Annotated in this window: 52 protein-coding genes (2 of these 52 cut by a window edge); 27 read left to right on the top strand and 25 right to left on the bottom strand. The window is 61.0% G+C overall.

The features are described 5' to 3' along the window. Window positions 1–774, bottom strand: partial view of a fumarylacetoacetase gene (gene fahA, locus RT21_RS17300; protein WP_046163699.1) — the 5' portion only. Its footprint begins 528 nt before the window's first position; only the first 774 of its 1,302 coding nucleotides appear in the window; the start codon lies at window positions 772–774; the stop codon falls past the left edge of the window. 1 nt (window position 775) lies between these two features. Further along, window positions 776–2,062, bottom strand: coding sequence for a homogentisate 1,2-dioxygenase (hmgA, locus tag RT21_RS17295; RefSeq protein WP_177327103.1), 1,287 nt, complete (start codon window positions 2,060–2,062; stop codon window positions 776–778). A 134-nt stretch (window positions 2,063–2,196) separates the two neighbouring features. On the opposite strand from hmgA, the gene RT21_RS17290 reads away from it, so the two are divergent. Together RT21_RS17290 and RT21_RS17285 are read left to right on the top strand one after the other, a co-directional pair. Next, window positions 2,197–2,970, top strand: a complete 774-nt coding sequence (locus RT21_RS17290; RefSeq protein WP_046163697.1) for an IclR family transcriptional regulator — start codon at window positions 2,197–2,199, stop codon at window positions 2,968–2,970. Window positions 2,971–3,081: 111 nt separating this feature from the next. Further along, entirely contained in the window at window positions 3,082–3,276 is a 195-nt protein-coding gene (locus tag RT21_RS17285) for a hypothetical protein (protein ID WP_045426770.1), read from the top strand. A 75-nt stretch (window positions 3,277–3,351) separates the two neighbouring features. Here the strand turns inward: RT21_RS17285 and RT21_RS17280 are convergent, their stop codons facing one another. From RT21_RS17280 to RT21_RS23645, 4 genes are all read right to left on the bottom strand, one after another. After that, window positions 3,352–3,783 (bottom strand): TonB-dependent receptor, encoded by a 432-nt coding sequence (locus RT21_RS17280; RefSeq protein WP_046163696.1) that lies wholly within the window; start codon window positions 3,781–3,783, stop codon window positions 3,352–3,354. Continuing rightward, on the bottom strand, window positions 3,762–5,252 hold the full coding sequence (locus RT21_RS17275) for a sensor domain-containing diguanylate cyclase (protein WP_336511864.1): 1,491 nt from the start codon (window positions 5,250–5,252) through the stop codon (window positions 3,762–3,764). Before RT21_RS17275 ends, RT21_RS17280 begins: the two co-directional genes overlap by 22 nt. A gap of 326 nt (window positions 5,253–5,578) precedes the next feature. Continuing rightward, window positions 5,579–6,781, bottom strand: a complete 1,203-nt coding sequence (locus RT21_RS17270) for an HDOD domain-containing protein (protein WP_046163695.1) — start codon at window positions 6,779–6,781, stop codon at window positions 5,579–5,581. A 450-nt stretch (window positions 6,782–7,231) separates the two neighbouring features. Continuing rightward, window positions 7,232–7,447, bottom strand: coding sequence for a hypothetical protein (locus tag RT21_RS23645; RefSeq protein ID WP_127839447.1), 216 nt, complete (start codon window positions 7,445–7,447; stop codon window positions 7,232–7,234). A 191-nt stretch (window positions 7,448–7,638) separates the two neighbouring features. Here RT21_RS23645 and RT21_RS17265 point away from each other — a divergent pair, with 191 nt between their 5' ends. Then, a complete protein-coding gene (locus RT21_RS17265; protein ID WP_046163694.1) occupies window positions 7,639–9,273 on the top strand; it encodes an acyl-CoA synthetase in 1,635 nt (544 codons plus the stop codon). A 203-nt stretch (window positions 9,274–9,476) separates the two neighbouring features. Beyond that, a complete protein-coding gene (locus RT21_RS17260) occupies window positions 9,477–10,301 on the top strand; it encodes an alpha/beta fold hydrolase (protein WP_046163693.1) in 825 nt (274 codons plus the stop codon). Here the strand turns inward: RT21_RS17260 and RT21_RS17255 are convergent. Together RT21_RS17255 and RT21_RS23640 are read right to left on the bottom strand one after the other, a co-directional pair. Then, a complete protein-coding gene (locus tag RT21_RS17255) occupies window positions 10,287–11,165 on the bottom strand; it encodes a DMT family transporter (RefSeq protein ID WP_101153207.1) in 879 nt (292 codons plus the stop codon). The two genes, RT21_RS17260 and RT21_RS17255, sit on opposite strands and share 15 nt — an antisense overlap. Before the next feature lie 108 nt (window positions 11,166–11,273). Then, entirely contained in the window at window positions 11,274–11,414 is a 141-nt protein-coding gene (locus RT21_RS23640) for a hypothetical protein (RefSeq protein WP_156155728.1), read from the bottom strand. Window positions 11,415–11,475: 61 nt separating this feature from the next. Between RT21_RS23640 and RT21_RS17250 the strand changes: the two genes are divergently transcribed. Further along, on the top strand, window positions 11,476–11,880 hold the full coding sequence (locus RT21_RS17250) for a GFA family protein (protein ID WP_046163691.1): 405 nt from the start codon (window positions 11,476–11,478) through the stop codon (window positions 11,878–11,880). A gap of 104 nt (window positions 11,881–11,984) precedes the next feature. On the opposite strand, the gene RT21_RS17245 is transcribed toward RT21_RS17250, so the two are convergent. The 6 genes from RT21_RS17245 to hppD all read right to left on the bottom strand — a co-directional run bounded on the left by RT21_RS17245 (window position 11,985) and on the right by hppD (window position 19,991). Continuing rightward, window positions 11,985–12,341 (bottom strand): copper-binding protein, encoded by a 357-nt coding sequence (locus RT21_RS17245; protein ID WP_046163690.1) that lies wholly within the window; start codon window positions 12,339–12,341, stop codon window positions 11,985–11,987. Next, the gene (locus RT21_RS17240) at window positions 12,338–15,502 is read right to left on the bottom strand and encodes an efflux RND transporter permease subunit (RefSeq protein ID WP_046163689.1); all 3,165 of its coding nucleotides are present in this window, start codon (window positions 15,500–15,502) and stop codon (window positions 12,338–12,340) included. Before RT21_RS17240 ends, RT21_RS17245 begins: the two co-directional genes overlap by 4 nt. Further along, on the bottom strand, window positions 15,499–16,944 hold the full coding sequence (locus RT21_RS17235) for an efflux RND transporter periplasmic adaptor subunit (protein ID WP_046163688.1): 1,446 nt from the start codon (window positions 16,942–16,944) through the stop codon (window positions 15,499–15,501). The genes RT21_RS17240 and RT21_RS17235 overlap by 4 nt, the downstream gene beginning before the upstream one ends. Continuing rightward, the gene (locus tag RT21_RS17230) at window positions 16,941–18,194 is read right to left on the bottom strand and encodes a TolC family protein (protein ID WP_046163687.1); all 1,254 of its coding nucleotides are present in this window, start codon (window positions 18,192–18,194) and stop codon (window positions 16,941–16,943) included. Before RT21_RS17230 ends, RT21_RS17235 begins: the two co-directional genes overlap by 4 nt. A gap of 93 nt (window positions 18,195–18,287) precedes the next feature. Further along, window positions 18,288–18,635, bottom strand: coding sequence for a hypothetical protein (locus tag RT21_RS17225; RefSeq protein ID WP_046163686.1), 348 nt, complete (start codon window positions 18,633–18,635; stop codon window positions 18,288–18,290). 276 nt (window positions 18,636–18,911) lie between these two features. Further along, window positions 18,912–19,991 carry a 4-hydroxyphenylpyruvate dioxygenase gene (hppD, locus tag RT21_RS17220; protein ID WP_046163685.1) on the bottom strand — a complete coding sequence of 360 codons (1,080 nt, stop codon included), beginning with the start codon at window positions 19,989–19,991 and terminating at the stop codon, window positions 18,912–18,914. A gap of 637 nt (window positions 19,992–20,628) precedes the next feature. Between hppD and RT21_RS17215 the strand changes: the two genes are divergently transcribed. Both RT21_RS17215 and RT21_RS17210 read left to right on the top strand, forming a co-directional pair. Next, on the top strand, window positions 20,629–20,994 hold the full coding sequence (locus RT21_RS17215) for a YgaP-like transmembrane domain (RefSeq protein ID WP_046163684.1): 366 nt from the start codon (window positions 20,629–20,631) through the stop codon (window positions 20,992–20,994). A gap of 213 nt (window positions 20,995–21,207) precedes the next feature. Next, a complete protein-coding gene (locus RT21_RS17210) occupies window positions 21,208–21,423 on the top strand; it encodes a hypothetical protein (RefSeq protein WP_128120836.1) in 216 nt (71 codons plus the stop codon). A 208-nt stretch (window positions 21,424–21,631) separates the two neighbouring features. Here RT21_RS17210 and RT21_RS17200 read toward each other — a convergent pair whose 3' ends face one another. Both RT21_RS17200 and rfbD read right to left on the bottom strand, forming a co-directional pair. Then, window positions 21,632–22,795, bottom strand: a complete 1,164-nt coding sequence (locus RT21_RS17200) for an NAD(P)-dependent oxidoreductase (RefSeq protein WP_046163683.1) — start codon at window positions 22,793–22,795, stop codon at window positions 21,632–21,634. Between the two features lie 119 nt (window positions 22,796–22,914). Next, entirely contained in the window at window positions 22,915–24,978 is a 2,064-nt protein-coding gene (gene rfbD / locus RT21_RS23055; protein ID WP_052649182.1) for a dTDP-4-dehydrorhamnose reductase, read from the bottom strand. A gap of 391 nt (window positions 24,979–25,369) precedes the next feature. On the opposite strand from rfbD, the gene RT21_RS17185 reads away from it, so the two are divergent. From RT21_RS17185 to RT21_RS17165, 5 genes are all read left to right on the top strand, one after another. Continuing rightward, a complete protein-coding gene (locus RT21_RS17185) occupies window positions 25,370–25,723 on the top strand; it encodes a hypothetical protein (RefSeq protein WP_045426724.1) in 354 nt (117 codons plus the stop codon). 79 nt (window positions 25,724–25,802) lie between these two features. Continuing rightward, window positions 25,803–26,123, top strand: coding sequence for a hypothetical protein (locus RT21_RS23845; protein ID WP_177327102.1), 321 nt, complete (start codon window positions 25,803–25,805; stop codon window positions 26,121–26,123). Between the two features lie 211 nt (window positions 26,124–26,334). Further along, entirely contained in the window at window positions 26,335–27,519 is a 1,185-nt protein-coding gene (locus tag RT21_RS17175; protein WP_046163682.1) for a hypothetical protein, read from the top strand. A gap of 132 nt (window positions 27,520–27,651) precedes the next feature. Continuing rightward, the gene (locus RT21_RS17170; protein ID WP_046163681.1) at window positions 27,652–27,984 is read left to right on the top strand and encodes a penta-EF hand family protein; all 333 of its coding nucleotides are present in this window, start codon (window positions 27,652–27,654) and stop codon (window positions 27,982–27,984) included. 175 nt (window positions 27,985–28,159) lie between these two features. Then, window positions 28,160–29,194 (top strand): NADP-dependent oxidoreductase, encoded by a 1,035-nt coding sequence (locus RT21_RS17165; RefSeq protein ID WP_046163680.1) that lies wholly within the window; start codon window positions 28,160–28,162, stop codon window positions 29,192–29,194. A gap of 246 nt (window positions 29,195–29,440) precedes the next feature. Here the strand turns inward: RT21_RS17165 and RT21_RS17160 are convergent, their stop codons facing one another. Both RT21_RS17160 and RT21_RS17155 read right to left on the bottom strand, forming a co-directional pair. Further along, entirely contained in the window at window positions 29,441–30,787 is a 1,347-nt protein-coding gene (locus tag RT21_RS17160) for an esterase-like activity of phytase family protein (RefSeq protein ID WP_046163679.1), read from the bottom strand. Between the two features lie 172 nt (window positions 30,788–30,959). Beyond that, window positions 30,960–31,784, bottom strand: a complete 825-nt coding sequence (locus tag RT21_RS17155) for an aldo/keto reductase (protein WP_046163729.1) — start codon at window positions 31,782–31,784, stop codon at window positions 30,960–30,962. Between the two features lie 557 nt (window positions 31,785–32,341). On the opposite strand from RT21_RS17155, the gene nirB reads away from it, so the two are divergent. The 4 genes from nirB (at window position 32,342) to RT21_RS17135 (ending at window position 37,935) form a co-directional block, all read left to right on the top strand. Continuing rightward, window positions 32,342–34,900 (top strand): nitrite reductase large subunit NirB, encoded by a 2,559-nt coding sequence (nirB, locus tag RT21_RS17150; protein ID WP_046163678.1) that lies wholly within the window; start codon window positions 32,342–32,344, stop codon window positions 34,898–34,900. Next, on the top strand, window positions 34,900–35,277 hold the full coding sequence (gene nirD / locus RT21_RS17145) for a nitrite reductase small subunit NirD (protein ID WP_046163677.1): 378 nt from the start codon (window positions 34,900–34,902) through the stop codon (window positions 35,275–35,277). Before nirB ends, nirD begins: the two co-directional genes overlap by 1 nt. 80 nt (window positions 35,278–35,357) lie before the next feature. Next, on the top strand, window positions 35,358–36,173 hold the full coding sequence (locus RT21_RS17140; protein WP_045426707.1) for a formate/nitrite transporter family protein: 816 nt from the start codon (window positions 35,358–35,360) through the stop codon (window positions 36,171–36,173). A 40-nt stretch (window positions 36,174–36,213) separates the two neighbouring features. Next, complete coding sequence (locus RT21_RS17135) at window positions 36,214–37,935, top strand: bifunctional protein-serine/threonine kinase/phosphatase (RefSeq protein ID WP_046163676.1); 1,722 nt, start codon at window positions 36,214–36,216, stop codon at window positions 37,933–37,935. Window positions 37,936–37,944: 9 nt separating this feature from the next. Here the strand turns inward: RT21_RS17135 and RT21_RS17130 are convergent, their stop codons facing one another. Beyond that, window positions 37,945–38,271: a hypothetical protein gene (locus RT21_RS17130; RefSeq protein ID WP_046163675.1), complete on the bottom strand. Its 327-nt coding sequence runs from the start codon at window positions 38,269–38,271 to the stop codon at window positions 37,945–37,947. A gap of 243 nt (window positions 38,272–38,514) precedes the next feature. Here RT21_RS17130 and RT21_RS17125 point away from each other — a divergent pair, with 243 nt between their 5' ends. Continuing rightward, the gene (locus RT21_RS17125; RefSeq protein WP_052724761.1) at window positions 38,515–39,957 is read left to right on the top strand and encodes a hydroxysqualene dehydroxylase; all 1,443 of its coding nucleotides are present in this window, start codon (window positions 38,515–38,517) and stop codon (window positions 39,955–39,957) included. On the opposite strand, the gene RT21_RS17120 is transcribed toward RT21_RS17125, so the two are convergent. Next, on the bottom strand, window positions 39,954–40,595 hold the full coding sequence (locus tag RT21_RS17120; RefSeq protein WP_046163727.1) for an acetoacetate decarboxylase family protein: 642 nt from the start codon (window positions 40,593–40,595) through the stop codon (window positions 39,954–39,956). The genes RT21_RS17125 and RT21_RS17120 overlap by 4 nt on opposite strands. A gap of 142 nt (window positions 40,596–40,737) precedes the next feature. Here RT21_RS17120 and RT21_RS17115 point away from each other — a divergent pair, with 142 nt between their 5' ends. Both RT21_RS17115 and RT21_RS17110 read left to right on the top strand, forming a co-directional pair. Beyond that, the gene (locus RT21_RS17115; protein ID WP_046163674.1) at window positions 40,738–41,046 is read left to right on the top strand and encodes a hypothetical protein; all 309 of its coding nucleotides are present in this window, start codon (window positions 40,738–40,740) and stop codon (window positions 41,044–41,046) included. Between the two features lie 353 nt (window positions 41,047–41,399). After that, window positions 41,400–42,077, top strand: coding sequence for a TIGR04211 family SH3 domain-containing protein (locus RT21_RS17110; RefSeq protein ID WP_046163673.1), 678 nt, complete (start codon window positions 41,400–41,402; stop codon window positions 42,075–42,077). 18 nt (window positions 42,078–42,095) lie between these two features. On the opposite strand, the gene RT21_RS17105 is transcribed toward RT21_RS17110, so the two are convergent. Then, window positions 42,096–44,210, bottom strand: coding sequence for a putative bifunctional diguanylate cyclase/phosphodiesterase (locus RT21_RS17105; RefSeq protein WP_046163726.1), 2,115 nt, complete (start codon window positions 44,208–44,210; stop codon window positions 42,096–42,098). A 502-nt stretch (window positions 44,211–44,712) separates the two neighbouring features. On the opposite strand from RT21_RS17105, the gene RT21_RS17100 reads away from it, so the two are divergent. Genes RT21_RS17100 through RT21_RS17075 form a run of 6 tightly spaced genes read left to right on the top strand, consistent with a single transcriptional unit; the run spans window position 44,713 to window position 50,126 of the window. Then, window positions 44,713–45,564 (top strand): STAS domain-containing protein, encoded by an 852-nt coding sequence (locus RT21_RS17100; RefSeq protein WP_046163672.1) that lies wholly within the window; start codon window positions 44,713–44,715, stop codon window positions 45,562–45,564. Beyond that, on the top strand, window positions 45,564–45,926 hold the full coding sequence (locus RT21_RS17095; RefSeq protein ID WP_046163671.1) for an STAS domain-containing protein: 363 nt from the start codon (window positions 45,564–45,566) through the stop codon (window positions 45,924–45,926). Before RT21_RS17100 ends, RT21_RS17095 begins: the two co-directional genes overlap by 1 nt. Then, entirely contained in the window at window positions 45,923–46,327 is a 405-nt protein-coding gene (locus RT21_RS17090; RefSeq protein WP_046163670.1) for an anti-sigma regulatory factor, read from the top strand. Before RT21_RS17095 ends, RT21_RS17090 begins: the two co-directional genes overlap by 4 nt. Next, a complete protein-coding gene (locus RT21_RS17085; RefSeq protein WP_046163725.1) occupies window positions 46,324–47,328 on the top strand; it encodes an ATP-binding protein in 1,005 nt (334 codons plus the stop codon). The genes RT21_RS17090 and RT21_RS17085 overlap by 4 nt, the downstream gene beginning before the upstream one ends. Next, window positions 47,321–48,178, top strand: a complete 858-nt coding sequence (locus RT21_RS17080) for a sensor histidine kinase (protein ID WP_046163669.1) — start codon at window positions 47,321–47,323, stop codon at window positions 48,176–48,178. Before RT21_RS17085 ends, RT21_RS17080 begins: the two co-directional genes overlap by 8 nt. Beyond that, window positions 48,168–50,126, top strand: coding sequence for a response regulator (locus RT21_RS17075; RefSeq protein ID WP_046163668.1), 1,959 nt, complete (start codon window positions 48,168–48,170; stop codon window positions 50,124–50,126). The genes RT21_RS17080 and RT21_RS17075 overlap by 11 nt, the downstream gene beginning before the upstream one ends. Before the next feature lie 22 nt (window positions 50,127–50,148). Here the strand turns inward: RT21_RS17075 and RT21_RS17070 are convergent, their stop codons facing one another. Further along, window positions 50,149–50,355 (bottom strand): DUF3079 domain-containing protein, encoded by a 207-nt coding sequence (locus RT21_RS17070; protein WP_045426672.1) that lies wholly within the window; start codon window positions 50,353–50,355, stop codon window positions 50,149–50,151. A 273-nt stretch (window positions 50,356–50,628) separates the two neighbouring features. Between RT21_RS17070 and RT21_RS17065 the strand changes: the two genes are divergently transcribed. After that, entirely contained in the window at window positions 50,629–51,642 is a 1,014-nt protein-coding gene (locus RT21_RS17065) for a sodium:calcium antiporter (protein ID WP_196766704.1), read from the top strand. Between the two features lie 6 nt (window positions 51,643–51,648). On the opposite strand, the gene RT21_RS17060 is transcribed toward RT21_RS17065, so the two are convergent. After that, window positions 51,649–54,012 carry a DNA polymerase II gene (locus tag RT21_RS17060; RefSeq protein ID WP_046163667.1) on the bottom strand — a complete coding sequence of 788 codons (2,364 nt, stop codon included), beginning with the start codon at window positions 54,010–54,012 and terminating at the stop codon, window positions 51,649–51,651. Window positions 54,013–54,386: 374 nt separating this feature from the next. On the opposite strand from RT21_RS17060, the gene RT21_RS17055 reads away from it, so the two are divergent. Further along, on the top strand, window positions 54,387–55,496 hold the full coding sequence (locus RT21_RS17055) for an SMP-30/gluconolactonase/LRE family protein (RefSeq protein WP_046163666.1): 1,110 nt from the start codon (window positions 54,387–54,389) through the stop codon (window positions 55,494–55,496). A 137-nt stretch (window positions 55,497–55,633) separates the two neighbouring features. On the opposite strand, the gene RT21_RS17050 is transcribed toward RT21_RS17055, so the two are convergent. After that, window positions 55,634–56,542 (bottom strand): chemotaxis protein CheV, encoded by a 909-nt coding sequence (locus RT21_RS17050; protein ID WP_045426663.1) that lies wholly within the window; start codon window positions 56,540–56,542, stop codon window positions 55,634–55,636. A gap of 125 nt (window positions 56,543–56,667) precedes the next feature. Next, window positions 56,668–56,745 carry the 3' portion of an acetyl-CoA C-acyltransferase family protein gene (locus tag RT21_RS17045; RefSeq protein ID WP_046163665.1) on the bottom strand. It continues 1,110 nt past the right edge of the window, so 78 of the gene's 1,188 nt are visible here — the last part of the coding sequence; its start codon lies off the right edge, out of view; the stop codon is at window positions 56,668–56,670.

Below are 56,745 nucleotides of genomic sequence, written 5' to 3'. Positions count from 1 at the left end.
GAGGAACGGGCCAAGCGGCTGATACTCCCAAGCCTGTAGATCGCGCGCCGACCAATCATTGAGCAGGCAGAACCCGGCGACGTGACTGCTGGCTTCACCGATCGGGATCGATTCGCCACGGGCATTGCCTGCACCGATCCAGATGCCCAGTTCAAGCTCATGGTCGAGCCGCTTGCTCGGGCCAAAGCTCGGCTCACTGGCGCCCGGCGGCAGGGTCTGGCCGTTGGGACGCTTGACGGTTACGCCGGACACGTCAACCGTCGAGGCACGCCCGTGATAACCGATGGGCACGTACTTGTAGTTGGGCAGCAAGGGATTGTCCGGCCGGAACAGCTTGCCGACGTTGTTGGCGTGATGGATGCCGACATAGAAGTCGGTGTAGTCGCCCACTTTGGCCGGTAGATGCATCTGGCAGCGGTCCATGGGGTGCAATAACGTCTCGCCCATCCCCTGAAGACTTTCACGCTGCGCGCTACCCTCGCCGAGCAGATCCAGTAGTGCACCTCGCAGCGCCTTGCGTGCAGGCGCTCCGAGCGCAAAGAAGGTGTTGAGGCTGCTGTCGCTGGCCGCTTTCGCCGCTTCTAGCGCCTGCCCGTCGAACAAGCTGGCTTCGCAGGCGGCGCGTAAGTCGAGAATGTAATCACCAATGGCGACGCCACCGCGTGGCTGGTCGCCGTCACGGCTGAATACGCCCAGGGGCAGATTGGCGAGGGGGAAATCCGAATGGCCATTGGCCGACTCGACCCAGCTGCGTTGCTCTTGTTGTGCGGTCATGTCATTTCCCGTTTTTATCGAATGTCTTGGTCAGGCCGGCCCAGCAGCTGTCGTAATCGCTCTGCAGCTGCGGGCTTTCCAACGCCTGACGTGTGGCACGGAGCACCTGGCCGGTCTCGAACATAAAGGCCATGGTGTTCTCGATCTTGTGCGGTTTGAGTTCGGCCTTGATCGCCTGTTCAGTCGACACATGATCCGGGCCGTGGGCACTCATGCAGTTGTGCAGCGAAGCACCGCCCGGAGAGAAGCCATCGGCCTTGGCGTCGTAGGCGCCATCGATCAGTCCCATGAACTCGTTCATCAGGTTGCGGTGGAACCATGGCGGGCGGAAGGTGTTCTCCGCCACCATCCAGCGCGGCGGGAAGATCACGAAGTCGATATTGGCCATGCCATGAATGGCACTGGGTGACGTGAGCACGGTGAAGATCGACGGATCGGGATGATCGAAACTGACGGTGCCGATGGTGTTGAAACGGCGCAGGTCGTATTTGTACGGCACGTTGTTGCCATGCCAGGCGACCACGTCCAGCGGGGAGTGATCCAGTTCGGTTACCCAGAGTTCACCGAGAAACTTCTGCACCAGCTGTACCGGCTCGTCGCGCTCCTCGTAATGCGCAACCGGCGTCAGGAAATCGCGCGGGTTAGCCAGACCATTGCTGCCGATTGGCCCCAGGTCGGGCAGGCGCAGCGCACAGCCATGGTTCTCGCAGACATAGCCGCGCGCCGTCGAATCCAGCAGCTCGACCCTAAACCGCATACCACGCGGAATCACTGCAATCTTCAGCGGCGCGACCTCAAGCACGCCCAACTCCGTGACCAGCTTCAGCACGCCCTGCTGCGGCACGATCAACAGCTCGCCATCGGCATCGAAGAACACCCGCTCCATCGACTGATTCGCCGCGTACCGGTAGATGCTCGCCCCCGCAGGCTGGTTGGGTTCAGCATTGGCCACGACGCACGTCAGGCCGTCGAGGAAATCAGTCGCGGCCTCGGGAAAGGGTTGCGGATTCCAGCGCAGTCGATTGGGCGTGACGGGACCCAGCTCTGCGCTGAGCTGCCGCTCCAAGCGCTGATAAGCGCCGTGGTGGGCCGATGGTCGAATACGGTATAGCCAGGTTCGCCGTGCTTCACTGCGCGCCACCGTAAAAGCGGTGCCGGAGAGCAATTCGGTATACAGGCCGTAGGGCACCTTTTGCGGCGAATTCTGCCCGACCGGCAATGCACCCGGCAGGGCCTCGCTGCTGAACTCGTTGCCGAAGCCGGACAGGTATCGAGAGGTTTCGCCCATTTGTTGTTGTGGTTGCATAGCCATCTCTCATTTCGCGTAATGCGTTTACGCAAAAAGTAATTTGAACTCACCAGGGCGTCAAGTTATAAACAGCGCCTCGATAAGCGAGCCCGCACAAACAGGCATTTGAATTCATGGCAGACAGCAACGCGGACACGGCGCCACGGCGGCAGAAGGTACAGGCCGCAGAGGTAGGTACTGACATTCTCACTGCTCTGGCCGAACTGGCCCCGGCGACCTCTCTATCGCGCCTGGCCGAACATGTCGGAATGCCTGCCAGCAAGGTCCACCGCTACTTGCAGGCCCTGATGGCCAGCGGCTTCGCCGAACAGGATCCGCTGACGAACCATTACGGGCTGGGCCGCGCTGCGCTGTTCGTGGGGCTGGCTGCGTTGGGCCGACTGGACGTGGTCAAACTGGCAACGCCGCATCTGGCGCAGTTGCGTGATGAACTCAACGAAACCTGCTTTCTTGCGGTTTGGGGCAACCGCGGTCCCGCCGTCGTGCACGTGGAGCAAGCCGTGCGCGCCGTGACGCTGGTGACGCAGGTGGGCTCGGTGCTGCCTTTGCTGGGCTCATCGACCGGGCTGGTGTTCAACGCCTTCATGCCCAACGCCGAGACTGCGCAACTGCGCGAAGAGGAACTGAAGCTTCCCTCGGCGCCCACCCCTGCAGCCCTCCTCGCCGCCATGAGCGAACTGCAACGCACCCACATCCAGCCCGTGCACGGCCTGTTGATGGCTGGCGTCAACGCACTCTCCGCGCCGCTGTTCAGTGGCGACCAGCGGTTGGCAGGTGTGATCACCATCGTCGGTGGCGAGCCCGGCTTCATGGCCGAAGCGGATGGCGCGGCGGCGAAGCGACTGCTGGCAGTCGCGCGCAAGATCAGCGCGCGGATGGGTGCCTAATGGCAAACAGAAGGAACGGCAGCAGTGAATGCTCCTGCGTCAATGGCGCAAATTGACCGGTGGCTGGCAAAGGTCTAGCGTTCGTCTGTCTTTTCCAGACCCGGAGGCATCATGGATATTCAAATCCGACCGCTTACCTCATTCGAAGGCAGCAGCTGGGAGGTTCGCTTGGACCGAAACAAGGTCACGTTTCGCAGCGAGTCCGAGGCCCGAGCTTTCGTTCAGCTCCTCGAGTCGCGCCTGTCAGCGCCCCATCAACTACCCGACGTCGCCACCGATCTTCAACTCCACAGCCGAGCTGGCTGATCGCATCAGGCAGGGTTGCATGTAGCAGTGCCAGCACCCCTGCCTTCCCTTGGCTAACGCCCGCCGACACCAACCTCAGATACGCAGCGCGACACCCAGTCGCAATTCGCGGCCAGGCTCGTAACTGCCGCGTATGCCTTCATAGCCGGGAATGTTTTCAAAATCTTCGTTGCTGGCGTGATCCAGGTACTGCTTGTCGAACAGGTTCTGCAGCGTCAGGTTGATTACGAGTCGGTCGTCGCTTAACGCTGACCACTGGGCATAAAGGTCGTGTACGCCGTACCCGGGTTTATCGAGGGTGCTCACACCGGTCCGCAGCGAATCGACAGCCGTGACGACCCGGCCCTGCCAGCCACAGCTCAGCCTGTCAGTCGCACGATATTCGGCAAAACCAATCCAGGTATCGCCCAGGGTCGTGCCCAACCCGTTGTGCTCGTAGACATTGAGCTCCTCACCGTCCAGCTCGACATCGTTGTGGTGGTAGCTCAGCCCGAAGACGCGAAGCAAACTCTGTTTCGACCAGTTTGCTTGGCGGTGTATAGCGCATCGTCAGCCCGGACAATCAAGCGACTGGAGTCATCCACTGCTGGTATGGCGGACGCAACCCCTACGCTTACCGTGATTCGTACCGGGCCGCGGTCAGTAGGAATAACGGCATTCTCAACCGCCACCCGCAGCTTTTCAGCAACGAGCACGGCGCCTTCTGCGTCTGTATGAGGGAGAATCAAGCCAAACTCCTCACCTCCAAGCCTGCCAAATACGTCATGCGTGCGGAGCACGGCGCTGCATAGCGACGACAACTCTTTCAATACGACGTCGCCAATCGGGTGCCCGTACGTATCGTTCACCTGTTTGAAGAAATCGATGTCAAGCATTACCAGACTGAGCGGCGTACCGTGGCGCTGCGCGCGGCCTAGTTCGCTTTCCAACGCCTCAAGAAAATCACGCCGGCTTCGAGCACCTGTCAGAAGATCAATGCTGATGATTTCTCGCAGCGAGTCATGTGCACGCTTTAGCGCCCCCGTGTTTTTTAGATGCCGCTGCGTAGCGAAGTAGAGAAATGAAGCGAAAGCGAGCAGCAAGATCGAGATTGCAGCGGCACAGAAAGTCAGGAATTGACGTCGTTCACGAGACGCTGCCAAGTATTCGGCGGGCGAAAGCTGAACGATGACAACCAGGCCGGCTTCCTTCAGACGCCGATACGCGGTCAGGCGATCAAGCTGATCGATGGCGCTCGGCCCTCGATAGAAGCCTTTATCAGGTTTCGTGCTATCGAAATAGGGACGATCCCCAGGCACCACCATCCCGTCCAGGCGCGCATCAAGATTAATCGAAGATGCCGCCGCGCGTGGCACCCGGTCCAGACCGACCAGAGCGATCAGCCCATGGCTCCCGATGTTGATCTGTTTGTAGAAATCGGTGAAGAACGTAACCGGGATCGAAAGAACGACCACCCCGGAAAATTTTCCGTCCTTAATGACCGGTCTGGTTAATTGTATGGACCAGATTCCCGAGACGCGGCCGAGTATCGGTTTACTCACGAACAGCTGGTCTTGCCCAAGGTTGTCTCGGTGCACGCGAAAATGTTCGCGATCGCTCAGGTCGACTTTTTTGGCCAGCGAGTCCAGAGAAGTGCCAACCAACCATCCCTCTGCATCTATCAGTGCGAGCTGGCCGACCAGAGTCTCGTACCGTGGAAGTTTTGTTTTGGCTATCGCTTGAAACGCGTCAGGGTCGTTTACCAGCTCCTCACGAACGTCCTGTATCAAGGCGTCGGCGTAACGCACGACACTCTGTACATGCTCTTCGAACGCTATCGCCAGATTCATCGCGTCATTGCGCGCGGCTTGTTCTACCAGCTCACTTTCATGTTTTAGCCAAGCGTTAAGGATGGCCCACATAGGAACCAGCGTCGCCAACAGCGCAGCGACAACTACGAGCCCGGCCTGGGCCTCGGTAGAGCGACGTCGGAACAATTTCAATCTCCAGAGCGGCGTCTATACAGTTAGGCAAGTACGCGTCCACCAAGACAGCGAAATACCTGTAGGGCTATCGAATGACAGCGCTATAGAGCCGTAGAGTCAAAATGCTATCACCCTTAATCAAACCGTCAAAAATAATTTCCAAAAAAGTGGTGCCGCATGGCTAGCGGAAGGAGGACAGACGAATTCGTGGGCCTAGGCATCCAGACACGTCGGCCTCACGCTGGCCGGACTGCCGTTGACTTTTCCCAGGCTCATTCACCACGTGTCGAGCTGCACACGCTCTGGACTGGTAGTGGCGATGGATCTGACTATCGCCCTCAAGCTCGTTCGCGCGGCGCTCGCTCAAGAATCGCCTCATCGAGTCGAAGCAGTCGAACTGCGCGGTCTTGGAGCAAATCCTCAATGGGGCTGGAAGGTGGTAAGCGCAGCAATGATCCGGTTACGTTGAGCACCAGCGCTTCACGGGTGAAAACCTCCGCGCCCAGGGAATAGAACGCCGCGATAAGCTGGCGTAACCCCAACGGTAATCTCCATTGCGCTCGAAGGGCTGATCCAAAGCTGGCGGAGCGTTCGCGCAAAGCGCAGTGAATTTCGCCCTCTGTCAGTTCACCACCGCTATCCAGCCACTCCTGCAAGCTTCTAAGCAGAGCAAGCTCGCCGATGTTGTGCAGCAGCCCGGCCGTGTAGGAAAGCTCCGTGTCGAGCTTGAGTCTGCTTGCAAGCCAATGAGCAAGATCGGCGGCGCGCTGGGCATACTCGGCGCTGGACGCTGCCTGATGCTTTAAGCGGGGATCCGACAAGGTGGCATTGTTCTGAACCGCGAGCTGCAAGGTTAGATTCAGTGCTCGCTTCACACCAAGGCGCGGCAAAGCCTGGCCAAGCGTCTTGCACACAGCGCCGTTGTGCTGCCCAGCACTGTTGGCAATGGACACCAGGCGCGCCGTAATCTGAGGATCTGACGATAGCTTCGATTCCAGCATCGCGAGGTCCCAGTCTTCCGTCTGCATGCAGGCCGCGACCGCAACCTGCACCGACTCCAAAACCGGCGCACCCGCGTTGTTGGAGCGCATTCGGTCTAGAAAGCCGCTTAGCGTCCCGGTTGCGCTAGCGGTCTGTGTGCTTACTATGCGGGGACCGGGCAAGAGCGAGTTCAGGCGAACTCGCAAGTCGGCCAGGCTGTAAGGTTTTTTCAAATAGGCCTTCGGTGCCAACGGACGCACGGCACGCACACTGACTCCGTCCACCCGGTCGCTGATGACTATGGCGGGCAACAGCCGCGTCGCTTGGTGATTGCGCAGCTCGTGCAACAGATTCCGAGCATCCAATTGCGCCAACTCACCGTCAGCTATCAAGAAGCTCGGCGGTTGCTTTCGACAGACCCTGAGTGCCGACTGGCCATCATTTACCTGAACAGTCCGGATTCCTGGACGAAGTGCTACGACCAGGCGGGCAAGCTCGTCAGCACGCCAGGGCTCGTTATAGGCAATCAATACATAGGACATGCTCGCTGAGACGCTCACTCTACCGCTCCGTTATCAATGACCCGTTGGCACACAGAAGCGCGAGCCGAGCGGCCGTTGGCGGGCGCAGCTTTGGCAATACTGCTCGAGACATACGCTCAGCGTCGCAACGCCGCCACCTACGAAGCCAGCATAAAGCCATGCATCACAATGTAATTGACGGCGCGCAACACCAATCTAGATAGCCGGCTTTAAGGAGCCGCGGGCGATAGACCAACACTCTTCGCCGAGGGCGCGTAACGAACAGCGCGACACGACCGCAAGGCGCAGCGCCGCAATAACGGAAACGTCTAGGAGCGCCCTAACCGACCAGGACACTCATCCAGCGCCAGGAAGAGCAGCCCGGCCCAGGATAGCGATACGTGCGAGCAAACGGCTCCCAGCCTCGGAACGCGACCTCACGATCACGGCTGCTCTCCCTCGGCCAGGCGCAATGAACCTTTTATAGCGTCAGGGCAACGGGTTACCTAACCCCGGCTCGTTCGGGTCGATATCGGGCGTGCTTTTCGGCGGGTCTGAGGGCTGGGTGCCCTTGTCATGTCCAGAACCGGGTTGGACATCTGGATTATCGGTGATGAAATCAGGCTCAGGAGAATGGCTGGGGTTCTGGTCCTGCCCCGGCACCGGTTGTTGATTGTGGGGTCTGTCAAGCGGATCGATACTCATGGAACACCTCCCGTTAACCATATGTGGTTCCAAGATTCGATGCAGTTGCGGGTGATTGGTGCCAGCCGCAGGTCGTGCCGCAGAGTTTGTCCAAACCGCTCATCCACCTTGGTGGCATTTGCCATTGTTGCGGGCACCACGCAGCGCCAATATCCGGACAACCCAATAACAACAAGATCCAGGAGCCAGCCATGCGCGATCATGCCACTGCGGCCAGCGAATTCGACTTTCAGCAGACGGTCTCGGCCATCCTCAGCGGTGATCTCTCCGCCATGAATGCCTGCGTCGAGTGTTGTGACCGTCACGCCGACTCGGACAAGGTCGCGCTTATCTGGGAAGGCCGCGACGGCCAGCGAGCCACCTGGACCTTCGCACAGCTCAAGGAAGCCGCGGCGCGCTTCGCCAATCTGTTGGACAGTTACGGCATCAAGCCGGGCGATACCGTTGCCGGCCTGTTGCCGCGTACCCCCGAATTGCTGGTCACCATCCTCGGCACTTGGCGCGCTGGCGCTATCTATCAGCCGCTGTTTACCGCCTTCGGCCCAAAAGCGGTTGAGCATCGAGTCAAGGAATCCGGCGCCAAGCTGGTCGTCACCGATGCCGCCAACAGCGAGAAGCTGGACGCCGTTGAAAGCGCCCCGCGCCGCCTGGTCGTAGGCGATGGCGCCGACGACTTCTGGACCCAGGTCAATCGGCAACCGAGCGCATTCGAGCCGGTGCTGCTGGCGGGTGACGCACCCTTTCTCGCCATGTTCACCTCCGGCACCACCGGGCCGGCAAAGCAGCTGCATGTGCCGCTCAAGGCCATCGTCGCGTTCGTCACCTACATGCGCGATGCGGTCGATCTGCGGCCAGAAGACAGTTTCTGGAACATCGCTGATCCGGGCTGGGCGTACGGCCTGTATTACGCCGTCACCGGGCCGCTCGCCATGGGCCATTCCACTTTGTTTTATGAAGGCGGCTTCACCGTCGACAGCACCTGTCGCGTCGTCAATGAATACAAGATCACCAACATGGCAGGCTCACCCACCGCGTTTCGCCTGCTGTTGGCGGCCAAGGACGAGGTCGAGGGCAAGATCAAGGGTCGCCTGCGCGCCGTGAGCAGCGCAGGTGAGCCGCTCACCCCCGAAGTGATCCGCTGGTTCAGCAGCGGCCTTGGCTGCACGATCCACGACCATTACGGACAGACCGAACTCGGCATGGTCCTGTGCAACCACCATGCGCTGAGCCATACCGTGCGCATCGGCACGGCGGGCTACGCGATGCCCGGGCACCGCGTCGTGGTGATCGATGATCAACAACGCGAGCTGGAGCCCGGCAAACCGGGAATGCTCGCGCTGGACCGCAACCAGTCTCCCCTGCTCTGGTTCAACGGTTATGCGGGCACCCGCACCAAAGCCTTCGTTGGGCATTACTACCTGAGCGGTGACACCGTCGAGCTCAATGACGACGGCAGCATCAGCTTCGTTGGCCGCGCCGATGACGTGATCACCACATCCGGCTACCGGGTCGGCCCTTTCGACGTGGAAAGCGCCCTGGTGGAGCACCCGGCCGTGATCGAAGCAGCGGTGATCGGCAAGCCCGATCCGGAGCGCACCGAACTGGTGAAGGCCTTCGTTGTGCTGCATGCGAGCCACAATGCCGACCAAGCATTGGCCGACGAGCTGCAGCAACACGTGCGTCAGCGCCTTTCCGCCCACGCCTACCCGCGCGAAATCGAGTTCGTCAGTGAACTTCCTAAGACCCCGAGCGGAAAAATTCAGCGATTCCTGCTGCGCGACCGGGAAAAGACAGCGCAGCAAACCACAACAGCAGCGGCGAGCTGAACCCAGACGGTCGGCACCTTACAACCTGGCGGCGTCAGGCTGCCGCCAGTCAATGCTATCGGCGTGGCGTAAGCCTTCGGCGGCCCAGGTGGCCGCTTCTTTTTGGCAGCCGGCATGACGGCTGCCAAAACTCGCGCCGATACCGGGCTATACAGCTGTCGCGCCGAAGGACACCAACCTGAGCCGGCGATATTAGGATTCTCATGACCGTTTCGACCGAAGACCGCATTCTGCCCACCGAGCACGGCGACGTATTCACGCGGCGCTGGCGCACCCGTCATTCGCGCAGGCCACCCATCGTCCTGATGCACGATTCCCTCGGCTGCGTCGAGCTGTGGCGCGACTTTCCCGACCGCCTTGCTGTGGCCACCGAGCGCGACGTCATTGCCTACGACCGGCTCGGCTTTGGTCGCTCCGCAGCGCATCCGGGTGGCTGGTCGAACAGCTTCATTCGCGACGAAGCCGAGCGGTACTTTCCGCCGGTGCGGCACGCACTGGATATCGAGCATTTCATCGCGCTCGGCCACAGCGTAGGCGGCATCATGGCCGCCAGCCTCGCTGCCCATTACCCTGACAATTGTCACGCGCTAATCACCATCGCCGCCCTTGCCTTTGTCGAAGATCGAACCTTGCAAGGCATCCGCGCCACCCAAGCGGCATTCGCCGACCCGGGCCAGGTCGACCGCCTGCGCAAATACCACGGCGCAAAGGCCGAGTGGATTCTCTGGGCCTGGATCGACACCTGGCTTTCGGACAGTTATGCCGACTGGACAATCGAAGAAAGCGCCCCGGGCTTCGCCTGCCCATTACTGGCCATTCATGGGCGGGACGACGAATACGGCTCGCTGGATCATCTTCACCGTGTCGCTGCGCTGGGGAGCGGCGGCGTGCAAAAACTTCCGCTCGACGGCTGTCAGCATGTTCCCCATCGTGAGCGGCCAGAGACAGTGCTCGACACGGTTGCCCGCTTTCTCCAAGAGCAAGGGGAAGGACGGGTGCAATCGATCAACCGTTTATCGCGCGCTTGAATAGTAGGCCAGCGCGGTAGCCGTGATCAGGATCAGCGCCATACCCACGATTTGAAGGCCGGCCAGGCTTTCGTTGAGAACTGCGACGCCGAACAGCGTCGCACTCACCGGCTCAACCATTGCCACCACCGAAGCGACAGATGGCGCGGTATGGTGCAGGCCGATGATATACAGCGTGAAGGACAACCCCGCGCCAAGTACGCCCAGTAGCATGAACAGCGGCCAGCTCGGCGAACGGAAAACAGCAATGACCTGGTTGGCCTCGACAAGCCAGATAAATACCGTGACAAGCGCGGCGAAAGCGATGACAAGAATCGCCTGTGGGGTGCCGTGCGGCGCCGCATATTTGAAGCCGAAAATGAATACCGCGTAGGACAGCCCTGCAAGCAGTCCGGCGCCCGCGCCGATCAACGTGACGCCACCCGCGCCATTCTTGTAGACGCCTGTCAGCAGCACGATGCCAAGCATCACCACGCCGATCGCGACCCACTTCAGTGGAGTCGATCGTTCCAGTTTGAGAACGAATGACACCAGGTAAACGAACACTGGCGCGCAGTACATCAGCGTCGCTGCAACGGCTACGCTGCTTTGCCTGATGCTTAGGAAGTAGAAAGCGAAGTTGCCGGCTACACCGAGCCCTGCGATCACCGACCAGAACCAGAGTTTGCGGTTTGCCAGTCCGCTGGCACCTGGTCGCAACGCTAGCCAGATGAGAACAAACAACAAACCGATGGCGCCTCGAAAGAACGAAACGACGAACGCATCCCAGCCATCGCTCAAGAGAATACCGGCGATCCCGCCCGATATTCCCCAGCAAAGCGCCGCCATCGCCACAAGCACCGTGCCCTTACGCGCCATTGCCATAGCCTCGTCCGGAGTGGCGACTGCCCTGTCACTTCGACTAACCCTGTCCTCTGTTCGATACTCGCAAGCCAAGGCGGTTCGTATGCCCAACGCAGCCAGACCGTCCGGTTATGCATCGAGTCGCCTGATCAGTACGGCTTTTGGCCCCAGCAGAAGCAGGTCGTCTGCCTGCGGCAGCCGAAGGAGACCTGCATCCGTACGGGACAACACGGTCGCAGCCAATGAAGCGACCTTTAGTACGTCGGTCATCTGTTTTTCAGCTATGACTGTCGGGACAGGTTCAATCCGACCATTGACCAGAGGAAGCCAGATGGAGCGATTCACCGGTGGTTGCCTGTGCGGCAACCTGCGGTTTGTGGCGACGGGCCGCCCGAAGCGGGTTGGCCTATGCCATTGCCTCGACTGCCGAAAGCATCACGGTGCCCTGTTCTACGCCGCCGCTGTGTTTGCGCAGGATGCCGTGACGATCACCGGCGAAGCGCAGGACTATGCCGGGCGACATTTCTGCCCCCGCTGTGGCTCGTCCGTTTTCGCACGCACAGCAGACGAAATCGAAGTGCATCTGGGTTCCCTCGACGCTCCTGATCAACTGATGCCCAGTTACGAAAGTTGGACGGTTCGTCGCGAGGCCTGGTTGCCGTTGTTTCCGCTCACGCGGCACGAACGGGACCGTGATACCAACGCTGACGACCCGCCCCCCGAGTTGCAGACCTAAAGAGACCCTTCGGCCATCCGGATCGCTCGCCGCAGCACAGCCGATATTCGAAGCCAAGGCACCGCGCGGTGCATCCACGGTGCCGAGGGATGTGACCCAGCCTGTTACTGTTTGTCGATTCGAGTGACGACGGCGTTCATCCCTTTCGAAACAAAGTCGAACTCAACCTGGTCACCCTGCTGCAAGGTCCGGAGTTGATCCGGCGTTGCCTTGAAGCCCATGGTCATGGATGGCCAGCCGAGTGCTTCGACCGGGCCGTGAGCGATGATGACCGAGCCCTTTTCCAGGTTCACCTTCTTGACCGTGCCGGTGGCTGTAGCGGCCTGTCCGGCCGCCTGCTGGTCCGTTTGCATGTTCATGCCTTTGTGATCCATCGGCATGCCGTCCATGGGTTGCTTGTCGGCGGCATAGGCAGCAGGTACCAGGAAGAATGCCGCAAGACAGATGTGCTTGATATTCATGGATGTGCTCCTGCGGAGTTGATGGATTGGTGTGGGATGGCCTGCAATTGTCGGCGGCGCATCAGCAGGTACGCCGCCGGCAGCACGAACAGGGAAAGCAAGGGCGCGGTAATCATCCCGCCGACCATGGGCGCGGCGATGCGGCTCATGATTTCGCTGCCGGTTCCGCCCCCCAAAAGGATGGGCAGCAGACCGGCGATGATGACCGCCACTGTCATGGCCTTGGGGCGCACGCGCTGTACGGCGCCCTCGCGAATCGCGTCGAGCAGGTCGGCTTCATCTCGCGCACCGGCGTTGAGGCGGTCTCGCCAGGCGTTCGTCAGGTACAGCAACATGATGACGCCGAACTCAGCAGAAACCCCGGCGAGCGCGATGAAGCCAATACCGGTCGCGACGGACAGGTTGTAGCCCAGTAGATACAGAAACCAGACACCTCCGGTCAGGGCGAATGGCAGCGTGGCCATGATCAACAGCGCCTCGCCGAAGCGGGAAAACGTGAGGTAGAGCAGAACAAAGATGATCAGCAAGGTGGCCGGCACGACCAGTTTCAACTTGGCGTTGGCGCGCTCCATGAACTCAAATTGACCGGAATAGCTGATGCTCATGCCGGACTCGAGCTGAACACTTTCGCTGACCCTTTGCCTCAGATCGCTCACCACAGCAGCCATGTCACGACCACGAACATCGACGTAGACCCAGCCCGACAGCCTGGCGTTTTCGCTTTTTAGCATCGGTGGGCCGTCGGTCACCTTGACCTCGGCAACCGTGCCCAAAGTGATCTGGCTGCCTTGCGGCGTGTAGATAGGCAGGGCGCGCAGATCTGCCAGCGAGTCGCGCCACTCTCGACCGTAGCGAAGGTTGATCGGATACCGCGCAAGCCCTTCGACAGTCTCACCGACGGTCTGGCCTCCGATGGCACCGGCCACGATCGATTGCACATCCGCTATGTTCAAGCCGTAACGTGCCGCCGCGACGCGATCGATGTCCACATCGATATAGCGCCCGCCGGTCAGTCGCTCGGCCAACGCCGAGCTGACACCGGGCACGGTTTTCGCGATTTTCTCGATGGCCAAAGTGGCGTTGTCGATCTGCGCCAACTCGGTGCCATACACCTTCACCCCGATCGGGCTCTTGATACCGGTCGCCAGCATGTCGATGCGGTTTCGAATGGGCGGGATCCAGAGGTTGGCCAACCCAGGCACTTGCACCGTGCGGTCCAGCTCCTCCACCAGTTTTTCGGACGTCATTCCTTCGCGCCACTGATCCTTCGGCTTGAACTGAATGGTCGTTTCGAACATTTCCAGCGGCGCAGGATCGGTTGCGGTGTCGGCTCGCCCCGCCTTGCCAAACACGCGGGCAACCTCTGGAACCGTTTTGATTAGCCGGTCGGTCTGCTGTAACAGCTCGGATGCCTTCTGCGCCGAGAGGCCCGGAAGTGCAGTGGGCATATAGAGCAGGTCACCTTCGTCCAACGGTGGCAAGAATTCACCACCGAGGCGACTGGCAGGCCACAAGCCCGTCAGAAAGACCAGAGCCGCCACCAGCAACGTTGTCTTGGGCCAACGCAGCACCGCGTCCAAGGCAGGCTTGTAGATCCAGATGAGGCCTCGATTGAGTGGGTTGCGGTGTTCATCCGGGATTTTGCCCCGTATCCAGTACCCCATGAGCACCGGAACCAGCGTGACGGACAACCCGGCAGCGGCCGCCATTGCGTAGGTTTTGGTGAAGGCCAGCGGACCGAACAGCCGACCTTCCTGCGCCTCAAGGGTGAACACTGGAATGAACGACAGGGTGATGATCAGGAGGCTGAAGAACAGGGCCGGTCCGACCTCGACGGCCGCCTCGGTGATCACCTTCCAGTGCTCCTGGCCTTTAAGGGTGGAGTTTGGGTAACGCTTGTGCCACGCCTCGATGTGCTTGTGAGCGTTTTCGATCATGACGATAGCTGCGTCGACCATCGCTCCGATGGCAATGGCGATGCCGCCCAGGGACATGATGTTGGCGTTGATACCCTGCCGCTGCATGATCACGAACGCGATCAGGATGCCGATTGGCAACGAAACGATTGCCACCAAAGACGAGCGCAAATGCCAAAGAAACAGCGCGCAAACCAATGCAACAACGATGAACTCCTCGATGAGCTTGTGGGTGAGGTTTTCAACAGCGCTGTCGATCAATTTGCTGCGGTCGTAGGTCGTGACGATTTCAACACCCGGAGGCAAGCTCGCTTTGAGTTCGTCGAGCTTGGTCTGGACCGCGGCGATGGTTTCCCGCGCGTTTTTGCCGCTGCGCAGAATGACCACTCCACCGACCACTTCCCCCTCGCCATCAAGCTCGGCAATGCCGCGGCGCATCTCTGGGCCGAGCTGAACGTGCGCAACGTCTCCGAGGGTTACCGGCACGCCACCATCGAGACGCAGCGGAATGGCTCGAAAATCGCTCAATGTCTGCAAATAGCCGGTCGCACGAACCATGAACTCGGTTTCTGCCAGTTCCAGAACACTCCCGCCGGTTTCACGGTTCGCCTCGTCGATGGCCGTTGCGATCTGCTGCTGTGTCACGCCCCGGCTGGCCATGCGTACCGGGTCGAGTACCACCTGGTACTGCTTGACCATCCCGCCGATGGGTGCGACTTCCGCCACGTTGGGCAGTGTCTTGAGTTCATAGCGCAGGAACCAGTCCTGCAGAGAGCGCAGCTGCGAGAGGTCATGCCTGCCCGTGCGGTCCACCAGCACATACTGGTAGATCCAGCCGACACCCGTGGCATCTGGGCCTAAGGCGGGCTTGGCCGCGGCGGGCAGCCGGCTTTGTACCTGACTCAGGTATTCCAGTACCCGCGAGCGGGCCCAGTAGAGGTCCGTGCCGTCCTCGAACAGGACGTACACGTAGCTGTCTCCGAAAAACGAGTAGCCGCGCACCGTCTTCGCGCCTGGCACCGACAACATCGTTGTGGTCAGTGGATAGGTGACCTGGTTTTCGACGATCTGAGGCGCCTGGCCCGGGTATGGGGTGCGGATGATGACCTGGACATCGGAAAGGTCAGGCAAGGCATCGACCGCTGTGTTCTTGACCGACCAGACGCCCCAGGCCACCGCGAAAACAGTGGCCAGCAGAACCAGAAATCGGTTGGCGACTGACCAGCGAATCATGGCTGCGATCATGGCTGGCCCCCGAGCTTCACGATGCGCTCGATGATCAGGCCCTCGTCAGTTTCACGCACGCCAACGCGGACACGGTCACCCGACTGCAAGCCTGAGGTAAGCGATGGATCGGCAACCGGAAAGGCCATGGTCATCCCAGGCATGTTCAAGGTCTTGAACGGCCCATGCGACAGGCCAACCATGCCGTCTTCCAGCCCCACAATCGTGCCTTCAGCCTCATGCAAAGCGGATTCGAAGGAGGACTTCGGCTGTTCCAGGCTTTGCGCGGTCAGTCCGCGCAGACTCGCCTCGGAATCAAGCAGGAACTGGCCGGACGCAACGACCTTCTGGCCGGCTTCGAGCCCTTCGAGTATTTCGGTTCTGTCATCGAATTCCCGACCGATACGCACCTCGACGGGACGGTAACGGCCTTCATCCTCCGCCAGCATGACCAATGCCCGGCGACCGGTCCGAATGACTGCCTCGGACGGAATGACCAAAGCCTGCTCGACGTCGCGATTCAAGGTCACCTGCGCCGTCATGCCGGGGCGTAGTCGCTGTTGTGGGTTAGGTAGCTCGACCCGGACACGCACCGTACGGCTATCCAGGCTGGCTTGCGGCAGCACGGCCTGAATCGTCCCTTCCAAGGATTCACCGGCAAAGGCCGGCAAGCGCGCGGTTACTTTTTGCCCTTGTGCCAGATGACCGACCTGGGCCTCAGGCACCGCCACCTCCAACCAAACCTTGCTCAGTCCATTGATGCGTGCAAGTGATGCGCCGGCAGGTACTGTCATGCCCTCGCGAACATCAAGACTGCTCAACACGCCAGCAATCGGGCTGGTTACGGTCCAGACCGCGCGTGTCTTGCCGCTCCGTTGCAGTTGCGCAATAACGTCTGCCGGCATACCGGCGAGGCGTAACCGTTGCCGCGCCGCGGCCAACAGCTGGGGTTCACCAACGTCTCGGAGCGCCAGGTACTCTTCCTGTGCCGCGGCCCATTCCGGTATGAGCAGATCGGCCAGCGGCGCCTCCTTGTCGATCACATCCTCAGGTGCACGATCGTAAACGCGCTCGACGAAGCCTCCAGCGCGCGCCTGCACCACCGCCACGTCGCGCTCGTCAAACAACAATGCTCCGGTGGCTTCAAGCGACTGACTGATCGACTCACGCACAGCCGTCGCCAGACGGATGCCGAGGTTCTGCGTCACGCTCGGGTCGATCTTCATCGATGCCCCGTCGCTGCCTTCATCGGCATAACGCGGGACGAGCTCCATATCCATGAAGGGTGACTTGCCCGGTTTGTCGAATTTCTGCTGCGGGACCATCGGGTCGTACCAATAGAGCACTGCCCTGCCCTCATCATCAGCTGCTTGTGCCAAGGCAGCGGTGGGCATCACGGCTGCTGCGGTCGCACCAATCATCACGCTGAGTACGAGCGCCAGCTGTTGTGTGTGGAAGCTCATGGTTGGGTATCTCCAAAGGCGAAATGCAGGCGGGCGTTGCTCAGCGAAAGGTCACGAGACGTGTCGATGCGACGCAGACGGGTTTCGACGAGCTGGCGGCGCGCATCAATCACAGCGATCAATTCGCCTTTCCCTGCGCGGTAATCGGCCATGGCCAGATCAACCTTCTGTTCTGCGAGCGGCAGCAGGGTTTGTTCGAGGCGCGTCAGTACCCGAGACAAGCGCTGATGCTCAGCCAGGTTGGCGGTCAGCTCCTGGTCATGCATACGTAACGTCACCTGGCGCTGAGCCTCGATCTGCGCGAGCCGTGCCCGCTCGGCAGCGATCTTCGGGTCCTGCCGCGAGCCGGTGAACATCGGCAGGTCGAAGCTGACGCTGAGGTTCACCATGTCGCCGTATTCCCGACCCCGACGCAGGTAGTCGACGCCCCAACTCCAGTCCGGTGTTTTTTCGGCGATGGCCTGGCTGACGTTTGCCTCGGCCTCGCGCGTCATCGGACCGAATGCCAGCAGTGCCGGGTGGCGGTCGAGGTTGTGCTGATAGTGAACAGCGTCGGCGGGCCATTGCGGCCAGACGCCTGTCAGCGGCTGGTTAGCCGGCTCGCCTATCCAGCGGCGTAATTCGGCCCGTGCAACCGCCTGGTTGCGTACCAACTCATCTTCCTGTTCTGCCAGCAAGGCGGCTTCCTGCTTGGGAAGCACGCTGTCGGCAGTCTGGCCGCGCCCGCCAGCAATGCGCGCCTGAACAGCCTGGGAAAAAAGCTTGTTCTCGCCGTAGAACTGTTGGAAAAGACTCAACTTCTGCTCGACCGCGAAGCTAGCGACCCAGGCCTCGGCGGTCGCTTGACGAACACTGAGACGCTCGATGGACTGCTGCACGCCTGCAAGCGCGACACCTGCCTGCGCAGCCTCGATCCGAGCGCGCCGTTTCGCCCGATTCGGTACATCTTGCATGACGCCGACCATTTGCATGGTCATGGCCTCTTCATCGAGCCGCCAGCGTGTGTCGCCTTCGATGGGTACGTTTTGCAGCCCAAGCCTGAGCTTCGGATCGGGGAGCTCGCCTGCCGGAATCGCAGCGCTACGAGCAGCGTGGAGGTTGGCAGTTTGCGCGGCTAACGAAGGTGCCTGCTGCTCGGCCAGGCTCAAGGCCTGTTCCAACGTTAGAGCTGACACGAGCCCGGGAAACGAGAGCGCGCCCATGATCAAGGCGGCCACTTGATGGGGCGCCCAGCGAATAAGGGGTTTCATTAAAGGATTCCTGATCTTCCATGCGGGCCAAAGGGCGCGCGGTAACCGACCCGAATGCTCACATTCGGGCGGGTTTCTAGAATTCGATCGGAATCAGACGCGGGGTGGGTGCCAGACGGCATCCAGAAGACGGGAAGGGATCTGGTCGTTATAGGGTGTAGTCACGGGCTTGGCTGCAGGAATCACGTCCGCCTTGGCCGCCGCAATCTGAACGAGGCTGGAGGTTTTGCATTCTTGCCCGTTCTTGCAGACGGTCGTTGGGCCTTGATCCTTTCCTTCACGACAATCTTGATCAGCGTCGTCCATGCCGTTCATGCCTTCCATATCAGCCATCTGGTGATGCACCGACGATGTTGCCGGCATGAGTAGTTGCGCCATCCCATTGATCGGAAGCGTAAGTACCAGCAGCAGGATAAGGAAGGAACGCATGTTGACGGTCATGGGTTCAGCCTATGCGGCAACGCAGAAGCAATCAATAAGACATTTGGTCGCTCTGCAAGCTGCGTAGTCACTTGCGCCCTGTTCTTGCAAACGCATGCATTGATCGCGGCAGCTATTCATCACAGCCCCGTTCTGCTGGCCTGATCGTTTCGCTAATTAAACACATGGCGAAGCCGCACCGGCAGCGGCCTTGTGCCGCCGCCGGTGCGCTTGAAAGCGCGGTGAGACAACTGGATCGATTGGAGCGGCAACCGGAGTCGGTTGCCGTCTCGGTGGTTACTCAGTGGTGCTGAGCACGCCGCGCTTAATCTGATCACGCTCGATGGATTCGAACAGCGCCTTGAAGTTGCCCTCGCCGAAGCCGCTATCACCTTTGCGCTGAATGAACTCGAAGAACACCGGACCCAGCACGGTGCCGGAGAAGATTTGCAGCAGCAGGCGCTGCTCGCCGTCCTCGACTGCACCGTCCAGCAGAATGCCGCGGGATTTCAGCTCTTCTACCGGCTCGCCGTGGTTGGGCAGCCGCCCCTCGAGCATCTCGTAGTAGGTTTCCGGCGGCGCAGTCATGAAGACCGTGCCGCTGGCCTTCAGCTTGTCCCAGGTCTCGATCAGGTTGTCGGCGAGGAAGGCGACGTGCTGAATACCCTCACCGTTGAACTGCATGAGGAATTCCTCGATCTGCCCAGCGCCCTTCGACGACTCCTCGTTGAGGGGGATGCGGATCATGCCGTCCGGCGCGGTCATGGCCTTGGAGGTCAAGCCGGTGTACTCACCCTTGATGTCGAAGTAACGGATCTCACGGAAATTGAACAGCTTCTCGTAGAAGTCCGCCCAGTAAGCCATGCGGCCGCGGTAAACGTTGTGGGTCAGATGGTCGATGAGCTTCAGGCCAGCGCCGACCGGATGACGCTCGACGCCCTCCAGGAACACGAAATCGATGTCATAAATCGAGCTGCCCTCACCGAAACGGTCGATCAGATACAACGGCGCTCCGCCGATACCCTTGATTGCCGGCAGGCGCAGCTCCATCGGACCGGTGGGCAGCTCGATAGCCTGAGCACCCAGCTCCAGCGCGCGGGTATAGGCCTTCTGCGCATCCTTTACACGGAACGCCATGCCACATACTGAAGGCCCATGCTCTGCCGCGAAATAAGCTGGCAGGCCTTTAGCCTCGCGATTGACGATGGCGTTGATCTCACCCTGGCGGTACAGCGCCACATCTTTGGATCGGTGGTTGGCGACATGAGTAAAGCCCATGCTTTCCAGTACCGGCTCGATGACGTTCGGGGTGGGCGAGGCAAATTCGATGAACTCGAAGCCCATAAGGCCCATGGGATTTTCAAACAGGTCGGCCATGATTGGCTCCTTGGAATAACGGTACGTTAGCGAAATTGACGTTATGCAAAGGTCAACTCGGCGGCGCACAGGAAATCCCACGGACGCTGCGACCCAGATGGTCGCCCAGGGTCAATCGAAAGCCCAAGATCTTCATTTCAGCGGCTCATCCGAACGTCAGGCGCGGCCTTCGACCTGCCTTCCTGGCTGCGCTTTAGCCTGCTGGACAGACTAGCTCCGCCAGCGCGCAACGGCTTCACCGGACCGGCCAAGCTCAACGACCTGGCGGCCACCTGGACGGTCCGAAGTCGAGCGGACGCGGTGAACTGGAAAAAAGCGGATGAATCCATATTCGCTGCCATGGCTGCACTGAAGGCGCGCCGTGTCTACGCGGCGCTCTATTATTCTTTTGCGTAATCGAATTACGTTTAGCGAAATCTGCGGGACGCATGTCCAACTGTCAAGCCCATGTCGCGTGCCGCTTATCTCCCGCCTCGAACGAATACCGCTGCGACGCTGCCGAATCTATGGCTAACGAAACGAGGCAAACAGCATCTGCTGTGGCCAGAACACCGCGTTTATCCGACGAGCATCACCTGTCTCGCCCGCTACACCCTCGAGCGGGCGTCATATTCAACGGCTGAACAAAGGAACGACCATGAATCGACTTTTCGACAAGAGCGCCCCGCAAAACGTGCACGGCTGGGAACGCAGCGCCTCCGTTGCGGGCGGGCTGGTTATGCTGGGCAGAGGGTTGCGTCGCGGCGGACTGAGCGGCCTGTTGCAGCTGGCGATGGGTGGCATGGCTTTAGCGCGCGGCATCAGTGGGCGTTGCGAGGCCAAACGTATCCTGACCGCTACCGAGCCGCAGCCACGCCACGTATCCGCCGACAAACAGCGCTACAGTCACATGCCATTGGACTCTGAAGTACACAGCCCAGACTTCGCCGAGCCGGATGTGAACCTACCTGATGCCACGCCAATGGGGCATGAAACGCATCCGGGGGAGCGCCGTGGCACGTAGTGAAATGCTGCGACGGCCGAACGCCCTCCAATCAACTGCGCTGCTCCAGTGCACCTAGGCGGTGGGGCTGTGCCGGGACAGAAAAAGCGGCACTGATGGCCCTTTAGCCAGGGCTAATTCGAGTCCCGCCGAACGGCAGTTGTCGGCCTTATGACGCCGTGGTATCTATGCGCCGTATTCTTGTCACACCTCGTGACATTTTGGGAGACGGTCGTGGATATCATCAAGGCAGATAGCGGAAACCCTGATCGGTGGGGAGTCGTTTATTCCTACGGTAGCGTGTTAGCGGTTTTTGACAACGAGCTGGATGCTCAAACAGAAGCCAGCGGCTTCGGCGGCGCCGTGGTGCGCCTTGCCTGCAGCCTCTGGAACACTCTTAATATGGCCGCTGAAGGCAGCATGACCGGGGACCAGTCTCAGCTCGCGTGAGCTGGCAAGTCGGTCGATCATGCCAGCAGGGTGAAGGCAGTGCCGTCACCCGCTGAATCTTCTTCAGTCAACTGCATGGGCGCTGCGATTGGCAGCGTCTCTTGCACAGTGCGAGATTCGTGGTGATACGGGACGAGGCCGATCCCGGTCCGCTTAAACTCCACGAAACCGTATCCGTCGGCCCAGACCTCCGCCTCGTCCTGGGCTCTCATTGCAGAGCCTGGCGCAACAGCGTTGGCTGAACGTCTGTTTCGATCCGCTGCAGCACTTTTTGTTGTTGCTGGAAGATGATGTCCAGCACGCGGCTGGGCTGAACTTCGATGTCGTCGAACGTGATCAGCTGCCCCGGCTCGACAGCTCTCTTGAGAACCGTGTTGCGCAGCAGCCCGATCGGTACGTGATCGAGCTCGTCGGCAAGTTTGACCGCTTCGCCGCGAACGTCGAACCCACCTATCCCGCGGCCGATCATCTCTCCAGCCTTCATCTCACGCTTGGCGATTGCTGCGACACCCAAGGTGGGCGAAACAGAATTGTTCAGCAGCACGCCGCCACCGGCAAGCACCCGCCGTACGGTCTTGCCGACTTCGAGCGAGCAGAGGTGAAAGGGTCGTGTCAGCACGTAATACGGCCCAGGCCCGAGCTTGAAGTATTCGATTGCTGGCGCCTGCATTTCATCGTGCCGGCACACTAGAAACACGCCGCCCGCCGAATAGCCATTGGGCAATACGTAGTCGACAATTGGCTGTCCGACGCCGTCTGCGATCAGCCCGAGGACGTTGCCGCTGACGTTGAGATCGGTCGACGCCAGTCCTTCCAGACCGCGTCTGGTGATAGTCGCGCCAAACCCGTTGCCTACCACGACCTGCTCGATCTGCACCTTGGTGCCATCGGTGAAGGATGTGGTCTGTTCAATGCTGATGCCCTGGCGCTTGGACCAGTAAGCCATGTCTTCAAGGCTGGGGTTGTGGTTCAGGTAGCCCTTCATGTTGCCGTAGACCAGCGGCTGAAAGCCCATCTGCAAGGCTTCTTCGCGCAAAGCGGCGAGCGATCCTGGCTGATCCCCTTCGGCTTCGGTCAGGAATCCCTTGCCGGACAGGTAAGACCCGGTCGTGACCTGTAGCTCGGCGTTGATGGTGACCACCGGCACGCCGGCTTCGAAGGCGCGCTCGATCACTTCGGTACCGAAAAAGACGTCACCTGTGCACTCGACAATCACATCCGAGTTGGCAATGAGATCGTCAATGGAGTTGGTCAGCGCGTCGGCCAGCGGAAAGCTACTCAGCGTCGCGACGCTTCTACGGGTCAAGACCCGGCTGATTCTAAGATCCTTGTAGTGCTGCATGATCAGACGAACGAAACAGTGCGAGATCATCCCTGTACCCGAAACACCTACTCTCTTGATCGTTGCATCTGTCATGGTGAAATCCCTTCGGAAAAGTCCTGAGCCTCGGACCGTAATATTTAGAAAAAGTTTTTGATTTGTCCGAGTGTTTATTCGCCTGTAGCGGACCGCCTGGACGCCGACAGCTGCGCGGGCTGCTCTTGGATACAAAACGGATACGCCTTGAACGGAACGCGGCTGGGCGAAGGCCCGAACGGCACGACAGGCATATCGCTGATTCGCCGAATCACATGCCGCAATTCATCTCGCCAGTGCTTGGGCCGGATACCGAATGTCTCCTCGATAAGCGAACAATCGAGCACTGACCAGGCTGGCCGCAACGCAGCTCGAGGCAGGCTCGAGCTAGGCACCGGCAGCACACGGGGGGCTGTATCAATCAACCCCGCCGATTCGGCTTCCTGGAACACCTGGGTGGCAAACTCGGCCCAGCTGCACGGAGACGCGCCGCTGTAGTGATACAGGCCCCACTGCAGATCGCCGTCACGGCAATAGCGCAGGGCCAGTTCGATCAGTACGCGTGCAACACTGCGGGCTCGGGTCGGGCAACCGATCTGATCGCTGACGACGGAGATTTCCTCCGTCTTGTTGCCCAGATTGAGCATCGTTTTGACGAAGTTGTTTCCGCGCTCACCGTAAATCCAGCTGGTCCGCAGAATGAGGTAGCGATCAAGCGTCTGGCTGATGACCTGCTCGCCCGCGAGACGTGTGGAGCCGTACACGCTGTTCGGCATCGCCTGGTCGGTTTCACGGTAGGGCTTGTCAGCGTCACCGGAAAATACGTATTCACTCGACAGATGGAACAAGGGAATACCGAACTGTCGGGCGGCTGCAGCCAGGTTGGCAGCACCGTCGCGGTTGACCGCCTGAGCCTGTGCCACTTCCGCTTCGGCGTGATCCAGGTTGGTGTACGCCGCTGCGTTGATGATAAGGGCAGGCTTATGAAGCTCGATGGCCTCGCGAATGTGCTCCGCGCGGGTAATGTCCAATGCCTGGCGAGACAAGCCGATGGCATCCAACCCGAAGCTGGCAGCCTGATTGGTCAGGCAATAGCCGACCTGCCCTTCCGCGCCACAGACGAGAACCCGCATGTTGGTGTGCCCCGTACGGATAGGCGTATCGGCCAACATATCGGTGCGGGTAACCGTGACTGGAGCGGTAGCTGGCTGCTGTTGGATGGTTTGCTCAGCTGTCTCGCCTGACCGCTTTGGGATTAGCTCACGCACGCTCACACCCAGCGCCTCAACTGGCGCATCGGCGGCCTCCGGAACCGGTGCGAAGCTGAAGCTCTCCATCAGACCGGTAAGGATGATGCGTGCCTTGGCAAACTGACCTCGCACCAACATCGCAGCAACCAGGCCCAACCGTGATGTGAACAGGCCTAACACCCGTCGCTTGCGGAAATACCGGCGCGCCACGAACAGTTCGTTGCGTACCAGGTGCCGATGCAGCGCAATCCGACTGGGGTCTGGCTCGCGCAGAATGTCGATGGCACCGCTGACACGCCGCAGGTGCAGGACCTTGCTAGCAACCACGAGGTAACCCGGCGTGTCCTGGCTGATACGCAACGTGAACTCGGTGTCGTCTCCCCACATGAACATCGGGGCCAACGGCACGCCGTGCCGGGACAATGTTTCTCGCGGTACCAGGATCGATACATAGGTGGCTGGTCGCACCGGCACTACACCGAGGTGCAGCAACGCGGGCCAGTTTTCGTAATCAATGGCGTTGGTACGCTCATCGATTCGCGGCACGTTGGTGAGCAAACCCGCCTCGGTAAACGCCCTCGACAGCAAGAAGGAGCGTGGCTGTTTGTGCTCGGCGAGTCGCTGATCAGCCTCGAGCAGTTTTTCCAAGGCATCCGGTTCAGGGATGACATCGTCATCCATCATCCAGACAAAATCAGCGCCCTGCTGATAGGCCATACGAAACCCGGCACTGAAACCACCCGATGCGCCGGTATTGCGGGACAGCACGTACACCTTGAGATTGGCGACTTCTGAGTCGAGCAAGACCTCTTCGGTCCCATCGTTACTGGCGTTGTCGACCACAATGATGGCGTCACACGGACGGCTCTGGGCACTGATCCCTTCCAGACAACGCTTAAGCAAATCCTTGCGTTTGTACGACAGTACGACAGCGTATATCTGATCCATTAGAGCGCTCGGCATCTGAATAAAGAGATTGGGTCCCAACCCGGCAGTCGACCCGACTGGTTAGCGGTGGTGCGCTGCGGTGCGTGATGGGCTTGAGCCATTACGCTCAGCTCTGACCGAGGAAGATCAACGGGGTTCAGTGAATTGCAACCAAATGTGGCGGACTAGATCGCACCGACGCCGATCCTGGTGAGAAAGCCGAATGGCCGCTGGCGCACCGGTTTCCTATCGCCTGGGGCATCAAGCTGAACCCACGCCCAGGTTATTCGCAGTCCGTGGGTCGCAACCAGCGACGGCCTCCCTCGCCCGTCTGATAGCAGCATCGAGCAATCCTCGAACTCAGCGCGCCTGCCCTGTTCAGATGAATAAGCCACCAAAACGGAGAAGCAGAATGAAGAGACCTTTAATAGCGCTTATTAGCTTGGCGTTCGCTCTGCCTGCCCTTGCTCAGGAGCCTCTGGTCGTCAAACGTTTGAACGGTATGAACCTGGAAGTGGAAGAACTGGGAGTACCGCAAGCGTCCTCGGACAAAGTCGATTTGCGCGGCGTCCCCGCCGTCAAGATTACCAACCACAGCCAGGAAATTGCGTCGTGCCAGTTCCACGCCTTACCCGAGGAAACCGTGATGACCGCTGCGCCCGCAATGTCGATTAGCCCAAACGAGCAAGCCGTGGCCAGGGTGCCCGGCAAGTATTCGAGTGGTGGTCCGATTGCCTTGTTGGTGTGCCAGCCGGAGGGCGTATAGCTTCGGTTGGCAATGATCGGAATCAGGTACGGCAACCCCGACACGCCGCTTGGTCGGCACACTTCATCAGGAGACCGTCATGAACAGATCCTTTTTTACGTCACTGGCAGTGACCACGCTGCTGGCCGCAGCCGCCCAACCGGCATTGGCCCAGTGGCCAGCCGGCACCCCGCGAGAAGATACCGGTTCGCGTCCGAGCCCAATGGGCAATCCAACACCCATGGAAAAGCTTGAAACCCACCGCAATGAGCAAGGTCAGATCGTCACTGAGGACGGCCGTATCGTTAAAGGTCTACCTGAGAACGACAGCGTTCCAAACCGCAACATGCACCGTACTGAGCAGGAAACAGTCACAGAGGACGAATCGCACTACTCCGCCACTCCTGGCGAGCTGGAGTAGCCCAACAGCGAATGGTGGAAAGTGTTTGCTTAGCCAGTGAGCCCCGCGTGTCGACGATACCGAAACGGCGCATGGGGCCTCACACAGCCCACCACTAGAGCCAGACGAAGCCCCAGCACTGCCGGACCTCGTGTCGTTCGGCGATGGCTCGGCCAACTGGCCACTACCGTTCAACAATCTTGGCTCAATGGCCGATTCAGGAAAGCATTCAATGAGCCGCTCGATGCTGGTTGGACGACTGATCACCGCTTTGTCGATCAGCCTTCTCTTGGCTGGCTGCGCCGGGACCGAACGTCTCGACACAGCAATGGCAACGATCAACCGGGACTACAGCCGTCTACAGGACGAAGCCTTGCTGCTCAACATCGTGCGCCGCAGCGTTTCGCTACCCGCCCACTTCACTACCGTGACGACCATCCGTGGCCGCAGCCGCCTTTCGGCTGGCGCCAACCTGACGCTGCCGTTCGGGGGCGACGCGCCATCGGACTTCAGTTTCAACCCCCACATGGCGATCGAACAAGGGCCAGGGTTCGACGTGTCGACCCAGGACAACCAAGAGTTTTACCGCGGCTATGTGGCGCCGATCAGCACCACCTCTCTTGCTTTCATGCTGCGCCAGGACTACGCACCGGAGCTGATTCTGTCCCTGTTCCTTGAAAGCGTGCACTTCCAAGGTCCGAACGGAACGGAGCGCTTCTATAACAATCCGTCGAAAATCGCTGATTTCAAACGATTCCAGCAAATGGTGAGCCGCCTTGTCGACCAAGGCATCACCATGGAGAGCGCCTTTCTCGTCAGCCGCTACGGGCCAGAACTTGAGCTCAAGCAAGCGCCCTCCATCGACCAGTTGATTTCCGCACGTAAGGAGAACCTGGCCGTCAGCACGCGCGGCAACAATCGCTACCAGCTCACCGAATCGGTTGAAAGCGCCCGGTTCTGCTTCGTCCGTCCTCAGGAGAACCTGTTCAAGCTTGCCCGGTGCAAACTGGAAAGCCGAAAGGAGTTCCAGCTGGGCGACCCGGACTTCTTCGGCAGCGTCGGTGGCGGCCGTGTGTATTTCGAAGCCGAGGGCATCGGCAAGGTCGAGTTGCACACCCGCTCACTCGCCGAAGTGTTCGACTATCTGGGCGAGTGCGTGCGGGAGCAGGAAGCCAACGGCACCTTGCTAACCGTCAGAACCCACGCAGGGCAGCAGCCGATCATCCGCGTGGAGCAAGGAATGACAATGAACGCGATGGTCCGCACCGAATTTGCTGGCGACGAATACTGGATCCCCAAGGGGCCAGCCGGCGGACAGTCCGGGGCCGTCCTTTCGATGGTTTCGCAATTGCTGGCACAGGCCCAATCGGTTGAGGACATGCCCATCAACAACACCATCAATCTGATCGGCCAATAGCCGTTGCGGCTGTATGACCCCATGTCGGTAACCGAATGTTTTTTAGAACTCTCAGAGCTGACGGGGTACGAAAACTATGTCAGCGCCATCCTCTGGTGATGACTACCCAGTAATTTGCAGAGGAGAAGCAGCATGAACATGAAATGGCAAAAAGCAGTTGGTGGTATCGCCCTGGCAGCGGCCCTTGCAGGCGGCTCGGCCATGACTTACGCGGCGGATATGGACTACAACACCTGGGATGCCGATAAGTCCGGCTCCGTGGACTACAACGAGTGGGATACCGGGTTCGACAATCAAGGCATGTTTTCCCGTTGGGATGCTGATCGAAACGGCACACTCTCCGATGAGGAATATGGCCAAGGCGTCTACAACAGCTATGACCGCGACAAGAGCGGCGACTGGAACGAGGAAGAGTACAACCGCTTCCGTGATGACGCCGGCGATGAAGGCTGGCTCGACGTCTGACGTTGCCGCGTTAGCTTCAATCGTGATGTAGCAGCCGCCCCCTCATGGGGGCGGTCGTGTTTTCGGGCTTCGACTTTCTCCAGCGCGAAGCCAGTCATCGCGCCAATGGATGGAACGTCCCGCGCAAGACAGGCTCCCATTTTTGGTCTGCTGATCGATCAATGGGAGAACCTCGATGACACAACAATCGCAACACAACCGCAGCATCCACCTCGCCTCGCGCCCGCACGGTGCACCCACCGCCGATAACTTTCGGTTGGAAACCGGTCCGGTGCCGAGCCCCAACGACGGGCAGCTCTTGCTGCGTACCGTTTATCTCTCGCTCGACCCCTATATGCGCGGCCGCATGAGTGCCGGGCCATCCTACGCGCCACCCTTGGAAGTAGGCGATGTGATGGTCGGCGGTACGGTTTGCAGGGTCGTAGAGTCCCGCCATGCCGACTACAAGGAAGGCGACTGGGTGCTCAGTGGCAACGGCTGGCAGGACTATGCTGTTTCCGATGGGGCCGGCCTGCTCAAACTTAGCCAGGACATGCAGCACCCTTCCCATGCCCTGGGTGTGCTGGGCATGCCCGGTTTCACCGCCTACATGGGTTTGCTCGATATCGGCCAGCCCAAGGCCGGCGAAACGCTGGTGGTGGCCGCAGCCACCGGCCCCGTTGGCGCGACTGTCGGGCAGATCGGCAAGCTGAAAGGCTGCCGGGTTGTCGGCATCGCCGGTGGTGCTGACAAATGTCAGCATGCGGTCGAAACGCTTGGCTTTGACGCCTGTATCGATCATCGCGCCGAAGATTTTGCGCAGCAATTGGCGGACAACTGCCCAGACGGGATCGATGTGTATTTCGAGAACGTCGGCGGCAAAGTATTCGATGCCGTGCTGCCACTCCTCAACACCAGCGCACGGGTGCCGGTCTGTGGCGTCGTCGCGCAGTACAACAGCACCGACCTGCCAGACGGCCCGGACCGTTTGCCATTGCTGCTCGATACCATCCTCAAGAAGCGCATGCGCATGCAGGGCTTCATCATCTTCAACGACTACGGGCACCGCTACGACGAATTCGCCCGTGACATGAGCGCCTGGTATGCCGAGGGCAAGATCAAGTATCGCGAGCAGGTCGTTCAGGGACTGGAAAATGCGCCCGAGGCGTTTATCGGCCTGCTCGAAGGTAAGAATTTCGGGAAACTGGTCGTGCAGGTCGGCGAGGCCTAACGTCTTTCGGCACGTGTAATCACGGCTCGTTTGGTGGATAGAAGCGGAACGTCGCCCACCCCACTCAACGGCCGAAGCAGGGGTCGGCGGCGCCCAAATATCCGTGGGCAACCGCCGCCTCATTATTTTCGCGGGCAAGGACTCGGCGTTCCCCTCGCGCCTACAGCTGAACCAGCGAAACCGCATGATTTCGTAGGCCAGCTTGCTCGCGATCCGCACTCAAACATCAAGCGATGTAGGGCAAGCTCAGCCTTGACCCAGCCCAGCCGACAATTCGCAGCGGCGTGCATCCCTGGCCTGTTGCAGATGCGGCGGCCGCACGCCGGGGATCGGCTTGGCCAAGCGAATCTTCAGGAACTCGGTAACGTCCGCATTGAGGCCCCGCCCTCCTCCATAAGGAAAGTTGTTGTCGTTGGTGACCAGCAAGGTGCGCGCATCAAGCGGCAGCACGCTTTCGATGGTCACGTAGGGAAAGGTGACCGACCGCTGGCCGTCGCCGTTCAGGTCGTCGGGGTCGGCCAGCTGCATGAGGTCGACCACTTCGGTTTTATGCACGGCACCACCACTGGCGACACCACGGATGTCGATCAGGTAGATCTTCTTGAACGGGGTGCCGTTGGTAGCGGTAGCGCCATTGCGCTCGATGACCAGAAAGCGCGTCTCGTCGATCGCGGTCATGTCTCCGATGGCGTGCTCCGGCGCCTGCAGGCGATAGAAGAACACCTTGCCGCTATAGCGCTCCTGATCGATGTCGAACTCGTTGATTCGCAGTGTGCCGGCCGGATCGCCGTTGACGGACTTTTCCAACAGCGCGTACAGCCGATCGCCGCGCGGGTTGATCGCCATGCCTTCAAAGCCACCTGAGCCACCCAGATTGGCGGTTGCGCGCCCAGCCACTACGTCCGCGTGCTGCGGCGCGTAAACGCCCGGTAGCGAGATGGCGCTACGGGTAACGGTGCCGGAGGCATCGGTCTTCACCAGGTACGGACCGAACTCATCACCAAACCACATGGCGCAGTTCTTGTCGCGGCGCACCGACTCGACGTCCAGGTCGGCGCCCGTCAGCAGGCGACCGAAATCGATGGCACTGTCTACGCGCGGCTTGGAGCCGTCGTTGTAATAGAAGCGGTAGTCGGCCTGGATCGGCAGTTCCAGCTTTTGATTGATGTCGTTGAGCGTCAGGCGCGACGGATGAGTGAAGCGAGCCAGCGGCGCACCGCTGAGATAGTCGCTGGCGCTGACCTTGCCGCTGCCGCCACTGGCGGTGCGGAAATCCGGCCGCACGCTGTAGAGCCGCAACAGCGCATCGGCAGAGTTCGTTTGCCCACCGAAGCCGTTGTCGGTCATGAATATGAAGCTGTTTTCATCTGCGCCCGGCAGCACGGCGGAAAAGCCCTGTACCGGCTGGCGGTTTTCATAGGGTGGCGCGAAGGTGCCGTAGGGGTTCGCGTTGGCCATCTGACCCGACGTCGGGCCGTCAGAGAACGTATCGGCAGGCATCATCGCCCAACCCACCAGGGTATTGGTGGCAGCCATGGCGGGGGCAGAGATCGCAGCGGCAAGCGCCACGACCAGCGGCTTCGGGATTCGCATGTTGGGTGTCTCCATCCGTTTGGAGCCTGCGCCGTGCGACATGCGCGGCGCTCTGGCACCGGAGAACCACCTTAGAAAGTCACTGTGTCAGGAATATGGCTATAGCTGAATAAGCGTCATTACGCCGGCACCGCTCGGCGAAAAGGACCTTACGACTAGGCCACAAAGCGCGTCAGGCGACCTCATGCCCTCGCGCCGCCTGGGCGAGATAGAACCAGGTCTGAGTATCAAGTTGCAGCTCGGCGCCCAGCAGCGCTTCCTCGATTCGCTCCCAGCGCAGGCTACCGAGGATCGGGACCGGCTTGCCGGGGAGCTTGCGCAGCCAGGCCAGGGCGACCTGATTGGCTGTGGCATTCAACGCCGCGCCAACCTCGTCGAGCGCACGCAGCAATTCAGGACCGAAACGTCCACCGCCCATCGGCGACCACGCCAGCACATGCACTCCTTCGCTCTCCATGGCGTGCAACCGACCATCCCACGCGGCGTCCTGCGCCTGCAGAGAAAGCTCGATCTGGTTGCAACGCAGCGGCAGCTCCCGCGCCAGCGTCTGGCAGTGCAGCAACTCCGCATTGGAGACCCCGAGCCAGCCGATCTTGCCGCTGCCGACCAGATCATCCAGCGCCCGCGCGACTTCATCGACCCGCAGCAAGGGATCGGGGCGGTGCAGCAGAAAGCCATCGAGGCGCTCCACGCCCAGCCGCTTCAACGAGCCCTCCACCGCCTGGGTGAGGTAGTCCGCCCGGGTGTTGTAGTGCTTGACCTGCCAGCGCGAGCTGTCCTGCGCAGCGGGCACGATATCGGCCTTGCCGATCAGCTGGACCTGCTCGCGCAACGCCGGGCGCAGTTGCAATGCCGCGCCAAAATGCGCCTCGCACTCACCAGCACCATAGATATCGGCGTGATCGAAACCGCTCAGGCCGCGCTCCACACAGCGCTCGATGAAGCCCAGCAGCGCCTGCGGCTGCGCCAGTTCGGGGTATTGCATCAGGCGCATCATGCCCAGCAAAAGAGGTTGTTCGACGACCTTGTTCAAGTGATCTCCAGTTTCGTCAGGGGATGAGGCCAGCCGCAAGGATAACGATGCTGCGACCGGAAGGTCGTGTACTGACCGGTCCCAGGACGCAAGGTTCTGCCCCCTGATCGCAACGCTTGGCGAATCGCCCCAAAAAAGGGAGCTTTTCGCGAAGACCGCACCTTTGTGGTTCAGCTTTGACTGTGGGCTGAAGCCCACCCTACAAAAGCCTTGTCCCGTAGGGTGGGCTTCAGCCCACCAACCCCGTGCAGCTCCGCCCTCACGCCCTGCTTTAAGGTCGCTGGCACGCAACCTGCTATGGCCTATGCAAAGCCTGCCGAACGATTCGGCAGCGTCTCCCGCGGTCAACGAAGACCATCAGCCACGAGTGGCACGGGACGGGTGCACCGGGCAACGTCGCTCGCCAGCACCCCACAAATCCTAATACCAGGCAAAGGCGCCTGGAGCTGCACGACAGCTCCAGGCGCCTTTTTTGTTTTTGTACGACGACGCCGCAAACGGCTTCGACGGAGGAACCGGTCATGAACGCAATCGTCACCCCGATCAAGAGCGAAACGCTGATCGTCATTGGCAACGGGATGGTGGGGCATCACTGCGTCGAGCAGCTGATCGAGCGCGGCGCACTGAGCCAGTACCAATTGCATGTATACGGTGAAGAACGTCAGCGCGCCTACGACCGGGTGCACCTGTCCGAATACTTCGGCGGCCGTGATGCCGACTCACTGGCCATGTGCGATGCCGACTATTACGCCGCCCACGGCGTGCATATGCACCTTGGCGTGCAGGTGTTGGAAATCGACCGTGAACGCAAGGAAGTGGTCACCCGCGATGGCCGCCAGCCGTACGACAAGCTGATTCTGGCGACCGGTTCCTACCCGTTCGTGCCGCCGATCCCGGGTGCCGAGGGCAATTCGCGACTGGTCTACCGCACCCTGGATGATCTGGACGCCATCCGCGCCGCCGCCAGCAACGCCAAGCGCGGCGTGGTCGTCGGTGGCGGACTGCTCGGGCTGGAAGCGGCCAACGCGCTCAAATCGCTCGGCCTCGAAGCCCATGTGGTCGAGTTCGCCCCACGCCTGATGCCGGTGCAGCTGGACGAGGAAGGCGGCAAGGCGCTCAAGGCCCGCATCGAAGCGCTGGGCGTCGGCGTGCATCTGTCCCGCGCCACGCAGGAAATCGTCATCGGTGAGGAATACGCCTACCGGATGAACTTCAACGATGGCGACCATCTGGAAACCGATCTGATCGTCTTCTCCGCCGGTATTCGCCCGCAGGATGCGCTGGCCCGCAGCGCCGAGCTTGAAATTGCTCCACGCGGTGGCATCGTGATCGACGCTGACTACCGCACCAACGACCCGTCAATCTTCGCCATCGGCGAGTGCGCCTCCTGGAACGCCATGGTCTATGGGCTGGTCGCGCCGGGGTACACCATGGCGCGCAACCTGGCCGCCCTGCTCTGCGGCGAGCCGCACCAGCCCTTCAGCGGTGCGGACATGTCGACCAAGCTCAAGCTGCTCGGCGTCGACGTCGGCTCCATCGGTGATGCCCACGCCGCCACACCCGGCGCCAAGAGTTATCGCTTCATCGACGAGGCCAACGCCAGCTATCGCCGCCTTGTGCTATCGGAGGACGGCAAGCGCGTGATCGGTGCGGTGCTGATCGGCGATAACAGCTACTACGACACCCTGCTGCAGTACGCGCAGAACGGCATCAAGCTGCCGGCGGATCCGTCCAGCCTGATCCTGCCGCTGTCGGATGGCGCACCGACCCTGGGCGCCGATGCGCTGCCGGACACTGCGACCCTCTGCTCCTGCCACAACGTCACCAAGGGCGCGGTGTGCTGCCAGGTCGATGCCGGCATCACCGATCTCGGCGAGCTGAAAGCCGCAACCAAGGCCGGTACCGGCTGCGGTGGCTGCAGCGCGCTGCTCAAGCAGGTGTTCGAGCACGAGCTGACCGCCCGTGGCGTCGAAGTCGACAAGAGCCTCTGCGAGCACTTCGCGCATACGCGCCAGGAGCTCTACGGCATTGTCCGGGTCGAGGGCATCATCAGTTTCAACGAGCTGCTGGCCAAGCACGGCCGCGGCCACACTGGCTGCGATATCTGCAAGCCGGCGGTGGGCTCGATCCTCGCGTCTTGCTGGAACCAGCCGATCACCGACCCGGGGCTGATCCCGCTGCAGGACACCAACGACACCTTCATGGCGAACATGCAGAAGAACGGCACCTATTCGGTGGTGCCGCGCATTGCCGGCGGCGAAATCACTCCGGACAAGCTGATCGCCCTCGGTGCCGTCGCGAAGAAATATGACCTCTACACCAAGATCACCGGCGGCCAGCGCATCGACCTGTTCGGCGCTCAATTGCATGAATTGCCGGATATCTGGGGCGAGCTGATCGAGGCCGGTTTCGAGACCGGACATGCTTACGGCAAATCCCTGCGCACGGTGAAATCCTGTGTCGGCAGCACCTGGTGCCGCTACGGCGTGCAAGACAGCGTCGGCATGGCGCTGCGCCTGGAGGATCGCTACAAGGGCCTGCGCTCGCCACATAAGATCAAGTTTGGTGTCTCCGGCTGCACCCGCGAATGCGCCGAGGCACAGAGCAAGGACATCGGCGTCATCGCCACCGAGAACGGCTGGAACCTGTACGTCGCAGGCAATGGTGGCATGCGCCCGCGTCACGCCGAGCTGTTCGCCACCGACCTTGATGACGCAACCCTGATTCGCTACATCGACCGCTTCCTGATGTTCTACATCCGCACCGCGGACAAGCTGCAACGCACCTCGGTGTGGCGCGAATCCCTCGAAGGCGGCCTCGACTATCTCAAGGAAGTCGTCATCGACGACAGCCTGAATCTCGCCGCTGAGCTGGAAGCGCAGATGCAGTTGGTGGTCGACCGCTACGAATGCGAGTGGGCCAACGCCATCAAGGATCCTGAGAAGCTCAAGCGCTTCCGCACCTTCGTCAACGACCAGCGCGGCGACCCGGATGTTCACTTCGTCAGGGAGCGCGGCCAGCGCCGTCCAGCACATGCACACGAACTTCACCTGATTCCCGTCACTGAGGAGGTGCTCTGATGAGCCAGCCCAACGCCGTACGCATGCAACCGAGTGAAAACGTCAGCTGGCGGGCGCTCTGCAGCCGTCGCGATCTGGTCGCCAATTCAGGCGTGGTCGCCTGGCTCGATGACGAGCAGGTCGCACTGTTTCACCTGCCCGAAACCGAGACGGGTGAGCAAGTCTTCGCCATCGCCAACAGGGACCCGAAATCGGGCGCCAATGTCATTGGCCGCGGCATTCTGGGGCAGCTCAAGGGCGACCTGGTGATCGCCTCACCGCTGTACAAGCAGCACTTCCGTTTGGCTGACGGCAGCTGTCTGGAATACCCGGAACAGCAATTGCAGGTTTGGCCAGTACGCCTCAATGGCGATGCGGTGGAGATCGCCGCGGCCTGACCGCGGCCCGGCACAACGAGTAGCGATACGCCAACGGCAGGGATGCCCCTGCTTTGCCAACACAACCAGAGAACCGAAAAATGTCCTACATCGTCCCTTCGGAATTCGTCACCAAAATGGTCGACGCCGGTGAATCAAAGGTTTTCATGTCCACGCGGGACACGCTGATCCGTGCCTTCATGGCGGGCGCCATCCTGGCACTGGCTGCGGTGTTCGCCGTGACCATCACCGTGCAGACCGGCTCGCCACTGGTGGGCGCAATGTTGTTCCCGGTCGGTTTCGTCATGCTTTACCTGATGGGGTTCGACCTGCTCACCGGCGTGTTCGTCCTCACGCCGCTGGCCTTGCTGGACAAGCGACCGGGCGTAACCGTCAACGGCGTGCTGCGCAACTGGGGGCTGGTGTTTCTGGGTAACTTCGGCGGAGCGCTCACCGTCGCCTTCATGATGGCCTTCGTCTTCACCATGGGCTTCTCCACCGATCCGGGTCCTGTGGGCGAAAAGATCTCGCACGTCGGCGAAGCGCGGACGCTGGGCTATGCCGAGTTCGGCGCCGCTGGCTGGTTCACCATCTTCCTGCGCGGCATGCTGTGCAACTGGATGGTCTCGATGGGTGTGGTCGGCGCGATGATCTCCACCTCGGTCAGCGGCAAAGTCATCGCCATGTGGATGCCGATCATGCTGTTCTTCTTCATGGGCTTCGAGCATTCGGTGGTGAACATGTTCCTGTTCCCCTCGGCGATGATCATGGGCGGCAACTTCTCGATCATGGATTACATGGTCTGGAACGAAATTCCCACGGCGCTGGGCAACCTGGTCGGCGGCCTGGCCTTCACCGGCCTGACGCTCTACACCACTCACGTACGGACCGCACCGAAGCGCGCGTTGGTACGCTGATTGATTGTGAACCCCGGGCAACCGGGGTTCACTGCATCTAATGAGCAGTCAACTTAAGGTCTCGGTGGGCCAACACACCGACAAGGGCACCAAGGAAACCAACCAGGATTTCCACGGCGTCTACATTCCGAAAGAGCCACAACTGAGCAGCAAGGGCATCGCCATTGCCTTGGCGGATGGCATCAGCAGCAGCGCCGTCAGTCACATTGCCAGCGAATCAGCCGTCAGTGGCTTTTTCGCTGACTACTACTGCACGTTCGACGCCTGGTCAGTGAAAACCTCGGCGCAACGAGTGCTGATGGCAACCAATTCCTGGTTGCACTCACAGGGGCAACAGAGCCCCTATCGCTTCGACCCGGATCGTGGCTACGTTTGCACCTTCAGCGCGATGGTCATCAAATCGACCACGGCGCACCTCTTTCATGCGGGCGACTCGCGTATCTACCGCGTCCAGGGCGCTGCGCTGGAGCAACTGACCAATGACCACCGCATGTGGGTCTCGGAAGACAAGAGTTACCTGAGCCGCGCATTGGGCATCCACCCGCAGCTGGACCTGGATTACCGCGCCGAACCTGTAGAAGTGGGCGACACCTTCATCCTGGCCACCGACGGCGTCTATGAGTACATCAGCGCGTCGTCGATGCTCGGCGCTATCGCCCACAACATGGATGATCTCGATGCAGCCGCTCGGGCGATCGTCGCGCAGGCACTGGAACAGGGCAGCGACGACAACCTCACCGTGCAGATCCTGCGTATCGACACGCTTCCCTTGCAGCAGCCGGACGAGCTGCTGCGACAACTGACCGAACTGCCCTTCCCGCCCATTCTCGAAGCCCGCGCGGCATTCGACGGCTACACCATTGTGCGCGAGGTGCACGCCAGCAGCCGCAGCCATGTGTATCTCGCCACTGATGATGAAACCCAAGCGCCGGTGATCATCAAGACGCCCTCGATGGACCTGCAACGAGACGTGCAGTACCTGGAGCGGTTTCTCATGGAAGACTGGGTGGCGCGACGCATCAACAGCGCGCATGTAGCCAAGCCGTGCTTGCAGACCCGCAAGCGCAACTACCTGTACAGCGTCAGCGAATACATCGAAGGCCAGACGCTGGCGCAATGGATGATCGACCATCCCCGCCCGGATCTGGAAATCGTGCGCGGCATCGTCGAGCAAATCGCCAAGGGCGTTCGCGCCTTCCACCGGCTGGAAATGCTGCATCAGGATCTGCGCCCGGCGAACATCATGATCGACGCCACCGGCACGGTAAAAATCATCGACTTCGGTTCCACTCGCGTTGCCGGCATTATGGAAGTGGCTTCGCCCATCGAGCGCAACGAGCTGTTGGGCACCGCCCAGTACACGGCACCGGAATACTTTTTGGGTGAAGGTGGCAGCACCCGATCCGACCTGTTTTCGCTGGCGGTGATCACTTACCAGATGCTGACCGGTGCCCTGCCCTACGGTACTCAAGTTGCCAGCTGCCGCACCCGTGCGGCGCAGAACAAGCTCAGCTATCAACCAATTCGCGAACGCGATCGCGGCGTGCCGGCGTGGATTGATGACGTACTGCGCAAGGCGCTGCATCCGGACCCTTACAAACGCTATGAGGACCTGTCGGAGTTCGTCTTCGAGCTGCGCCAGCCGAACCAGGCTTTTCTGAACAAAGCGCGCCCGCCACTTCTGGAGCGCAACCCCGTACTGTTCTGGAAAGGCGTGTCTTTGGTGCTGGCAATTACCGTGATCGTGCTGCTGGTTCGTTAAGCAACCGCCTCACTCGGAGCGATGTGGGGCGTACACGTTAAGCGCGGGATCGGTGACGCCGTCCTTCGACGCATCGAGAATCCAGCGCAGCTGCGTCACCAGCTCTTCGCAATTCTCGCCACGCTGTTGCCAATCCTGAAAGGCGATACGCGCCGCCGCCAGCGAGGACTCGGCGACCTGCTCGGCCTCGGTCGTGGCATCAGTGGGCTGCCACTGATCGAAGACCGATTTGAGCGCATGTTGTGCCTCTTCGGCGCCCAGCTCGCCGTCGGCCCAGCGTGACGTGACCTCCTGAGCTTGCTGCAGCGCGGTCACCGAGGGGTTGGACGATTCCATTTTCGGGTTTCCTCTAGCTAATGCTTGTATTACTTGGAGTCCGGCCGCGTTTGCAAATTCGCCCCGCCGATCAGCCGACGCGCGATCACAGCAGGTGCCGCTAACCGAAGAAGACCTAGCGATTGGCCAGGTGCCGTTCGGCCCCTGATCGGAACGTCTGCAGAAGATGAGCTGCCAGATCAGAAACAGCCTTGTTTTGGTTGTTGCTTTGATCTTTCAGCACACCTATGGCGAGGCCTGACCTTGACTCCCACTCCTCCCGGCCAACCGGCCGATGTCGTCATCGTCGGCGCAGGCATCGCCGGTCTCTCCTGTGCAGTACACCTGGCCGATGCTGGCCTGCGCGTCGTCGTGCTGGAAAGCAGTGACGTACCGGGCGGTCGCGCTCGCAGCTGGGCAGACCCCGCCACCGGTTTAGAGGTGGATATCGGCCCTCATGTGCTGCTCAATAAATACGCAAACATGCAGGCATTGCTGGAACGCCTGGGCACGGCTCATCAGATTTGCTGGCAAACGGAAGAATTGCTGACGGTACTCGACCGGGGCAAGCACCTGCGATGCAAGGTCGGCGGTCTGCCCGCACCGCTGCACTATGTGCGCAACCTGCCGCAGGTGCTGCGCAACGTCCCGCTGCGTCACCTGCTGAGCAACATCCGTTTGGGGTGGCGCACCATGCGCAGCTCACCGCGCGAACTGATGGCGCTGGATGACCAAAACGGGCGCGACTACTTGCTGAGTGCCGGCGTCAGCCCCGGCTTTATCGACTGGTTCTGGGCGTCGGCAGCGATGGCAATCCTGAATGTGCCGGTCGAGAAATGCTCGGCCGCCTCACTGATGCGCCTGCTGGCACAGGGCCTGGGGCACAACGACCTGGCCTTCGGCTTTCCAAAGGTCGGGCTCAGCGACCTCTATGCCTGGCCGGCGATTCGAGTGCTACAGCGCAACGGCAGCGAGGCACGCTTCGGCTGCGCTGTAAATGGCCTGGTTCGACACGGCTCGAACGTAACCAGAGTAACGCTTGCCGATGGTTCCAGCGTCGAAGCGTCAGCGGTGGTGCTGGCCGTGCCGCCCACCGCTATCGAATCGGTGCTGCCTCGGCAACACTCGCTAACGAAGACCGCGGCAGGCTTCGAGCCCAGCCCCTACATCAGTTGCTACCTATGGTTCGACCGCATGCTCAGCGACGCTCGCTTCTGGGCGCGCCCCTGGTCGCCGGGTTGCTTCAACACGGACTTCTACGACCTGTCGAACATCCGTGATGGCACCACCGGGCGTGGCTCCATGCTCGCCACCAACATCATCTGGAGCCACCGCGCCGCCGAGCTGTCGGATCGGGAAATCATCGACGCAACGCTCGCGGAAATCGCCGACTTCGCCCCCGCAGCACGACAGGCCAATCTGATAGGCACAGCGGTGCACCACATCCCGATGTCGGTTCCCTGCGCGACCCCCGGAATCGAAACCCGCCGACCGGCAATACATCAGGAAAAAGGCCTGTTCATCGCGGGCGACTGGGTCGACACCGGCCTGCCGTTCTGCATGGAAAGCGCTACCCGTGCGGGAGCGCTCGCGGCAGAACAACTGCTGGCAGAGCGCGGCATCACAGCGAAGCTGGCGTTAGCGACACCGGTGCCTGGAGGCCTTACCAAATGGCTCAGGCGCAGTGACGGCCCCGATGGCTTCTAGACTCCAAACGCAGCATCCATCGCGCTAAGCCCGACGCTGAGCAGTGGCTGACGACCATGGAGAGCGGCCAGCGGACCGGCCGGATCGATTGTCCAGTGTGCCCGCCCCAGCCAAAGCGCGCCCATGACCGTGCACCGGGTGCGCAGCGGCCCGCCGATGCCAGGCTGGATGACGAAACCGCTCATTCGTGGCCTTACTGGCAAGGCAGCACCTGCTTCGAAGCTCAAAGCGGCTACGGATCGATCATCAAGCATCATCGTCCCGGTGAACCCGCGCTCAGAGGCCAGCGTTTCGAAACGCGCCAACACTTTGGGGATATGCCAGAGGCGGCGGCCGCCCTCCGCTGACATAGCGTCGTTTACCCAGATCGCGGTGACCGAGCCTGCCGGCACCAGCAGCCCTTTTCCTCGTACCAATACCGCAACCGCCAACTCGTCGTAGCGCAGCGTGCCGCCGCTGTATTGGGCCCAGATCGTTGCAATAAACGCGTTGCCAGCGATCTTCAGCATAGGCAAACCAGGATCGGGCGCGAGCTGGCCCAGCGCTGTTTCCGGCAGTCTCCACAGAGACAAGCACGCCGCACCTCGAAGCTGCCATGGCGCGCGCGGAAAGGCCGCTTGCTCATGCTCGGAAATCATCTCGTCCACCATTGGCCTCACTCACGGCATGCATTGGTTGGTCCTCAGTCGACAGCGCTGAGATGCCGTCGATCCGAGCCATCGCATCGCGCGCACGCCCAGTGGTCATATCAGAAGGAACACTATTGCTCGGGCCCTAAGCATGTACCTGATCCATCTCTTTTTGCCGCTGTACGACAACGACCAGCAGCCATTACCGAAGTCGCTGTTCTCTGAAGTCCTGGACGGCCTCATCCATAAGTTTGGCGGCCTGACCGCCCACAGCCGCGCCCCTGTCGACGGGCTATGGCAAGAAGACGGCAGCCATGCCGTACGCGACGATCTGGTTATTTATGAGGTGATGACGCCAGAGCTGGACCGTACCTGGTGGACGGGATATCGCGAGTCACTGGAGACCCGCTTTCGTCAGGAACATATCTTGATCCGCGCCCAGCAGGTCGAACTGCTTTAGAGCGGCGCTCCTTTCTTTTCTGATCCGCTCAGTAAGAAGCACGGCGGCCCGTTCGCAGCTACCTTCGCAGCCGGAGATCGGATTCGAGCCTCATTTCACGCCACCCAGGCCCGCACAAAACCATGAAGATTTAATGAACCCTAATGGCTGCGCGCTGTCAGTCCAGTCTGCAGGACTACAGGGTCACTGGCCCAACCCAGGGAGAAAGCATCCTCCCGTTTACGATCGGCACATCCGGCGCCTACTGTTCGACTTGTCGAAACGCGCTGCTGGCGCACCTCGCCAGCCCGGAACTCCGCTTATGTCCGGCCCGTTCATCAGGGCCTCCATTTTTGCCAGCGCGAACACTATTCATGTCCCTATCACGTCATCTCGTTGCACTTTTATCCCGTATTTCCTGGTCCGCTACTCAACGCCGCGCCTTTAGCGCCGGCCTGATGGGTACGCTGCTGGCGGTCATCACGCCAGCCCATGCTCAAGAAGCAGGCAACGACCGCTGGGTCAGCGACACCTTGAGCACCTATGTCCGCAGCGGGCCCACCGACGGCTATCGCATCGTTGGCAGCCTCACCTCCGGTCAGAAGGTCGAGCTGCTGGATACCAGCGGAGACTACAGCCAGGTTCGCGGTGAGAACGGCGACCGTGTCTGGATCCGCAGCAGCGACCTGCAGGAAGTCCCTGGCCAAGCCGAGCGCCTGCCGCAACTTGAGCAACAGGTCGCCGAGCTAAGCGAGGAACTGAAAACCATCGATGACTCCTGGAAGACGCGTGTGCAGGGCATGCAGGAGACCCTGGATTCGCGCAAGACGCTGATCGATGAACTGGAAGCACGCCGCCTGGCCCTGGATGAAGCCCTCACCGCCACCGAATCGGAATTGCGTGACGCCCAGGCGCGGTTAGGCGACGAAAACAATCAGGTGTTGATGCGCTACATGGTCTACGGCGGCAGTATCGCCGGCGCAGGGCTGCTGGTCGGGCTGATCCTTCCAGCCATGACCCGTGGCCGCAAGCGCAACGATCGCTGGTTCTGAGCCTGAGTTCCGGGCAAATCAGGCCGGCTCAGTCAGCAACTGACGCCCCGTGGCGAAGACCGACTCGCCCGGTAGTGCATGCTCGATGCGCGCACAGATTTGGCCCGGCGTCATCGGCCGGTCGAGCAGGAAGCCCTGCAGAGTCTCGCAGCCCAGTCGGGTGAGGAACATCTGCTGCTCGGCGGTCTCCACGCCTTCGGCCACGACTTCAAGCCCCAGCGCCTTGGCCAGCGCGATGATCGCCGAGACGATCACCGAGTCCTCGTTGCCGGCGCTCATTTCGCGGACGAAAGCCCTGTCAATCTTCAGCTCGCTGGCGGGCAGCCGCTTGAGATAAAGCAGGCTCGAATAGCCGGTACCGAAGTCATCGATGGAGGCCTTTACACCCATATCGGTGAGCTTCTGCAGCGTCTCGATGGTGCTTTCCGGGCTGCGCATGGCAACGCTTTCAGTAATTTCGACTGTGAGCATTGCAGGCGGGATGCCGTGACGTCCGATGGCATCGACCACCACCTCAAGCAGATCCGGCTGTTCGAACTGCACGGCTGACAGATTGACCGCGACCGTCCAGTGCGTCAGACCCTGACCGTGCCACTCGCTCAGCTGCCGACAGGCCTCGTTTAGTACCCATTTGCCGATCGGCACGATCAGCCCGGTTTTTTCCGCCAGCGGCAGGAAAACGTCTGGCGAGAGCATGCCACGCTGCGAATGCTGCCAGCGCAGCAGCGCCTCGAAGCCGCGTACCGGACCGGCAGGCGCCTCGAACTTGGGCTGGTAATGCAGCCGTAGCTCACCGCGCGCCTCCGCCAGACGCAGATCATTGAGCAATTGCAGATGCTCCACCGCGTTGGCGTTCATCGATGCTTCAAAAAAGCTGTAGCCGTTCCGCCCTGCACTCTTGGTGTGATACATGGCCGCATCGGCGTGCAGCAGCAGATCCCGTTCGGCCTCTCCGTCGCCCGGAAATACCGCGATACCGACGCTCAGCGATACGCTGAGCTGGTGGCGCGACAGCACGAAGGGCTCGGCAATGCTATGCACCAGCTTGGCGGCGACGGTCGCGGCATCGTCCGGGTTGGAAACACTCGTAAGTAGCACGAATTCGTCCCCACCGAGACGAGCCAGGGTGTCCTGCTCCCTTATGCAGGCGCGCAGACGATCAGTGACACCGACCAGCAGCTGATCGCCGAGGTGGTGCCCGTAGGCATCGTTCACCGCCTTGAAGCCGTCAAGATCCATGAACATCACAGCAAAGCACGTCTGTTCACGCTGCGCCATTTTGAGCGCCTGGCTCAGGCGATCCTCCAACAGAAGACGGTTCGGTAGACGGGTTAGGTTGTCATGCAGCGCCAGCTGCATGAGTTCGCCATTGGCTTTCTCCAGCGAATTGGCCAGTACCGAGGTGCGCGCCTGCAGGCGCGCGTCGAGCACCGAAACGATCAGCGTGATCGCCAGGACAGCGAGCGTCACGACGATGACCAGCAATGCCAGCCAGTTGGTATCCACACCGTTCGCAGCGCCGCAGAAACTGCCCTCCGGAAAGCTTGCCGCCGCCATCCCCGTGTAATGCATGCCCGCGATCGCCAAGCCCATGACCAGCGCCGCGGCGCCGCGCCAGACCCGTACATGCTGCAGGTCGGCGCGTAACCGGAAGGCCAGCCACAGCGCGGCGCCGGAAGCCATCACCGCTATTGCGACCGAAGCGATCAGCCAGCCGGGGTCGTATACGATCCCTGGCTGAATGCGCATGGCCGCCATGCCGCTGTAGTGCATCGCCGCGATGCCGGCACCAATCAACAGCGAGCCATGTACCAGGCGGGTCCAGCGCAACTCATGCTGGCACACCAGCCACAGGGCCAGCGCCGACGCGACGATGGCGAGCACCAGCGAGCCGGCAGTAATCAGCGGGTCGTAGCCCAGAGCAAACGGCAGGCTGAAAGCCAGCATGCCGATGAAATGCATGGACCAGATACCCAGTCCCATGGCAAACGCGCCGCCGATCCACCACAGCTGCGCCGCTCGGCCCGACGAAGTAGCCACCCTGCCGGCCATGTCGAGCGCGGTATAGGAAGCCAGAACCGCCACAACGAACGAGAAGAACACGAGGATATGGTTGTAACTACCGACCAGCATGGGCCTGACCACCTTGAGCGAAGAGCGCAAATCTTGACCGAAAAGCCAATAAAGGCGAAGTGCCATCAGTCCGATCACGCAAGACGACACCGTGTACGCGGTCACATTCAACACTGTTTCGGCTCATCCCCTGTTTCTTTAAGCTGACGCAGATCAATATCTGCCGAGTGGCGTTCTGCTGGCTTTCTGCCCATCATGCGGTGTGAAGCGACCGCCTACGGCTTGACCGGACCGTCAACTTGAGGCGAAATGCAAAACCTTCGTCATACACAGGTCCATGCGCTTCTAGCCTGGCGGACAGCACCCTCCAAACCGAGCGGACAACACTCATAGCCGCGGCCACCAAACAGACCGTGGACATTGCTCCGCTTTTTTCCAAGCCCAATCAACTGCCGCACCGAAGATGTGCAGCGCGCAACAGTAGTTTTTGCGCTACCGGAACACCTGCGGACAATGTGGATCAAACTCGACTACCGCGGCACTCCCATAAGGAAAAGCGCTAATGGCAGCATTACAACAACGCACATTCAACGTAATCGCCAAGAAAGAGCATGAGCTGCTCGACAGCTGGACCCGCGAACTCGAAGCCAGCGGCTTGTACCGCAACGTCAAGATCGAAGAGTTTCGCCAGCAGACTGCCGACTTCCTCCGTTTGCTAATCGAAGGCGCTGGCCAGGCAGAATCCACTGATCTGCGGGCGGGAAACTGGGAAGAGATGCGCCTGTTCCTCGAGCAGCTGTCCCACAGCCGCGTCCTGCTGGGGTTCGATTCGCAGCAAACCGCTGGCTTCATCTTCTCGTTCAAGCGTCCATTGCTGCCGCTGTTGCAGACCGAATACGCCGATGAACCGGGGATGCTGGCCGAGCAACTTTGGGCGCTGTCCGAGCTAATCGACCAACTCGGCTTGCACACGGTGCGCGCCTTCCAGAAATCCCGAGAAGCGGTCATCAAGCGCCAGCAAGAAGAACTGCTCGAGCTGTCCACGCCTGTGGTCAAGCTGTGGGATGGCGTCCTTGCGCTGCCAATGATCGGCACCCTCGACTCGCAACGCACCCAGGTGGTGATGGAGTCGCTGCTGCAGCGCATCGTCGATACCGGTTCGGAAATTGCCATCATCGACATCACCGGCGTGCCAACCGTGGACACACTGGTGGCGCAGCACCTCCTGAAAACCGTCACTGCGATCCGCCTGATGGGCGCTGACTGCATCATCAGCGGAGTACGTCCGCAGATCGCGCAGACTATCGTGCACCTGGGCCTCGACCTTCAGGGCATTGTTACTAAGGCTTCTCTCGCCGACGCGCTGGCGCTTGCGCTGCGTCGCTCCGGGCTGACCGTCACGAAGGCGGTGTAATGGAGCGCATCCCAATACTCCGAATGGGCGAGTTCCTACTCGTCACCATTCAGGTCGACATGCACGATCAACTGGCAATGACGTTGCAGGACGACCTGGCCGAACGCATCAGCGCAACGTCCGCCAAAGCGGTGCTGATCGACATCTCCGCGCTGGACATGGTCGACTCGTTCATTGGCCGCATGATCAGTTCGATCTCCGGCCTGTCGAGCATTATGGACGCGGAGACAGTCGTCGTCGGTATGCAACCGGCCGTTGCGATTACCCTGGTCGAACTAGGCCTGACATTGCAGGGCGTCAGCACGGCGCTCAATGTCGAAAGAGGCATGCAGTTGCTGCATAAGCGGATGGCCGATAAATGACCGTGCGCCGCAGCGGCAGCACTCCAGTACGGATCGAACAGGACGTGGTACTGGCACGGCAGGCGGTCCGCAAGCTGGCTCAGGATTGCGGCATGCGCTTGATCGATCAGACCAAGCTGGTCACCGCAGTCAGCGAGTTGGCCCGTAACACCGTCGTTTACGGCGGCGGCGGCGATATGGACTGGGAGGTCCTGGACGAAGGCACACGAACCGGCATCCGGCTGACCTTTCGTGACGAGGGTCCAGGCATTGCTGACATCAAGCTGGCCTTGACCGATGGCTGGACCTCTGGCGGCGGCCTTGGCCTTGGGCTGACCGGCGCCAAGCGCCTGGTGGACGACTTCGAGCTCGACAGCACGCCCGGCGTCGGCACACGCATCAGCATCACTAAATGGTCATGAACATTAAGGGGTCAATGACCACCGTCCTGCCGATCGAAGACGAAAGCCAGGTCGGCCATGCGCGACGCGTCGCGCAATCGCTGGCCGTTGGGTGTGCATTCGATGAGACCGATGCCGGACGCGTCGCTCTGGTGGCTACGGAGCTGGCAACCAACTTGCTCAAACATGCGCAGCATGGGGCTTTGCACCTGCGCAAAATACCGGCGCAGAGCGGACAGGGCATTGAGCTGATCGCGGTCGACCGTGGTCCTGGCTTCAACCCCAACGAATGCCTAGCCGATGGTTTTTCCACCGGCGGCACTCAGGGGACCGGGCTCGGTGCGTTGATGCGTCAGGCACAGCTGTTCGATATCCATTCCGACAGCAGAGGCTCGGTGGTACTGGCGCAGCTGTACCCTCGCCATGTCTCGGCCCTGCCCCTTCGGTTCGGGGTCAGTCAGCATTCACTGAAGAACGATCCGGCCTGCGGCGACGTCTGGCACCTGGCTGTCGATGGCTCGCGTCTCAGCGCGGTGGTCATCGACGGTATCGGACATGGCGAAGATGCTGAGAAGGCCGGTCTGGCTGGGGCCGCCGCGTTCGCCGAGGACCCGTTTGCCGACCCAACGATCAGCATGCTCGACATGCACCGGGCGATGACCGGCACGCGGGGCGGCGCAGCAGCTATCGCCCTGTATGACGTGGGCAAGGTGCGTTTCGCCGGAATCGGAAACATCGGTGCCTGCCTGCTGACCCCTGAAAAAAGCCGCGGCCTGGCCTCGCACCCCGGTATCGTCGGCTCGCAGTTCCGCAAGGCTGTAGCCTTCGATTATCCGGTCGACGGTCAACAATTATTGATCATGTACAGCGACGGCTTGCAGTCGCGTTGGGACCTGCGCGACTACCCCGGCCTGGTGCACCGTCACCCGGCGATTATTGCAGCGCTGTTGCACCGCGACTTCTGCCGTGGTCGAGATGACGTGACCGTTATGGTGATTGCGCTGGAGGAACTCGGTGACTGACTCGAACACGAACGACCTCATCGAACAGCTGCGCAGCGAGAACGATCTGCTGCGCGCCGAACTCGAGGAAACCAACCAGGGCGTCCTCGCGCTCTATGCCGAACTCGACACCCAGGCCGAGCAGCTCAGACAGGCGTCGGACCTGAAAAGCCGCTTCTTGTCCTACATGAGCCACGAGTTCCGTACGCCCTTGGGTTCCATTCGCAGCATTACCCGTCTGCTCAGCGATGAACTGGACGGCCCGCTCAGCCCGGAACAGCACAGGCAGGTGTCGTTCATCAACGGCGCTGCTGGCGAACTCAGCGACATGGTCGACGACCTGCTCGATCTCGCCAAGATCGAAGCCGGCCGCATCACCATATCGCCCGCCTGGTTCGACATGCTGGATCTGTTCGCCGCCTTGCGCGGAATGTTTCGCCCGATCGTCGATGCGAACGCGGTGGATCTGATTTTCGAGGAGCCGCACGACATGCCGCGGCTGTACACGGACGACAAGAAGCTCGCGCAAATTTTGCGTAACTTCATCTCCAATGCGCTCAAGTTCACCCAGAACGGCGAAGTACGCATTTCCGCCTGTGCCGAGGGTGACGGCGAGGTTCGCTTCGCCGTGACGGACACAGGCATCGGTATTCCGGAAGACTTGCACGGCAACCTGTTCGAAGACTTCGTTCAGATCGATACGCCCTTGCAAAAGCGTCTGCGCGGCACCGGCCTGGGACTGTCGCTGTGCAAGCGCTTCGCCGAACTGCTGGGTGGCCGCGTTGGCGTCGACAGCAAGCCGGGGGTGGGGTCGACGTTCTATGTAGTCATTCCCGTCGCGATCTCCGCGGAGCGCGCTGATGGAGCATAAGAGCCAGCTGCTGGTCGTCGACGACAACGCGGCCACGCGCTACGCGATACGCCGGGTGCTTGAGCGCCACGGTTATGCCGTGCTCGAAGCCGGAACGGGCACCGAAGGACTGGACCTGATTGCCACCGAAGCGATCGACGCGCTGATTCTCGATGTGAATCTGCCGGACATGAGCGGCTTCGACATCGTACGGCAGCTGCGAACCGATGACCGCACGCGGCTGCTGCCGGTCATTCACGTTTCCGCAGCGTCTATTCAGACCGGCGATATCATCACCGGCCTGGATGCGGGGGCCGACGCCTACCTCGTTCACCCTGTCGATCCGGACGTGCTCCTGGCTACGCTGCGCACACTGTTGCGAGTGCGGGACACCGAGCATGCCCTGCGTGAAAGCGAGGCACGCTTTCGTGAAATCTTTTCGCAGGTAGCGGCGCCCATCGCGGTGATCGACCCGCAGCTGCAAATCCACGAAAGCAACCGTGCGCTGTCCCTGCTGTTGGGCAATCAGCCTGAACCCTCTGCGCTTACGGCAAGCCTTGCCGAGGGGCAGGAAGCCAAGCTGCTGTCGCTGCGGGCAAGCCTCGCGAGTGGGGCTCGCTGGCATGACACGTTGTTCATTCAGGTGGCTGGGGAGCGTCGCGAGACCAAGTGGCAGGTTTCGCCATACCGGGCCTCTGAACTAGGGCTGGTCGTTATCGAAGACATTACCGAGCAGCGTCAACGCGAGCGTTCACAACGGCAGCAACTCGACAACGCCACCAACGAGCTGGCCCGAGAAGTTGCCGAGCGCGTCCGGACCGAAGGGCAGCTGATGCAGGCGCAGAAAATGGACGCGCTGGGCAAGCTGACCGGCGGCATCGCACATGATTTCAATAATCTGCTGACCGGGATCATCACCGGCATCGAGCTGCTGAAGAAACGCGTGCACGAAGGCCGCACCGATGCGGTCCTGCGCTTTGCCGACACCGCGCTGAATTCGGCCCGCAGCGCCGCATCGATGACCAATCGTCTGCTGGCCTTTGCCCGCCAGCAACCCTTGGATGCACGGCCAGCGGACCTCAACGACCAGATCCGCTCGCTCGAGGAGCTGTTGCAGCGAACCATTGGCGAGCATATATCGCTGAATCTGGAGCTGTCCGAGCAAGGCGCGGTGGCACAGGTTGACGCCAACCAGCTCGAAAGCGCCATCCTCAATCTGGTTATCAACGCACGCGATGCCCTGCCCCGTGGCGGCAAGATCACCATCCGCACCGCGAGCTTGCGGTCAGAGGGCGATGCGGACCTGGCTGATGGAAACTACGTCGTGCTGACAGTGGAGGACGACGGCACCGGTATCGCACCGGAAGTGCTTGGCAAGGTGTTCGACCCCTTCTTCACCACCAAGCCACTTGGCCAGGGCACAGGCCTGGGATTGTCATCGATCTACGGGTTCGCCCGACAGTCCGGTGGCGAAGCCAGGCTTAGCAGTGTTGTCGGCGAAGGCACGGAAGTCTCGCTGGTGCTGCCCGCCGCCACTGCCACCCAGCCGGCCGCCGCCTCGGTCAGCGACACGCCGCTGGGCAACGGCGAGCACGTACTGATCGTCGAGGACATGCCGGCAATCCGCATGTTGGTAGCCGAGATGCTGAGCGAGGCTGGCTATCGATGCAGCCAAGCCGCCGATGCCGCCACTGCGTTGTCGGTGTTGCAGGACGACACCAGCGTCGATCTGTTTTTGACGGACGTGGGGCTTCCACAGCTTTCCGGGCGGGACCTGGCTGACGCAGCGCGAACTTATCGCCCGGCTCTACCGGTGCTGTTCATGACGGGTTACGCCGAGAACGCGGTGCGCCGAGATCGCTTTCTCGCTGCCGGAATGGACATGGTGGTTAAGCCATTCCAGATCGACGAGTTGCTCGGCAAAGTACGGCAGCTGCTCGATCAGTCAGCAACTCTCGCTGCTGACTGATCGGGCAGAAGCACCAGCGACGCTATTTCTGGTTCTTGCCAGCCTTGTCAGCCGCGATCAGGTCTCCCCAGTCGCCGAACTCGTACCAGTCGTCGCCCATCATTTCAGCCGGATGCTGAGTCCTGCCGGCGCCATTGCCGCAGGCCAGGGAGTCGGCGGGGCAATAGCGATCACAACCCCAGCAGATGCGCTCGGGATGCGGCGGGTTGAGTGGGAATTTCTTGGCCATGCAGGCCTCGGGATTCGCTTGATAGAAGCCCTCAGGCTAAACAGACCTCCGCTGGCTGAACTTGACCAGGCTCAAGATCGGCCATTCCCGACCAGTTCCTAGCGGCTTGGCAGCGCGCCCAAAATCGCATCCCTTGGCGATCCGAGTTGCCCTTCTTCGGACCTCGCGAGCTGAACCCAGGCCAATCGAGCCGCTCTACTTAGTCATTGCCGCAATCAAGCGGCCGGACCAGAGGGCCTGTTTTTGCCACAACTTCAGGCAATGGGATTGTCGATGAGCGTGGGCCTGCTATTGGTCTGCGCAGTCGTGATTGGCATCGTAGGTACCCGTCTGACGCGGGTGGTCGATGAACTCGCCGACCGCACCGGCATGGGCGAAGCGATGGCTGGCGCGATCCTGCTGGGAATGGCGACGTCCCTGTCCGGAATTGTCCTGTCCGTTACAGCTGCCTGGCAGGGGCAGCCAGAATTGGCGATGAGCAACGCGCTGGGTGGCATCGCGGTGCAAACGTTGTTCCTGACGGTGGCCGACCTTGCCTTGCGGCGGGTCAACCTCGAGCACGCAGCTGCTTCCATCGGCAACCTCATGCAGGGCACGCTGGTGTTGTGTCTGCTGTCCCTGATCCTCGTCGGCAGTTTTTCGCCAGACGTCACCGTGTGGGCGATCCACCCGGTTACTCCACTACTGCTGCTCGGCTACCTCTATGGCTTGCGCGTAATAGCAAAGGGCCAAAACGAAGCCATGTGGCTGCCAGCGCGAACTCGCGAGACCCGAGAGGACACCCCCGACGAACAGTCAACGAACCGCTCGCTGACCTCGCTCTGGGTTCGCTTCGTGATCATGGCTGCGATACTCGGTATCAGCGGCTGGCTGCTGGAAGCGTCGGCCAGCGAGATCGCATTGCATACCTGGCTCAGCGAAGCGGCAGTGGGCGTCCTATTGACCGCCGTGGTGACGTCCCTGCCGGAACTGGTCACTTCGGTCGCGGCTGTAAGGCGTGGCGCCCTGACGCTGGCCGTCGGCGGCATCATCGGTGGCAACGCGTTCGACACGCTGTTCGTCGCTGCCTCGGATGTCGCCTATCGCGACGGTTCGATCTACCACCATATTTCCAGCAATGTTCTGCTCTGGGTGGCCCTGTCGATATTGATGACCGGCGTGTTGCTCATGGGCCTGCTGCGCCGAGAGAAGCACGGGCTGGGCAAGATCGGCTTCGAAAGCGTCACCTTGATCGGCTTGTATTTCGCCGGCGTGGCCATGGTGCTCGGCAAAAGCCAGCTCGGCTGAGCGCGGTCAAAACAACCCGAGTTGTTCGTCGATCAACGCGCTGAAGCTGTCATTGACGAACGGCAGGATGGCATCGGCGATGGGTTGCAGCTGGCGGCTGACGTAATGGTCATAGTCGATCGGTGCGCGCCGCACTTCCAGTGGTTCCGGGCCGGCCACGGTGATCAAGTAGCTGATCCAGCCGCCATTCTGGTACTGCCGCTGACGACCATGCTGCAGGTTGTATTCATCGGCGATACGGGCGGCACGCACATGCGGCGGCACGTTGCGCTCGTAGTCATCCAGGCGCCGACGCAGGCGCTTGCGGAAGATCAGCAGCTCGTCCAGCTCGCCGGCCAACGTCCGCTGGACGTAGCTGCGCACGTAGTCTTGGTAAGGCTCGCGATTGAAGATCAGTCGATACAGTTCCTGCTGAAACTGCTGGGCCAATGGCGACCAGTCGGTGCGCACCGTTTCCAGCCCTTTGAAGACCAGGCCATCACTGCCATCGGCGCGGGTGACCAGCCCGGCATAGCGCTTCTTGCTACCCTCCTCCGCGCCGCGAATGGTCGGCATCAGAAAGCGCTTGAAGTGGCTCTCGAACTGCAACTCCAAGGCGCTATGTAGACCGAATTCGCGCTGCAAGTGCTCGCGCCACCACTGGTTGATCTGCTGCACCAACCCCTTGCCGATGCGCGCCGCGTCCTCGTCGCTGTGGGCGCGCTTTAGCCAGACGAAGGTGGAATCGGTGTCGCCGTAGATCACGCTGTAGCCCTCGGCTTCGATCAGCTCGCGGGTGCGCCGCATGATCTCGTGGCCGCGCAGGGTAATCGACGAGGCCAGCCGCGGATCGAAGAACCGGCAGCCGCTGGAACCGAGCACGCCGTAGAACGCGTTCATGATGATTTTCAGCGCCTGGGACAGCGGCTTGTTGCCTTCACGCTTGGCCGACTCGCGGCCTTCCCAGACGCGCTCGACGATGGCCGGCAGGCAATGCTGCGTACGCGAGAAGCGCGCACCACGGAAGCCCGGCACCGAGTCGCTGTCTTCCGGTTGGCGCATGCCTTCGACCAGCCCCACCGGATCGATGAGGAAGGTACGGATGATCGAGGGGTAGAGGCTCTTGTAGTCCAACACCAGCACCGATTCGTACAGGCCCGGCTGAGAATTCATGACGAAGCCGCCAGGGCTGGCCTCGGGCGGCCGCTCGCCGAGATTCGGCGCGACGAAGCCCTGGCGGTGCATTAGCGGGATGTAGAGGTGTTCGAAGGCAGCCACCGACCCGCCGCTACGGTCGGCAGGCAATCCGGTGACGGTGGCCCGTTCGAGCAAAAACGTCAGCAGTTCGGTCTTGGCGAAGATGCGCGTGACCAGTTCGCAGTCCTTGAGGTTGTAGCGCGCCAAGGCCGGCTTGTCCTCGGCGAACATGCGGTTTATTTCGTCCATGCGCTGATACGGCGTGTCGATCGCCTTGCCCTCACCGAGCAAGGTCTGCGCGACATTTTCCAGGCTGAACGAGGGGAAGCTCCAGGTGGCCGAACGCAGGGCCTCGATGCCATCGATGATCAGCCGCCCCGCCGCTGCGGCGAAGAAATGGTTGCCTCGGCTGCCGTGCTCACGCCAGGCCATTTCTTCCCCGCCACGGCCCAGGCGTAGCGGTACCTGGTAGCGCTGAGCCTGATCACGCAGCACCCGCAGATCGAACTGCACCAGGTTCCAGCCGATGATGCCGTCTGGGTCATGCCGTGCCATCCAGCCGTTCAACCGTTCGATCAGCTGTTTGCGGCTGTCGCAATATTCCAGTTCGAAATCCACGCCGGAGCCATCGCCGTTGGCCGGGCCGAGCATGTAGACCTGCCGCTGGCCGCAGCCCTCCAACGCAATCGAATACAGCTCACCGCGCATCGTGGTTTCGATATCCAGCGAGACGAGCCGGAGCTGCGGGCGATAGTCCGGTGCCGGTTTGATCTGCGCCTCCAACAGCACACCGTCGGCATCCGGCTGGCCGGTAAAGCTCACCGGTGCGGTGATGAAGCGCTCCATCAGGTAGCGCTCCGGCGGGCGAATGTCGCCCTCGTACACATCCAGTCCTGCACCGCGCAGGCGCTTCTCGAGATTCATCAACTGACGGTGCTGCTTGCAATACAGGCCGACCACCGGACGATGGCGGAAATCGATCAGGTTCAGCGGCCGCAGTTCGACGTCGCGCTCGCCTTTGAGCAGCAATTCGACCTTGCGCTGCTGCGTCGCCGGAATGAAGGCAACCGAAGGCTGGTACGGCACGCGCAAGCGACGTGGGCCGGTATCAGTCGCCAGCCAGAACTCCACTTCGGTGCCGGCCGCCGTATCTCGCCAATGCCGGGTCAGCACGAAGCCCTGCTGCAGATCCACCGTTCGCGTACCTCACCCATTCGAAGCCGCCCATTCTACGTGGCATCAGCGCGTCGAGGGCACCAGCGCGACGGGGCAACTTATACGATGTCTTTTCTGGCAAGTGCTCGTCTTAATGGCGTGTTTATCGCTTTATCGCTTTGACAGGCTGCAAATCACTGTCGATACTCGGCGAGGTTGTACGATGACTAACCTAATAATAACAATGGAATCACCATGCCTTACTCCAGTACGCCGCCCCCGGCCCGTCTCTCGCTGTCGCCCTGTTCTGTTCACAGCCCACCACTAGCGCCCCCGAACGCCTCCCCGCGGGCAGACGCGCCTGCATCCACTCGAGATCACGCCTCCCCTGATAACGCCTGAAGGACTCCGCCATGACAGCACGTAACAACGACTCCACCACCAACGGAGCACGCCGCGCTTTTCTGAAGTCTTCCTTGATGGTTTCGGCCGGTGTCGTCTCCATGGGCGGCCTGGGCCTGTCCCGGCTCGCCGTCGCCGAACCCTTGACCCAGCGCTATCCAGACGAGCTGGTGGAGATTCTCGACGAGAGCTTCACCAAGTACAGGCTGTTCAACGCCAGCGTCGAGAAGATCGCCAGCGGTATGCGCTGGGCTGAAGGTCCGGTCTGGGTGGGCGACGGCCGCTACCTGCTGGTCAGCGATATCCCGGAAAACCGCATCATGCGCTGGGATGAGATCACTGGCTCGTTCGATGTCTATCGCCAGCCCTCGAATCACTCCAACGGTTTGGCGCGTGACCTACAGGGCCGGCTACTGACGTGCGAAGGCTCAACTACCACCGATATCGGTCGCCGTGTGACCCGCACCGAGCCCGACGGCAGCATCACGGTGCTGGCCGATCGGTTCGAGGGCAAACGCTTCAATTCGCCCAACGACCTTGCGGTGCGTCAGGACGGCTCGGTGTGGTTCAGCGACCCACCCTTTCAGACTGGCAACTATTACGAAGGGCACAAGATCGAAACCGAGCTGCCAGACGCGGTCTATCGCATCGACGGTGCAAGCGGCGCCGTGACCCGGGTGATCGACTCGATTTCCGGTCCCAACGGGCTGTGCTTCTCACCCGACCAGAACACGCTCTATGTAGTCGAAGGGCGCGCCAAACCGAACCGGCTGATCTGGGCCTACCCGGTCAATGCGGATGGCACGCTGGGCGAGCGCCGCAAGCACATCGAGGCATCGGCGTATGGCGCACTGGATGGCATCAAGTGCGACGAAGACGGCAATTTGTGGTGCGGTTGGGGTAGCTCAGGCGCCCCGGAAGCCGTGACCGCCGACCTTGATGGCGTGATGATTTTCAACCCAGCGGGCAAGGCCATCGGCAAGATCCGGCTGCCGGAACGCTGCGCCAATCTGTGTTTCGGGGGTGCCAAGGGCAACCGCCTGTTCATGGCCAGCAGCCATTCGCTGTATGCGCTCTACGTCAATACGCGCGACGCGAGCTTCGGCAAGTACGGCAGCTGAGCAGGCGCCGTTCCTTTCAACCGACCTAGCTTGCGTAGGAGCGAGCGTGCACGCGAAGAGCTGCCACACCAGGCTCAACGCATTCGCGAACACGCTCGCGCCTGCAGGTTGGCGCGCGACCCGAACGTTCTACTCGCTCAGGCGACCGACGCATCCTCGCCCAAATGGATCACCCGCGCCGCGCGCAGCATGCATTTAGTCATTTCGGGCGGTGAAAACTTGGTCAGGATGTCATTGGCACCGGCGGCCTTGGCCTTGTCGGTGCTGATGGTGCTGTCCAGCGAGGTGTGCAGCAGCACATAGATAGAGGCGTAGTCGGGATGCTTGCGTAGTGCCTGGGTGAAGGAATACCCGTCCATTTCAGGCATCTCGATATCCGAGACCACGCAGTTGATCGCCTCGTAGCTATCCTTGAGGCTGTCGAGTTTCTCGAAGGCTTCGCGGGCGCTGCGCACCGCATGGCACGTGATGCCCATCTTGGTCAGCGCCGATACCGACATGTGAATGGCCACCTGGCTGTCATCGACGATCAGCGCGCGGGTTTCGGTGAGCAGTTGCGCGTCCTGGTCGTCCAGATGAGAAATGTCGGCCTCTCCCGGAACCGGGGCGATGTTGTGAATGACCTTTTCCACGTCGAGGATCTGGATCAGTTCGCCATCCACTTCCGCCGTCCCGGTAATGAACGAGTTGGCGCGCGCGCCGTAAGGCGGCGGCAGGATTTTCGACGTCTGGATATGCACGATCTTGACCACCGCCTGGACGTGCAAGCCCTGTTTGGAACGGCTGATCTCGGTAACGATCAGGCAGCCGCCTTTGGGGTCCTGTAACGGCGCCATGCCGATTGCCAAGCTGAGGTCGATCACCGACAACGGCTGACCCCGCAGCGTAGCGACGCCTCGGACATGGGGATGCGATTCGGGCAACCGAGTGAGCGACGGCGTCGGAATGATTTCGCTGACCTTCAACAGGTTGATCGCCATCTGCTTGCCGCTGCGCAGCGTGAACAGCAAAAGCGATAAGGCGTCGGTAGCGGATGCGTTGTTCATGAATGGTCCTGTGGAAAGCCGGTCTCGTGCCGAGATGTAATCTCGCTACAGCCTTGTCGGCAGCCGCGCGCAAATCTTCAGTGGAATCGGCGCAGGCCCGACGAGTTGCAACCGCTCCCCGTGACTCAACAGCGCTCGAAAACCGCCGCGATGCCCTGCCCACCGCCAATGCACATGGTCACCAGCGCGTAGCGCCCCTGAAT

It is taken from the genome of Pseudomonas sp. 10B238 (assembly GCF_000970615.1).
GTDB lineage: Bacteria > Pseudomonadota > Gammaproteobacteria > Pseudomonadales > Pseudomonadaceae > Stutzerimonas.
Note: the sequence above shows the minus strand (reverse complement) of the source record. Positions and strands in the feature narration are given on the sequence as shown.

Excerpts from the sequence above, each read along its gene's own strand:
- RT21_RS17285 (WP_045426770.1), top strand. The coding sequence starts at position 3,082 with ATGGATATTCAAATCCGACCGCTTACCTCATTCGAAGGCAGCAGCTGG.
- RT21_RS17255 (WP_101153207.1), bottom strand. The coding sequence starts at position 11,165 with ATGGCAATGGCGCGTAAGGGCACGGTGCTTGTGGCGATGGCGGCGCTT.
- RT21_RS17230 (WP_046163687.1), bottom strand. The coding sequence starts at position 18,194 with ATGAAACCCCTTATTCGCTGGGCGCCCCATCAAGTGGCCGCCTTGATC.
- RT21_RS23845 (WP_177327102.1), top strand. The coding sequence starts at position 25,803 with ATGAACAGATCCTTTTTTACGTCACTGGCAGTGACCACGCTGCTGGCC.
- RT21_RS17165 (WP_046163680.1), top strand. The coding sequence starts at position 28,160 with ATGACACAACAATCGCAACACAACCGCAGCATCCACCTCGCCTCGCGC.
- nirD (WP_046163677.1), top strand. The coding sequence starts at position 34,900 with ATGAGCCAGCCCAACGCCGTACGCATGCAACCGAGTGAAAACGTCAGC.
- RT21_RS17100 (WP_046163672.1), top strand. The coding sequence starts at position 44,713 with ATGGCAGCATTACAACAACGCACATTCAACGTAATCGCCAAGAAAGAG.
- RT21_RS17225 (WP_046163686.1), bottom strand. The coding sequence starts at position 18,635 with ATGACCGTCAACATGCGTTCCTTCCTTATCCTGCTGCTGGTACTTACG.
- rfbD (WP_052649182.1), bottom strand. The coding sequence starts at position 24,978 with ATGGATCAGATATACGCTGTCGTACTGTCGTACAAACGCAAGGATTTG.
- RT21_RS17105 (WP_046163726.1), bottom strand. The coding sequence starts at position 44,210 with ATGCTGGTCGGTAGTTACAACCATATCCTCGTGTTCTTCTCGTTCGTT.
- hmgA (WP_177327103.1), bottom strand. The coding sequence starts at position 2,062 with ATGGGCGAAACCTCTCGATACCTGTCCGGCTTCGGCAACGAGTTCAGC.
- RT21_RS17095 (WP_046163671.1), top strand. The coding sequence starts at position 45,564 with ATGGAGCGCATCCCAATACTCCGAATGGGCGAGTTCCTACTCGTCACC.
- RT21_RS17090 (WP_046163670.1), top strand. The coding sequence starts at position 45,923 with ATGACCGTGCGCCGCAGCGGCAGCACTCCAGTACGGATCGAACAGGAC.
- RT21_RS17120 (WP_046163727.1), bottom strand. The coding sequence starts at position 40,595 with ATGATTTCCGAGCATGAGCAAGCGGCCTTTCCGCGCGCGCCATGGCAG.
- RT21_RS17170 (WP_046163681.1), top strand. The coding sequence starts at position 27,652 with ATGAACATGAAATGGCAAAAAGCAGTTGGTGGTATCGCCCTGGCAGCG.
- RT21_RS17140 (WP_045426707.1), top strand. The coding sequence starts at position 35,358 with ATGTCCTACATCGTCCCTTCGGAATTCGTCACCAAAATGGTCGACGCC.
- RT21_RS17085 (WP_046163725.1), top strand. The coding sequence starts at position 46,324 with ATGAACATTAAGGGGTCAATGACCACCGTCCTGCCGATCGAAGACGAA.
- RT21_RS17260 (WP_046163693.1), top strand. The coding sequence starts at position 9,477 with ATGACCGTTTCGACCGAAGACCGCATTCTGCCCACCGAGCACGGCGAC.
- RT21_RS17070 (WP_045426672.1), bottom strand. The coding sequence starts at position 50,355 with ATGGCCAAGAAATTCCCACTCAACCCGCCGCATCCCGAGCGCATCTGC.
- RT21_RS17235 (WP_046163688.1), bottom strand. The coding sequence starts at position 16,944 with ATGAGCTTCCACACACAACAGCTGGCGCTCGTACTCAGCGTGATGATT.
- RT21_RS17265 (WP_046163694.1), top strand. The coding sequence starts at position 7,639 with ATGCGCGATCATGCCACTGCGGCCAGCGAATTCGACTTTCAGCAGACG.
- RT21_RS17130 (WP_046163675.1), bottom strand. The coding sequence starts at position 38,271 with ATGGAATCGTCCAACCCCTCGGTGACCGCGCTGCAGCAAGCTCAGGAG.
- RT21_RS17185 (WP_045426724.1), top strand. The coding sequence starts at position 25,370 with ATGAAGAGACCTTTAATAGCGCTTATTAGCTTGGCGTTCGCTCTGCCT.
- RT21_RS17175 (WP_046163682.1), top strand. The coding sequence starts at position 26,335 with ATGAGCCGCTCGATGCTGGTTGGACGACTGATCACCGCTTTGTCGATC.
- RT21_RS17055 (WP_046163666.1), top strand. The coding sequence starts at position 54,387 with ATGACAGCACGTAACAACGACTCCACCACCAACGGAGCACGCCGCGCT.
- RT21_RS23645 (WP_127839447.1), bottom strand. The coding sequence starts at position 7,447 with ATGAGTATCGATCCGCTTGACAGACCCCACAATCAACAACCGGTGCCG.
- RT21_RS17245 (WP_046163690.1), bottom strand. The coding sequence starts at position 12,341 with ATGAATATCAAGCACATCTGTCTTGCGGCATTCTTCCTGGTACCTGCT.
- RT21_RS17075 (WP_046163668.1), top strand. The coding sequence starts at position 48,168 with ATGGAGCATAAGAGCCAGCTGCTGGTCGTCGACGACAACGCGGCCACG.
- RT21_RS17250 (WP_046163691.1), top strand. The coding sequence starts at position 11,476 with ATGGAGCGATTCACCGGTGGTTGCCTGTGCGGCAACCTGCGGTTTGTG.
- nirB (WP_046163678.1), top strand. The coding sequence starts at position 32,342 with ATGAACGCAATCGTCACCCCGATCAAGAGCGAAACGCTGATCGTCATT.
- RT21_RS17050 (WP_045426663.1), bottom strand. The coding sequence starts at position 56,542 with ATGAACAACGCATCCGCTACCGACGCCTTATCGCTTTTGCTGTTCACG.
- RT21_RS17200 (WP_046163683.1), bottom strand. The coding sequence starts at position 22,795 with ATGATCTCGCACTGTTTCGTTCGTCTGATCATGCAGCACTACAAGGAT.
- RT21_RS17240 (WP_046163689.1), bottom strand. The coding sequence starts at position 15,502 with ATGATCGCAGCCATGATTCGCTGGTCAGTCGCCAACCGATTTCTGGTT.
- RT21_RS17135 (WP_046163676.1), top strand. The coding sequence starts at position 36,214 with ATGAGCAGTCAACTTAAGGTCTCGGTGGGCCAACACACCGACAAGGGC.
- RT21_RS17155 (WP_046163729.1), bottom strand. The coding sequence starts at position 31,784 with ATGATGCGCCTGATGCAATACCCCGAACTGGCGCAGCCGCAGGCGCTG.
- RT21_RS17065 (WP_196766704.1), top strand. The coding sequence starts at position 50,629 with ATGAGCGTGGGCCTGCTATTGGTCTGCGCAGTCGTGATTGGCATCGTA.
- RT21_RS17290 (WP_046163697.1), top strand. The coding sequence starts at position 2,197 with ATGGCAGACAGCAACGCGGACACGGCGCCACGGCGGCAGAAGGTACAG.
- hppD (WP_046163685.1), bottom strand. The coding sequence starts at position 19,991 with ATGGCCGACCTGTTTGAAAATCCCATGGGCCTTATGGGCTTCGAGTTC.
- RT21_RS23640 (WP_156155728.1), bottom strand. The coding sequence starts at position 11,414 with ATGACCGACGTACTAAAGGTCGCTTCATTGGCTGCGACCGTGTTGTCC.
- RT21_RS17115 (WP_046163674.1), top strand. The coding sequence starts at position 40,738 with ATGTACCTGATCCATCTCTTTTTGCCGCTGTACGACAACGACCAGCAG.
- RT21_RS17160 (WP_046163679.1), bottom strand. The coding sequence starts at position 30,787 with ATGCGAATCCCGAAGCCGCTGGTCGTGGCGCTTGCCGCTGCGATCTCT.
- RT21_RS17110 (WP_046163673.1), top strand. The coding sequence starts at position 41,400 with ATGTCCCTATCACGTCATCTCGTTGCACTTTTATCCCGTATTTCCTGG.
- RT21_RS17215 (WP_046163684.1), top strand. The coding sequence starts at position 20,629 with ATGAATCGACTTTTCGACAAGAGCGCCCCGCAAAACGTGCACGGCTGG.